Origin of the sequence: Arthrobacter sp. efr-133-TYG-120 (genome assembly GCF_030209785.1) — a bacterium.
GTDB lineage: Bacteria > Actinomycetota > Actinomycetes > Actinomycetales > Micrococcaceae > Arthrobacter.
The window spans coordinates 1-55,131 of record NZ_JARVRI010000025.1 but is presented as its reverse complement, the minus strand read 5'-3'; the positions used below and the strand labels follow the sequence as shown (position 1 = coordinate 55,131).

At 64.8% G+C, this 55,131-nt stretch carries 62 protein-coding genes, 3 tRNA genes and 1 pseudogene; 45 read left to right on the top strand and 21 right to left on the bottom strand.

Translation table 11 applies throughout. The features are described 5' to 3' along the window. Positions 1–86 precede the first annotated feature (86 nt). From QRN51_RS14495 to QRN51_RS14460, 8 genes are all read left to right on the top strand, one after another. Positions 87–530: a J domain-containing protein gene (locus QRN51_RS14495; protein ID WP_284990544.1), complete on the top strand. Its 444-nt coding sequence runs from the start codon at positions 87–89 to the stop codon at positions 528–530. A 356-nt stretch (positions 531–886) separates the two neighbouring features. Beyond that, positions 887–1,054, top strand: a complete 168-nt coding sequence (locus tag QRN51_RS14490; protein WP_284990543.1) for a hypothetical protein — start codon at positions 887–889, stop codon at positions 1,052–1,054. 471 nt (positions 1,055–1,525) lie between these two features. Continuing rightward, entirely contained in the window at positions 1,526–2,284 is a 759-nt protein-coding gene (locus QRN51_RS14485) for an HAD family hydrolase (protein WP_284990542.1), read from the top strand. Positions 2,285–2,457: 173 nt separating this feature from the next. Next, positions 2,458–3,405: a hypothetical protein gene (locus QRN51_RS14480; protein ID WP_284990541.1), complete on the top strand. Its 948-nt coding sequence runs from the start codon at positions 2,458–2,460 to the stop codon at positions 3,403–3,405. Next, positions 3,402–3,827, top strand: coding sequence for a phage holin family protein (locus tag QRN51_RS14475; protein ID WP_284990540.1), 426 nt, complete (start codon positions 3,402–3,404; stop codon positions 3,825–3,827). Before QRN51_RS14480 ends, QRN51_RS14475 begins: the two co-directional genes overlap by 4 nt. Further along, complete coding sequence (locus QRN51_RS14470) at positions 3,824–4,399, top strand: DUF3618 domain-containing protein (RefSeq protein ID WP_284990539.1); 576 nt, start codon at positions 3,824–3,826, stop codon at positions 4,397–4,399. The genes QRN51_RS14475 and QRN51_RS14470 overlap by 4 nt, the downstream gene beginning before the upstream one ends. Before the next feature lie 80 nt (positions 4,400–4,479). Continuing rightward, a complete protein-coding gene (locus QRN51_RS14465; protein WP_284990538.1) occupies positions 4,480–5,592 on the top strand; it encodes a YihY/virulence factor BrkB family protein in 1,113 nt (370 codons plus the stop codon). Positions 5,593–5,604: 12 nt separating this feature from the next. Beyond that, complete coding sequence (locus QRN51_RS14460) at positions 5,605–5,823, top strand: hypothetical protein (protein ID WP_284990537.1); 219 nt, start codon at positions 5,605–5,607, stop codon at positions 5,821–5,823. Positions 5,824–5,855: 32 nt separating this feature from the next. On the opposite strand, the gene QRN51_RS14455 is transcribed toward QRN51_RS14460, so the two are convergent. Continuing rightward, positions 5,856–6,467, bottom strand: a complete 612-nt coding sequence (locus tag QRN51_RS14455; protein WP_284990547.1) for an NRAMP family divalent metal transporter — start codon at positions 6,465–6,467, stop codon at positions 5,856–5,858. Between the two features lie 41 nt (positions 6,468–6,508). Here QRN51_RS14455 and QRN51_RS14450 point away from each other — a divergent pair, with 41 nt between their 5' ends. After that, a complete protein-coding gene (locus QRN51_RS14450) occupies positions 6,509–6,730 on the top strand; it encodes a Tn3 family transposase (RefSeq protein ID WP_284990536.1) in 222 nt (73 codons plus the stop codon). Positions 6,731–6,754: 24 nt separating this feature from the next. Here the strand turns inward: QRN51_RS14450 and QRN51_RS14445 are convergent, their stop codons facing one another. Continuing rightward, positions 6,755–7,072, bottom strand: coding sequence for a MerR family transcriptional regulator (locus QRN51_RS14445; protein WP_284990535.1), 318 nt, complete (start codon positions 7,070–7,072; stop codon positions 6,755–6,757). 133 nt (positions 7,073–7,205) lie between these two features. On the opposite strand from QRN51_RS14445, the gene QRN51_RS14440 reads away from it, so the two are divergent. The 6 genes from QRN51_RS14440 to QRN51_RS14415 all read left to right on the top strand — a co-directional run bounded on the left by QRN51_RS14440 (position 7,206) and on the right by QRN51_RS14415 (position 9,774). After that, positions 7,206–7,631, top strand: a complete 426-nt coding sequence (locus QRN51_RS14440) for an Hsp20/alpha crystallin family protein (protein ID WP_284990534.1) — start codon at positions 7,206–7,208, stop codon at positions 7,629–7,631. A 196-nt stretch (positions 7,632–7,827) separates the two neighbouring features. Next, entirely contained in the window at positions 7,828–8,286 is a 459-nt protein-coding gene (locus QRN51_RS14435; protein WP_284990533.1) for a J domain-containing protein, read from the top strand. A 13-nt stretch (positions 8,287–8,299) separates the two neighbouring features. Continuing rightward, the gene (locus tag QRN51_RS14430; protein WP_284990532.1) at positions 8,300–8,674 is read left to right on the top strand and encodes a hypothetical protein; all 375 of its coding nucleotides are present in this window, start codon (positions 8,300–8,302) and stop codon (positions 8,672–8,674) included. A gap of 127 nt (positions 8,675–8,801) precedes the next feature. Next, positions 8,802–9,008, top strand: coding sequence for a hypothetical protein (locus tag QRN51_RS14425; protein WP_284990531.1), 207 nt, complete (start codon positions 8,802–8,804; stop codon positions 9,006–9,008). A 21-nt stretch (positions 9,009–9,029) separates the two neighbouring features. Beyond that, positions 9,030–9,476: a hypothetical protein gene (locus tag QRN51_RS14420; protein WP_284990529.1), complete on the top strand. Its 447-nt coding sequence runs from the start codon at positions 9,030–9,032 to the stop codon at positions 9,474–9,476. Positions 9,477–9,498: 22 nt separating this feature from the next. Continuing rightward, a complete protein-coding gene (locus QRN51_RS14415) occupies positions 9,499–9,774 on the top strand; it encodes a DUF3040 domain-containing protein (RefSeq protein ID WP_284990528.1) in 276 nt (91 codons plus the stop codon). On the opposite strand, the gene glgX is transcribed toward QRN51_RS14415, so the two are convergent. After that, a complete protein-coding gene (gene glgX / locus QRN51_RS14410) occupies positions 9,743–12,085 on the bottom strand; it encodes a glycogen debranching protein GlgX (protein WP_284990527.1) in 2,343 nt (780 codons plus the stop codon). The two genes, QRN51_RS14415 and glgX, sit on opposite strands and share 32 nt — an antisense overlap. A 447-nt stretch (positions 12,086–12,532) precedes the next feature. Here glgX and QRN51_RS14405 point away from each other — a divergent pair, with 447 nt between their 5' ends. Continuing rightward, a complete protein-coding gene (locus QRN51_RS14405) occupies positions 12,533–12,769 on the top strand; it encodes a hypothetical protein (protein ID WP_284990526.1) in 237 nt (78 codons plus the stop codon). Between the two features lie 178 nt (positions 12,770–12,947). Here the strand turns inward: QRN51_RS14405 and QRN51_RS14400 are convergent, their stop codons facing one another. After that, entirely contained in the window at positions 12,948–13,124 is a 177-nt protein-coding gene (locus QRN51_RS14400) for a CsbD family protein (protein ID WP_268023425.1), read from the bottom strand. Between the two features lie 195 nt (positions 13,125–13,319). Between QRN51_RS14400 and QRN51_RS14395 the strand changes: the two genes are divergently transcribed. The 6 genes from QRN51_RS14395 to QRN51_RS14370 all read left to right on the top strand — a co-directional run bounded on the left by QRN51_RS14395 (position 13,320) and on the right by QRN51_RS14370 (position 17,479). Continuing rightward, positions 13,320–13,736: an SRPBCC family protein gene (locus tag QRN51_RS14395; RefSeq protein WP_284990525.1), complete on the top strand. Its 417-nt coding sequence runs from the start codon at positions 13,320–13,322 to the stop codon at positions 13,734–13,736. Positions 13,737–13,881: 145 nt separating this feature from the next. After that, positions 13,882–13,957 (top strand) — tRNA-Lys (locus QRN51_RS14390). Positions 13,958–14,365: 408 nt separating this feature from the next. After that, positions 14,366–15,106 (top strand): GAF and ANTAR domain-containing protein, encoded by a 741-nt coding sequence (locus QRN51_RS14385; RefSeq protein WP_284990524.1) that lies wholly within the window; start codon positions 14,366–14,368, stop codon positions 15,104–15,106. A 210-nt stretch (positions 15,107–15,316) separates the two neighbouring features. Then, a complete protein-coding gene (locus tag QRN51_RS14380) occupies positions 15,317–16,096 on the top strand; it encodes a GAF and ANTAR domain-containing protein (protein WP_284990523.1) in 780 nt (259 codons plus the stop codon). 321 nt (positions 16,097–16,417) lie between these two features. Beyond that, positions 16,418–17,137, top strand: coding sequence for a GAF and ANTAR domain-containing protein (locus QRN51_RS14375; RefSeq protein ID WP_284990522.1), 720 nt, complete (start codon positions 16,418–16,420; stop codon positions 17,135–17,137). Positions 17,138–17,146: 9 nt separating this feature from the next. Next, entirely contained in the window at positions 17,147–17,479 is a 333-nt protein-coding gene (locus tag QRN51_RS14370) for a hypothetical protein (protein WP_284990521.1), read from the top strand. Between the two features lie 230 nt (positions 17,480–17,709). Here QRN51_RS14370 and QRN51_RS14365 read toward each other — a convergent pair whose 3' ends face one another. The 3 genes from QRN51_RS14365 to QRN51_RS14355 form a co-directional block, all read right to left on the bottom strand. Beyond that, complete coding sequence (locus tag QRN51_RS14365; RefSeq protein ID WP_284990520.1) at positions 17,710–19,857, bottom strand: amylo-alpha-1,6-glucosidase; 2,148 nt, start codon at positions 19,855–19,857, stop codon at positions 17,710–17,712. Positions 19,858–19,944: 87 nt separating this feature from the next. After that, positions 19,945–21,006 carry a glycosyltransferase family 4 protein gene (locus QRN51_RS14360; protein WP_284990519.1) on the bottom strand — a complete coding sequence of 354 codons (1,062 nt, stop codon included), beginning with the start codon at positions 21,004–21,006 and terminating at the stop codon, positions 19,945–19,947. A gap of 354 nt (positions 21,007–21,360) precedes the next feature. Next, positions 21,361–21,711 carry a hypothetical protein gene (locus QRN51_RS14355; RefSeq protein WP_284990518.1) on the bottom strand — a complete coding sequence of 117 codons (351 nt, stop codon included), beginning with the start codon at positions 21,709–21,711 and terminating at the stop codon, positions 21,361–21,363. A 164-nt stretch (positions 21,712–21,875) separates the two neighbouring features. On the opposite strand from QRN51_RS14355, the gene QRN51_RS14350 reads away from it, so the two are divergent. From QRN51_RS14350 to QRN51_RS14320, 7 genes are all read left to right on the top strand, one after another. Then, on the top strand, positions 21,876–22,349 hold the full coding sequence (locus QRN51_RS14350; protein WP_284990517.1) for an SRPBCC family protein: 474 nt from the start codon (positions 21,876–21,878) through the stop codon (positions 22,347–22,349). Between the two features lie 192 nt (positions 22,350–22,541). Continuing rightward, complete coding sequence (locus tag QRN51_RS14345) at positions 22,542–23,000, top strand: DapH/DapD/GlmU-related protein (RefSeq protein ID WP_284990516.1); 459 nt, start codon at positions 22,542–22,544, stop codon at positions 22,998–23,000. Positions 23,001–23,107: 107 nt separating this feature from the next. Beyond that, positions 23,108–23,980: an SGNH/GDSL hydrolase family protein gene (locus tag QRN51_RS14340; protein ID WP_284990515.1), complete on the top strand. Its 873-nt coding sequence runs from the start codon at positions 23,108–23,110 to the stop codon at positions 23,978–23,980. A 187-nt stretch (positions 23,981–24,167) separates the two neighbouring features. Next, positions 24,168–24,464, top strand: a complete 297-nt coding sequence (locus QRN51_RS14335) for a hypothetical protein (RefSeq protein WP_284990514.1) — start codon at positions 24,168–24,170, stop codon at positions 24,462–24,464. A 264-nt stretch (positions 24,465–24,728) separates the two neighbouring features. After that, positions 24,729–25,154, top strand: coding sequence for an Hsp20/alpha crystallin family protein (locus QRN51_RS14330; RefSeq protein ID WP_284990513.1), 426 nt, complete (start codon positions 24,729–24,731; stop codon positions 25,152–25,154). 198 nt (positions 25,155–25,352) lie between these two features. Next, positions 25,353–25,736 carry a hypothetical protein gene (locus QRN51_RS14325; protein ID WP_268023436.1) on the top strand — a complete coding sequence of 128 codons (384 nt, stop codon included), beginning with the start codon at positions 25,353–25,355 and terminating at the stop codon, positions 25,734–25,736. Between the two features lie 120 nt (positions 25,737–25,856). After that, positions 25,857–26,177 (top strand): hypothetical protein, encoded by a 321-nt coding sequence (locus QRN51_RS14320; RefSeq protein ID WP_284990512.1) that lies wholly within the window; start codon positions 25,857–25,859, stop codon positions 26,175–26,177. Between the two features lie 76 nt (positions 26,178–26,253). Here the strand turns inward: QRN51_RS14320 and QRN51_RS14315 are convergent, their stop codons facing one another. The 3 genes from QRN51_RS14315 to QRN51_RS14305 all read right to left on the bottom strand — a co-directional run bounded on the left by QRN51_RS14315 (position 26,254) and on the right by QRN51_RS14305 (position 28,091). Continuing rightward, a complete protein-coding gene (locus QRN51_RS14315) occupies positions 26,254–26,556 on the bottom strand; it encodes an Rv3202a family protein (RefSeq protein WP_502870868.1) in 303 nt (100 codons plus the stop codon). Between the two features lie 248 nt (positions 26,557–26,804). After that, positions 26,805–27,167, bottom strand: coding sequence for an SPW repeat protein (locus tag QRN51_RS14310; protein WP_284990510.1), 363 nt, complete (start codon positions 27,165–27,167; stop codon positions 26,805–26,807). Between the two features lie 537 nt (positions 27,168–27,704). Continuing rightward, entirely contained in the window at positions 27,705–28,091 is a 387-nt protein-coding gene (locus QRN51_RS14305; RefSeq protein WP_284990509.1) for a YegP family protein, read from the bottom strand. Between the two features lie 570 nt (positions 28,092–28,661). Between QRN51_RS14305 and QRN51_RS14300 the strand changes: the two genes are divergently transcribed. From QRN51_RS14300 to QRN51_RS14280, 5 genes are all read left to right on the top strand, one after another. Further along, positions 28,662–28,925: a hypothetical protein gene (locus QRN51_RS14300; RefSeq protein WP_284990508.1), complete on the top strand. Its 264-nt coding sequence runs from the start codon at positions 28,662–28,664 to the stop codon at positions 28,923–28,925. 31 nt (positions 28,926–28,956) lie between these two features. Beyond that, positions 28,957–29,289, top strand: coding sequence for a LapA family protein (locus QRN51_RS14295; protein ID WP_284990507.1), 333 nt, complete (start codon positions 28,957–28,959; stop codon positions 29,287–29,289). Between the two features lie 394 nt (positions 29,290–29,683). Continuing rightward, complete coding sequence (locus QRN51_RS14290; protein WP_284990506.1) at positions 29,684–30,076, top strand: hypothetical protein; 393 nt, start codon at positions 29,684–29,686, stop codon at positions 30,074–30,076. Positions 30,077–30,401: 325 nt separating this feature from the next. Beyond that, the gene (locus QRN51_RS14285) at positions 30,402–31,508 is read left to right on the top strand and encodes a S1C family serine protease (RefSeq protein WP_284990505.1); all 1,107 of its coding nucleotides are present in this window, start codon (positions 30,402–30,404) and stop codon (positions 31,506–31,508) included. Between the two features lie 120 nt (positions 31,509–31,628). Next, positions 31,629–32,222 carry an NADPH-dependent FMN reductase gene (locus QRN51_RS14280; protein WP_284990504.1) on the top strand — a complete coding sequence of 198 codons (594 nt, stop codon included), beginning with the start codon at positions 31,629–31,631 and terminating at the stop codon, positions 32,220–32,222. Positions 32,223–32,288: 66 nt separating this feature from the next. Here the strand turns inward: QRN51_RS14280 and QRN51_RS14275 are convergent, their stop codons facing one another. Next, positions 32,289–32,558 (bottom strand): hypothetical protein, encoded by a 270-nt coding sequence (locus QRN51_RS14275; RefSeq protein WP_284990503.1) that lies wholly within the window; start codon positions 32,556–32,558, stop codon positions 32,289–32,291. A gap of 107 nt (positions 32,559–32,665) precedes the next feature. Beyond that, on the bottom strand, positions 32,666–33,340 hold the full coding sequence (locus QRN51_RS14270; RefSeq protein WP_284990502.1) for a DUF1345 domain-containing protein: 675 nt from the start codon (positions 33,338–33,340) through the stop codon (positions 32,666–32,668). Positions 33,341–33,638: 298 nt separating this feature from the next. Here QRN51_RS14270 and QRN51_RS14265 point away from each other — a divergent pair, with 298 nt between their 5' ends. From QRN51_RS14265 to QRN51_RS14255, 3 genes are all read left to right on the top strand, one after another. Next, positions 33,639–34,208: a recombinase family protein gene (locus QRN51_RS14265; RefSeq protein ID WP_284990501.1), complete on the top strand. Its 570-nt coding sequence runs from the start codon at positions 33,639–33,641 to the stop codon at positions 34,206–34,208. A gap of 178 nt (positions 34,209–34,386) precedes the next feature. After that, positions 34,387–35,226: an MIP/aquaporin family protein gene (locus QRN51_RS14260; RefSeq protein WP_284990500.1), complete on the top strand. Its 840-nt coding sequence runs from the start codon at positions 34,387–34,389 to the stop codon at positions 35,224–35,226. A gap of 1,034 nt (positions 35,227–36,260) precedes the next feature. After that, positions 36,261–37,298: an SDR family oxidoreductase gene (locus tag QRN51_RS14255; protein WP_284990499.1), complete on the top strand. Its 1,038-nt coding sequence runs from the start codon at positions 36,261–36,263 to the stop codon at positions 37,296–37,298. A 119-nt stretch (positions 37,299–37,417) separates the two neighbouring features. Here the strand turns inward: QRN51_RS14255 and QRN51_RS14250 are convergent, their stop codons facing one another. Both QRN51_RS14250 and QRN51_RS14245 read right to left on the bottom strand, forming a co-directional pair. Further along, positions 37,418–38,662, bottom strand: a complete 1,245-nt coding sequence (locus QRN51_RS14250; protein WP_284990498.1) for an Nramp family divalent metal transporter — start codon at positions 38,660–38,662, stop codon at positions 37,418–37,420. Positions 38,663–38,997: 335 nt separating this feature from the next. Further along, positions 38,998–39,306 (bottom strand): hypothetical protein, encoded by a 309-nt coding sequence (locus tag QRN51_RS14245; RefSeq protein ID WP_284990497.1) that lies wholly within the window; start codon positions 39,304–39,306, stop codon positions 38,998–39,000. Between the two features lie 799 nt (positions 39,307–40,105). On the opposite strand from QRN51_RS14245, the gene QRN51_RS14240 reads away from it, so the two are divergent. Continuing rightward, positions 40,106–40,432 (top strand): hypothetical protein, encoded by a 327-nt coding sequence (locus QRN51_RS14240; RefSeq protein WP_284990496.1) that lies wholly within the window; start codon positions 40,106–40,108, stop codon positions 40,430–40,432. 148 nt (positions 40,433–40,580) lie between these two features. Here QRN51_RS14240 and QRN51_RS14235 read toward each other — a convergent pair. Beyond that, a pseudogene (locus QRN51_RS14235) lies at positions 40,581–40,756 on the bottom strand (DNA-processing protein DprA); the annotation flags it as partial. A 641-nt stretch (positions 40,757–41,397) separates the two neighbouring features. On the opposite strand from QRN51_RS14235, the gene mobF reads away from it, so the two are divergent. Next, the gene (mobF, locus tag QRN51_RS14230) at positions 41,398–44,958 is read left to right on the top strand and encodes a MobF family relaxase (protein ID WP_284990495.1); all 3,561 of its coding nucleotides are present in this window, start codon (positions 41,398–41,400) and stop codon (positions 44,956–44,958) included. A gap of 43 nt (positions 44,959–45,001) precedes the next feature. Beyond that, complete coding sequence (locus QRN51_RS14225) at positions 45,002–46,183, top strand: tyrosine-type recombinase/integrase (RefSeq protein ID WP_284990494.1); 1,182 nt, start codon at positions 45,002–45,004, stop codon at positions 46,181–46,183. 102 nt (positions 46,184–46,285) lie between these two features. Here the strand turns inward: QRN51_RS14225 and QRN51_RS14220 are convergent. From QRN51_RS14220 to QRN51_RS14200, 5 genes are all read right to left on the bottom strand, one after another. Next, positions 46,286–46,359: transfer RNA gene (locus QRN51_RS14220), tRNA-Ile, on the bottom strand. A 100-nt stretch (positions 46,360–46,459) separates the two neighbouring features. Continuing rightward, positions 46,460–47,656, bottom strand: coding sequence for a glycosyltransferase (locus QRN51_RS14215; protein WP_059387858.1), 1,197 nt, complete (start codon positions 47,654–47,656; stop codon positions 46,460–46,462). Positions 47,657–47,766: 110 nt separating this feature from the next. Beyond that, positions 47,767–48,672: a DMT family transporter gene (locus QRN51_RS14210; protein ID WP_059387859.1), complete on the bottom strand. Its 906-nt coding sequence runs from the start codon at positions 48,670–48,672 to the stop codon at positions 47,767–47,769. Further along, positions 48,672–49,295: a CDP-alcohol phosphatidyltransferase family protein gene (locus QRN51_RS14205; RefSeq protein WP_059387860.1), complete on the bottom strand. Its 624-nt coding sequence runs from the start codon at positions 49,293–49,295 to the stop codon at positions 48,672–48,674. Before QRN51_RS14205 ends, QRN51_RS14210 begins: the two co-directional genes overlap by 1 nt. Before the next feature lie 50 nt (positions 49,296–49,345). Beyond that, positions 49,346–50,194, bottom strand: a complete 849-nt coding sequence (locus tag QRN51_RS14200; RefSeq protein ID WP_284990493.1) for a phage holin family protein — start codon at positions 50,192–50,194, stop codon at positions 49,346–49,348. Positions 50,195–50,378: 184 nt separating this feature from the next. Here QRN51_RS14200 and QRN51_RS14195 point away from each other — a divergent pair, with 184 nt between their 5' ends. The 3 genes from QRN51_RS14195 to QRN51_RS14185 all read left to right on the top strand — a co-directional run bounded on the left by QRN51_RS14195 (position 50,379) and on the right by QRN51_RS14185 (position 52,340). Continuing rightward, a complete protein-coding gene (locus QRN51_RS14195) occupies positions 50,379–51,602 on the top strand; it encodes a multidrug effflux MFS transporter (protein WP_370872191.1) in 1,224 nt (407 codons plus the stop codon). A 91-nt stretch (positions 51,603–51,693) separates the two neighbouring features. Next, entirely contained in the window at positions 51,694–51,873 is a 180-nt protein-coding gene (locus QRN51_RS14190; protein WP_059387861.1) for a YMGG-like glycine zipper-containing protein, read from the top strand. Positions 51,874–51,932: 59 nt separating this feature from the next. After that, positions 51,933–52,340 carry a hypothetical protein gene (locus tag QRN51_RS14185; RefSeq protein ID WP_059387862.1) on the top strand — a complete coding sequence of 136 codons (408 nt, stop codon included), beginning with the start codon at positions 51,933–51,935 and terminating at the stop codon, positions 52,338–52,340. A 106-nt stretch (positions 52,341–52,446) separates the two neighbouring features. Here QRN51_RS14185 and QRN51_RS14180 read toward each other — a convergent pair. Beyond that, positions 52,447–52,519 (bottom strand) — tRNA-Asn (locus QRN51_RS14180). A 206-nt stretch (positions 52,520–52,725) separates the two neighbouring features. Here QRN51_RS14180 and QRN51_RS14175 point away from each other — a divergent pair. Beyond that, on the top strand, positions 52,726–53,496 hold the full coding sequence (locus QRN51_RS14175) for an MBL fold metallo-hydrolase (protein ID WP_284990491.1): 771 nt from the start codon (positions 52,726–52,728) through the stop codon (positions 53,494–53,496). 185 nt (positions 53,497–53,681) lie between these two features. After that, positions 53,682–55,131 (top strand): fibronectin type III domain-containing protein (locus tag QRN51_RS14170; protein WP_284990490.1); only part of this gene is annotated, 1,450 nt, incomplete at its 3' end.

Here is a 55,131-nt window from a genome sequence, read left to right as displayed (position 1 = left end):
GCAACGATGGTCCCCGGCCGAACCGGCCGGGGACCATCCACCTCCCACGAGAACACCCCGCATCTAAGACACAAAACACGCCAACGATGAGGAACAACCGCCCCGACCTTTACGGCATCCTGCATATCGCCCCCACCGCCACGGCCCGCGAGGTAACCCGCGCCTACCGCACCCTCATGCGCGGCCTGCACCCCGACACCCGGGCGGCCCATGCACCCCGTGAACACCCCAGCCTGGCGGAACAGCAATTACAGGAAGAGCTCCAGGACATCATGGCCGCCTACGCCATCCTCGGCAACCCGGAAAAGCGGGCGGCCTATGACCGGGAGCACCCGCGTCCAGCCGCGAACGCCAAGCCGCAGCGGCCCGACGCCGCCTCCGTGCGTATCCCAGGGCAGTCGCTTCCCGCCGCGTCGCTGCTGTTCGGACCGGTCATCTGGGAGCCGCCCTCCGGACGGTACCCGGGAATGCCGGTCCGGCAACGGTCATATCCCAGCCGCTACGCCCTGATCCTGCGGATTAGGCGTTGAGGGCCGAAAACCAACCACGCAATGGCAAAGGAGCCCCCATGAGTACCTGCACCCGCACAAAAGTCAATTGACGCGCGCGTCCCAAGAACGCTTCGAAAAGCGCTGGGACAAGGAACAGCGCCGCTCCAAGGAATTCATCTATGAAGTCAGCGCTGAATACCGTGCCCGGACTACCCAGAAGCCTCCTGCCATGGTCCGAGCTCCGATAGACAATACCCGGATTACCAAATCAATTACCCGGAGTACACCATGACCCCTCCACAGATCGGCCAGTTCCTTGAGGACTGCATCATCAAAGATGACACGAACGATTCAGGACTGAACGCCGACACGTTGTATGGGCTCTACGTCAGCTGGTGCTCCCTGAACCGCAAAGTCCCCTCCCCGACCATGCCTTCCGCACTGCCCTCCGGATTGCGGGCCTCCAGACGGAAAAGAACGGGAAAGGCAAGAAGGGCGTCTTCCAAGGCTTGCGTATGACAGGACCAGCCGCGGTGGACTACATCCTCAACAGCAGCGACTAAGCCCGGACACATAGCACCTGTGGCACGGCAAGTAGGGCATTACGGAGCGATGAGCGCGGCCGCCGCAGCGGGCCCGCGAGACTGCGCGCAACGGCGCCGAAGAACCGAGAGCACCGGCCCAGGGCAAGGAAACGCGCCAACGCCCGGTGTCACCCCTGCCGGGCATTGGCGCAGCTACCGCCGAGAGCAGCTTCCGGGGAAATCGCCCTCGTGCCGATCGTAAGCCGTGGACACGGTCCGGCGCCCGAGTACCGGCTACCTGTTTCTACCGAGAAGGGCGCGGGCTGGCGCTATTCCGGGTGATCTGCGCCGCCTCCGCAATAGACGTCGGGCGTTCATTTCGGTAAGTATACTTACTATACTCTGTTGCGCTCTGAGGGCCGGACGGACAAGGACCGCCCACCTACGGAAGCGTTGCCCGGAATCTCCTCGTGGCCCGCGGCGCGAGCAGCCATAGGAAGGTTGCCACTCATGAATGACCAATCGAAGAGCGCTAAAGACGTCGGGGTCCTGTTCGACGTGGACGGAACCCTGGTTGATTCCACCTATTTCCACACATTGGCGTGGTGGCAGGCCTTCCGGCAACAGGAACTGGATGTGCCCATGGCATTAATCCACCGCCACATCGGCATGGGCGGAGACAAACTGCTTGAACGGCTGCTCCCGGAGGATTCCGATCGGGATTTCCGCGCTACAGTCGAGCGAGCCCACGGCTCAATATTCTCGACCTTCTGGCCCGCTATCCGGCCCTTCGACTCGGCAAGGGCCCTCCTGCAATCGTGTGCGGAATCAGGATTGGCCGTGGCGTTGGCCTCCTCGGCACGCGAGCAGGATCTTCGGGTGCTCCGAAGCATTCTCGACGCCGAACCCTGGATCGACTGTGCGACAAGTTCAGCCGACGCTACTGAGAGCAAGCCCTCCCCCGACCTTCTTCTGGCCGCACTTGAAAAGCTGCATCTAAACGCAGCAGATGTGGCATTTGTCGGCGATTCCGTCTGGGATGTCAAGGCTGCGGCCCGGCTCGGCATCGAAACCATCGGCCTCACGTGCGGCGGGATCAGTGCAGCCGAGCTTTTCGAAGCAGGAGCGGTCGAGGTCTATTCGGGGCCAAGAGCACTCCTCCACCGACTGGACGCCAGCTCCATTGGAATACTTGCACACCGGAACGATAGCGAGGAACTCACCAGTGGAGCGGCCCCGGGCACGCCAACGGACGACGCGTCGCGATAGTCGCCGCAGGAAGTATCGTCCGACCCGGACCATTCCCCGTTCGGTTCGCGGACTTCTCCCCGCCGGATTGGCGGACAGGGGGTTCCGCTCGGAAGCTAAGCATGCTTACTATCTTAACTGCCAGTATTTCTGGTTCTTGATCCGCAGCAGACCTTCTTAGAAAGAGAGCGAAGATGACAGAGAACCAATGGGACGGGAATTACACGCCCCCGCCGGCCATCGAGCAACCAGCGGGTAAGCACGTACCCCCGCCGCATAACCAGAACAACGGCATCCCGTCGACGGAAACCATCAAAAACGAAGCAGGGAACGTGGCTGCGCAGGCCGAGGACTCTGCGAAGAACGTGGTCGAAACCGCGAAATCCGAAGTCGCGGACGTTGCCTCTGAAGTGAACTCGAGCGCAAGGGAGCTGCTGGACCAGGCCAGGCTGGACCTGACGGACCAAGCCGGAAAGCAGCAGCAAAAAGTGGCCGCAGGCCTTCGGTCCATCTCGGAGGAACTGCAATCCATGGCCACCGCCTCGGAGCAACCCGGCGTTGCAACGGATTTGGTGCGGCAAGCCGCCGAACGGTCTTCATCCGTGGCGACATGGCTGGAGGACCGGGATCCGGGCTCCCTCCTGGCCGAAGTGAAGACCTTCGCGCGGCAGCGTCCTGGCGCGTTTCTCCTCCTGGCCGCCGGAGCAGGCATCCTCGCCGGCCGACTGAGCCGTGGACTGAGCGCCGGCGCCGACGGCTCCCCGCAAGGATCGGCCCCCGCACGTGCCCCCATCCAACCCACGCACGAGGCCAAGCCTTTCGTCCCCGGACCAGGGATGACAGTACCCCCTCCCCCGGTCCAGCTCCCCGGCCCCACCACCACGACCGCTGGATACTCGAACCCCGACACCGGCTCGGGCCACGGGACCGTCGCACCCGCCGGCGCGCCGGCCACCCTGCCTCAATCCGCGCCGGTCACCGAACCGGAAGCCGATCCCTGGCCCAACGGCGGGATAGACGAAGACCCCTTCACCCGTGACCGCTCGCACCGTCTCGGGTCTCCGGCTCCCGTGGCAGGGAATGACGCGGCCGACGGCGGGAACGGGCCCGGCGTCGAGCCCACGAGCGGTGAGTCGCGATGACCGAGAGCCACATTCCACCGACGCCCGCGCAAGCCAAAGCGGACTCGACATCGCTGGGAGACCTTCTCGGAGAGGTCACGCGGGACATTTCCACACTGATGCGCCAGGAAGTGGAACTGGCCAAAGCTGAACTGAAGCAGTCCACGGCACAGGCGGGCAAGGGCGCCGGAATGGTGGCAGGCGCCGGCGTTGCCGGGCATTTTGTGCTCCTCTTCCTTTCCCTCGCCCTTTGGTACGCTCTGGGCGAGCTGATGGGCCTGGGCTGGTCCGCCGTCGTCGTGGCTGTCCTCTGGGCGATCGTGACCGCTGTCCTGGCGTCGATAGGCCGGAAGGAACTCAAAGCCGTCAAAGGCATGCCCCAGACGGCCGCAACAATCCAGGAAATCCCAGAAACGCTCAAACCACGCGAGGAGCAACGATGAGTGAAAACCCGGATGATATCCGTTCCGAGATAGAGGAAACCCGGCGGCGCCTTGGCACCAACGTTGACGCAGTGGCCGACAAGGTGACGCCGTCGCACGTGGTCCGACGCCAAACCGAGAAAGTCAAAGATGCCGTCTTCGGCGTGAAGGAGAACATCATGGGTACCGCTGATGATGTTGCGGAGGGCGGGCGATCAGCAATCGACGACGCCGGCGCGGCGATCGGCGACGTCCCCCACCGCCTCGCCAGCAAAACGCAAGGCAACCCGCTGGCTGCCGGGCTGATAGCCTTCGGGGCCGGTCTGCTGGTGGCCTCCCTGATCCCGGCAAGCGAGAAGGAAAAGGAGGCATCGGCGGCCCTGAAGGACGCGGCCGAACCGCTGACCACCGAACTTGCCGCCGCGGCTCAGGACGTGGCCCGGGATCTCCAGGAACCGGCCCAGGAAGCGCTGGAAAACGTGAAGTCCGCGGCCACCGAGGCAGTCGAAAACGTTAAGGACGAATCCCAAACCGCCGTCTCCGACGTCACGGACACCACCATCGCGGCCAGGGACCGGATCGAGCCCGCCTGATCCAGACGGAGGCGTGCTGTCCGGCCAATACATCAATGAAGGACGGCACGCCTCGAGCCCGCTTTGAATAAGGGACATCCATGACGACGAAGAACCCCGCCGACAGCAGCAAGGCCAAGGCAGCCACAGCCCCGGATGCGGATGATGCCCGAAAACCGGACAGGCCCACCGAGATCGCCAGGCCAACCTGGACCTACATAGCCAAGAGGACCTTCCGTGAGTTCGGCAAGGATCAGTGCCCGGACGCCGCCGCGGGGCTGACCTACTACGCGGTGCTTTCCCTTTTCCCCGCGCTGCTTGCGCTCGTCTCCCTGCTCGGTATTTTCGGGCAGGCAGGAAATAGCATCTCCGCCCTCCTGGACCTTCTCCAAGGCATCGCCCCGGGATCCACCATCGACACCATCCGCCAGCCCATCGAAGAGCTCACCACCTCGACGTCGGCCGGCTTCGCCCTGGTACTTGGTCTCGTCGCCGCCCTGTGGTCGGCGTCCGGATACGTGGGAGCCTTCAGCAGGGCCATGAACCGCGTCTACGAAGTGGACGAAGGGCGCGGATTCATGAAACTCCGGGCAACCATGCTCGGTGTCACCGTCTTCGCGGTGATGCTCGTGGCCCTGATCGCCGGCATGCTCGTGCTCAGCGGACCCATCGCCGACGCCGCGGGCAGGGCAGTCAACCTTGGCGGGGACCTCCTGACGGTCTGGAGCATCGCAAAATGGCCCGTCGTCGTCCTGTTGGTCGTCTTGATCATCGCGGTCTTGTACTACGTCACCCCTAACGTGAAGCAGCCGCGGTTCCGTTGGATGAGCATCGGCTCCTTCATCGCTTTGCTTGCATTCATCCTGGCATCGCTGGGCTTTGGCTTCTACGTGGCCAACTTCAGCAACTACAACAAGACCTACGGTGCAATAGGCGGCGTCATCGTGATGCTCCTGTGGTTATGGATATTGAACATGTCCCTCCTGTTCGGTGCAGAATTCGACGCCGAAATGGAACGCGGGCGGGAACTGCAGGCAGGAATCGACGCCGAAGAAACCATCCAGCTCCCACCCCGCGGAACCAAGCGCAGCGCGAAACTCGAGAAACACGAAGAAGAAGAAATCGCCGACGGCGAGAGGCTTAGCGCGCAGCACACCGTTAGCGCCGGCCTAGAGGACGGCTCGACTTCCGACCTTCGTCCAACTCTTCACTGAAAGGGGGCGCACGTGGGAAACCTCCCGTGGATCTTTGTCATGCTGGTCCCGTCACTGAGCTTCTTCTTCTATTTGGTCTACGCAAACCTCCGCTCCTCCCGCAAGCGGAAGGCCCTCGGCTTGCCGCCCTTGGAACTTACTCCGCCCGAGCTCAGGAATCGACGCCGGAACGACGCCACGGACGTCGTCGACGACCACCAACACCAAGGAAATATCAAGAGCGATCAATAAACTCAGGTCGCTCGTCGGTCACGATGATCGGCTTAGGCTTTGCCGGTGACAGCGGTCCAGATGCCGACGGCGCCCGCGACCACCATTATCGCGGTCGTGTCCCAGCCGAAGGTGGCGGCGAGTTTTCCGTTGCGGTATTCGCCCATGAGGTCCTTGTCCCTGGCGATGAGCATTGTGACGATGAGGAACGGTGCGGCGGCGATCCCGTTGATGATGGCACTGAGGACCAGCAGTCCGATGGGGTCGGAGTCGAAGAGACTGATGATGACGCCGCCGAGCGTTCCCATACCAAGAAGCACATAGAACGTGCGCGCCTTACTGGGACGCCGGTCGAACCCCCAGTTCTTGCCGAGCAGTCCGGCCAGCCCCGCGGAGCCCGAGGCTGCAAGGACGGGCACCGCGAGGATCCCGGAACCAACGAACCCAGCTGCGAACAGGAACTTCGCGGCAGGTCCCGCGATGGGTTCCAAGGCCTTGGCCGCGTGCGCGGCGGTCTTGATGTCCGTGCCGTTCTTTCCCAGGGTCGTCGCGGTGGCCGCGATAATTGCGAACATGACCAGGACGGAGAAGAACATCCCGATGAACACGTCCGCGCGGGCGTTTCGGAGCTTGCGGTGAGCGGCCGGCGCCGAGTTGTCATCCAGCCCGACGGCCTTATCGCCTCCGAGGTCATCTCCTCGATCCGGTGCGCGCTTTGCCAGAGGAACAGATAGGGAGCGATCGTGGTGCCCAGTTCGGGCTGGGCACGAACATGGGCATCAAAGCGATCGCCGACGCCAGCGGCCACGCCGAGACCGAACGAGAACTACGACACGTGCGCAGAACCTACATCACCAAAGACAACCTGCGGCAGGCCATCGTGAACGTCGTCAACGCAACCTTTGAAGCACGAAACCCTGAATGGTGAGGAGAAGGAAAAGCCCTGTTCGTCTCATCCTGACCGGGTCCTGGCGTTCGCGCGCTCAGCAGTGGCGGAACGGAGTTCCCGCTGGAGGCGACGGTTCTCTGCTTCCAGGCGCAGGACCATCCCGATGCCTGCCAGGTTCAGGCCCAGGTCCAGCAGCTCACCGATCCGCCGCAAGGTCGCCAGATCCTCCTCGCTGTACTGGCGGGTCCCGCCCAGGGTCCGGCCGGGTTCGATCAGGCCCCTGCGTTCGTACAGGCGCAAGTTCTGCTGCCCCATGCCCACCAGCTCCGCCGCGACGGAAATCGCGTACACCCCCCTGCCCGCGTCGTTACCGCCTGCCATCGCCCACCTCCAAATCTTCCCAAAATCAGGCTTGCCACGCCCCGGTCGCAGTGCTATAAGAAATATATACCAGCCACCATAGATCGGCTGGGTTGACAACAAAAAAGCTGCGATCTGCAAGGAGTGACACACCATGCTGATGCGAACGGACCCCTTCCGTGAATTCGACCGGCTCGCCGAACAGGTCCTCGGAACGACGGCACGGCCTGCGGCGATGCCGATGGACGCCTGGCGCGAAGGCGACGATTTCGTGGTCGCCTTCGACCTGCCCGGAGTCACCGTTGACTCGGTGGACATCGACGTCGAACAAAACGTGCTGACCGTCAAGGCCGAACGCCCGGACCCCGTCGGCGAGGGCACGGAACTGATTGCCTCCGAACGTCCCCGCGGCGTGTTCAGCCGCCAGCTCATTCTCGGCGACGCACTGGACACCGACGGAGTGAAGGCAAGCTACGACGGCGGGGTCCTGACCCTGCGCATCCCGGTGGCGGAGAAGGCAAAGCCGCGCCGGATCGAAATCGATACCACGGCGAACCAGCGCCAGGAGATCAGCGCCTGAGCACCGGTACGGCTTCCCGGACCGGGAGCGCCTCGGCGGCCAACACGTAATTGGGTGATGGGGTTTCGCAGACCACGCCACGGCGCGGATAGCGCACAGATACAGGCCCCCGAGGATGACTCCCGCAACGATGGTCCCCGGCTGAACGGACCGGGGACCATCCCTGTCCCCAGATGAACACACGGCACCACCAACAATGAAGACCAACGGCCCGGACCCCTACGAGATCCTGCACATTGACCCGACCGCCACGGCGCGGGAGGTGGGCCGTGCTTACCGCGCGCAGATGCGCAGCCGGCACCCGGACACCCGGCCGGCCCGCGGACACGGCACCGGCCCGACGACGCCCGAATCACAGAAGGAGCTGCAGGACGTGATGAACGCCTATGCCATCCTGGGCAACGCGGAAAAGCGGGCAGCCTACGACAGGGACCACCCGCGGCCGGCTCCGACCGAACCGCACCCCCGGGAACCCCTGGTACGGCCGCCGGATCCGCTGCTTCCGGCCGCCTCGTTGCTGATCGGACCGGTCATCTGGGAGCCGGCCGCCGGACGGTCCGACGCACCGCCGGCGTGGCCGGGCCCGTATCCGCCCGGCTACACGTTGATCCGGCGGATCCCGCACTGGCCACCGTCCGACCCGAAAGCACCATGACGAAGGAGACCCCATGAGTGCCTGGCGTCCGTACGACAGCCAGTTGATGCCCGCGTTCTACGAACGCTTCGAGAAGCGGTGGGGCAAAGGAACAGCGCCGTTCCTGGACCCGGAAACCCACGAACAACCCATGCCCCGGGCCCAATGGATCAACCCGGACACCGGCGCCGCGGTCGCGGTCGTGCCGATCTGGACCGGGGACCCCCGGCACCGCTCCTTCGGGGTGTTCTACCTGCCCCCGGCCGGCGACATCTGGGTCCTGCGCCCCGGGCACACGAACTACCTCGAAACCGACCCCAAAAACCCTGAGCAAGTCACCCTGCGCAACGACGCCTTCCGGAAAGCCGTCGCGCACGCCAAGGAATTCATCTACGGAACCCAACCCTGAAAGCCGCCCCCGGACCACCCGGATCAGGCAACCGGCAAACCCGGCGGTGAACCGTCCATCGGATCCGCCCCGGGGACCGGCCCTTCCGCCGCGGCCCGGGCCCTGACAGACATTCCCGGAGTACCCAATGACCCCTCAACAGATCATCCAGTTCCTCCAGGACTGCAGCATCCGCGCAGCCGCCGGCAATGCACGCCTCGACGCCGATGCGTCCTACCTCCTCTACGTCAGCTGGTGCGGCCTGAACCGGAAAGTCCCCGTCCCCCATCAGGCCTTCCGGACCGCCCTGCGCATGGCTGGCCTGCGCCCCGCAAAGAAGACACCGCACCACTGACCCGCAACGAGACATGTGGAAATGGAGAAGATGACAATGACGTCAACGGCCCTGAAAACAACACACAGTGACCATGCGGGCGGGAACCGTCCGTGGTGCGGGACGTGCGACAGCGACGAGTTCCTGATCTTCGAAACCGCTGCGTTCCCGGCCGGCGGTCCGGCCGGTGAACTGGACGTCAGCTACACCTGCACCGAATGCGAGGGCTACTACGCCCACCAGGTCCCCGCGGGCGCCCTGGACCCGAAGGTCCTGGCCGGGATCCTGCCCGTCCCGGGCGATGAGCAGCCCGGCATCTACACGCACTGCGGCGAGCCCATGACCCTGGGCCGCCCGGCCGGCCGGAGCGTCGCTTCGGAGGCGGCGAAAAACACCGGGCGCAGGCTCCTGGAGGTTTACCCCCGGACCCGGGTGCTGCATTGCCGCTGCGGTTTCCAGATGGAACTTCCCCGCCCCCGGGCGGCCTGAGGGGCCAGGTGGAGGGATCTCGATGCCGTTGTCCGACTCTGAACGCAGGCGGCTCCGGGAACTCGAATCGGATCTGGCAGCCCAGGATCCGGTTCTCGCGCGGGAACTGAGCACCGGCAGGCCGGCCCTCCGGTGGCTTCGCCGTTCCATCGGCCTGGCCCTGACCGTCGCGGGCATTGAACTGATCGTCATGGCCATGGCCGCCCGCCTTCCGGGCATCGGCTTCCCGGGATTCATCCTGCTGTTGGCAGGTGCCTGCGTGCTCCTCACCCGCCGCGCCGGCCGCCGGAGCGGATAGCGCCGCACCGCTCCTGTCCGCCCGGACCACCGCCGTGGCCTGCGCCGCCGGGCCGGGGGGACAGATTCTCCGTTGCTGCCCGGCCGGGAGCCCAGGTTCCGGAGCCGGTGACCGGACTTCCAGAGGCACGTGCGGGGCTCGCCGGGCCCTTGGTTGCGGCGAGCAGGGCCAGGGATGCGGCGACCGAGCGGTCCGGCTCCTTGGCCGGCGGTGTGTAGGCCCGCAGGACCAGGACCGATTTGCCCGCTACATCGAGCACGCCGCCCGCGTCCAGGAAGGCCGTGCCTGCGCGTTCTCCGGCGGTGTCCAGGACCTGTTCCCACCGCGACGCGTATTCGGCCGGGGGAAGGGTGAAGGACACCGCGTCGTCCCCGGAGTTGAAGCAGAGGAGGAAGTTCACATCCGTCACGGAGCGGCCCCGGTCGTCCCTGCCGATCCCGGCGCCGTTGTAGAAGACCCCGAGCGCCCGGGCAAGCGGGTTGTTCCAGTCCTCGGGCACCATCACGGACGCGTCCGTGTTCAGCCAGACGATGTCCGGAAGCGGCTGGCCTTCCCTGCGCTTGACCGGACGCCCTTCAAAAAACCTGTTCCGCCGGAAGGTCGCATGGTCCCGCCGCAGCCGGGCGGCTGCGGCGGCGAACTCGGTCAGCGGCTTGTCCGTGCTTTCCCAGTGGATCCAGCTCAGCTCCGAGTCCTGGCAGTATGCGTTGTTGTTGCCCTCCTGGGTGCGGCCCAGCTCATCACCGTGGAGCAGCATCGGGACGCCTTGGGAGAGCATCAGGGTGGCAATGAAGTTCCGTTGCTGGCGGGCACGCAGCACGAGCACGCTTTCATCGTCGATGGGTCCCTCGGCGCCGCAGTTCCAGGACCGGTTGTGGGTCTCGCCGTCGTTGTTGCCGGCCCCGTTGGTCTCGTTGTGCTTCTCGTTGTACGAGACGAGGTCATGCAGGGTGAAGCCGTCGTGAGCGGTGACGAAGTTGACGGAGGCCACCGGACGCCGGCCTGATGACCCGTACAGGTCCGCGGAGCCGGCAAGCCGGGCGGCGAATTCGCCAAGGGTCGAGGGTTCGCCGCGCCAGAAGTCACGCACCGCATCCCGATACTTGCCGTTCCATTCGGTCCACAGCGGCGGGAAGTTTCCCACCTGGTAGCCGCCGGGGCCCACGTCCCAGGGCTCGGCGATCAGCTTCACCTGGGACACGACCGGGTCCTGCTGGACCAGGTCGAAGAAGCTTGACAACCGGTCCACCTCGTAGAACTCGCGGGCCAGGGTGGCCGCCAGATCGAAGCGGAACCCGTCCACATGCATCTCCGTCACCCAGTAACGCAGGGAGTCCATCAGGAGCTGCAGGACGTGCGGGTGGCGCACGTTGACCGTGTTCCCCGTGCCCGTGTAGTCCATGTAATACTGCTTGTCGCCCGCGACCAGGCGGTAGTAGGCCTGGTTGTCGATGCCTTTGAACGACAGGGTCGGGCCGAGGTGGTTCCCTTCGGCAGTGTGGTTATAGACGACATCGAGGATGATCTCCATCCCGGCGGCGTGCAGGGAACGGACCATGGCTTTGAACTCCTGGACCTGCTGCCCGGGCACATGCGTGGAGCTGTAGCCGTTGTGCGGGGCGAAGAACCCGACGGTGTTGTAGCCCCAGTAGTTGGACAGACCCTTCTCCCTGAGCAGGCTGTCGTGCACGAATTGGTGCACCGGCATCAGCTCGATCGCGGTAACGCCGAGTCTTTGCAGGTGCTCGATCACGGCCGGATGCGCCAGGCCCGCGAAGGTGCCGCGTTCCTCCACGGGCACCTCGGGGTGGAGCATGGTCATGCCTTTGACATGGGTTTCGTAGATGAGCGAGTCGCTGTACGGGACCCGCAGGGGGCGGTCGCCCTGCCAGTCGAAGAACGGGCTGATCACCACCGACCGCATCGTCGAGCCGGCCGAATCGCTTGTATTCAACGAGAGCGGATCGCCCGGATCGTAGGAGAACATGGCTTGCCCCCAAGCGATGTCCCCGCTGGCCGCTTTCGCGTACGGGTCCAGCAGCAGCTTGGCCGGGTTACATCGCATCCCGTTGGCCGGGTCATAGGGCCCCTCCACCCGGTAACCGTACGACTGTCCCGGGAGCATATGGGGCAGGTAGCAGTGCCAGACGAACGCGTCCACAGCCTCCAGGGCAATCCGCTGCTCGGACCCTCGCTCATCGAACAGGCACAGATACACCGCACTGGCCGCTTCGCTGAAGATGGCGAAGTTGGTGCCGCTGCCGTCATACGTCGCCCCCAAGGGATAGGCACTGCCCGCCCAGACTTCCATGAACCCCTCCGATACCGAAAAAGCACCACCCACCACACCGGACAGCCCGGGAGCACCGTGCCCCGACCCATCAAACGCGAAGATTTGACGCATATAGCCCCGGGCACCGAGGGAAACCCGCGTTCCGCGGCAGCCACCTCGTCCTGGCCGTGAGGCGGATGGGAATGCCGGGCCCAGGCACCGGGGCGGCGGCGGGATCGCTTCCGGGCAACATGCGTGTCATGCCGGAGGTCCCGGACGGCCCGCCTGTGCCGGTGCCTGTCGGTCCGTGCCGTGGACGGCCAGGTTGCCGCGCTTCTAGACTGGGCATACCTGCTGCGGAGGCCAACGAGGTGACGCGGGGCCCGCCGCCGGGGACGGCAACGGACCACCTGCACCTGGTTGGAGGTCTGTCTGCGCATCACGGGCACCGCATTTCCTGGTGCAGAAACGCAGATGGAGACCGTTATGCAGACAGACCCGCGGCCCACCACAGAGGCCGTCCGTTCGGTGACCGTGGAGGCCTCCAGCACCCGTCCCGGGGACTGGGGGCGGGCCATGGCACTGGCCTTGGACCGGCTGATCCAGGAGATCATCGCCGCTACAGGCACGAACCCGTGCCGTGATCCCGGGGGCCTGGACGTCTCCTTGCATATCCAGGCCGTGCCCGATGGTGAGGCCATCACGGTCATCTGGCGCCGCTGAACTGTCGATCACCGACGCTGTTCACAGCCAAAAGACCGGCGGATACGGCCCCGGCCGCACCCGCAGTCCGGACCCTCGGCCTGCTCGTTCCCGGCGGTGTCGCCGGCCAGCCCAGGCGGGACGCGGGCGAGGAGACCCGGACCCATGGTGGAACACGTGGTGCTCCCGGCGTTTCCCGTCAGTGCTTTTTGAAGGCGTCCTTCACTTTGTCTGCGGCCTGCTTCAGCTCCGCTTTGGCTTGTGCGGCCTTGCCTTCGGCTTTCAGCCTGTCGTTATCCGTGGCGTCGCCGGTTGCTTCTTTGGCTTTGCCGCCGACCTTTTCGGCGGCGTGCTTGATTTTGTCACCCAGACCCATGACGGCTCCTCTCAAGGGGGACGGGCCGGCCCGTGCGGGCCGGACATTTTTATCGTAGACCCGGCCCGTCCCCTTCATCCACGGTCCTGCCCGGCTCCGGCCGGGGCACAGGTGGTTCTGCCCGGGCATCTGGCTGCTCGCGGGACGGGAGCCTGCCGGGATACGCCGGACGGCCGGGGGTTTATGCTGTCGTCCATGGATTCGTACGGGGGCCGTGCGCTGATCTGTGCAGCGCCGGAAACGGTGTGGACCGTCATCACTGATTCGTCCGGCTATCCGGAGTGGGATTCGGGGATTGCCGGGCCCATCGGGGACATCGGCCACGAGCAGAGCATCCGGGTCCGGCCCGCCGGCCTGGCCAGGCCGGTCACGGTGGCTGTCCACCGGTACGGGGACGACGCCATGTCCTGGACGTTCCGGTTGCCGGGGAAATTGTTCAAAGCGGTCCGGACCATCACCGTGAGGGCTGAGCACGGCAAGACCCGCCTGGTGGTGAGGGATGACTTCACCGGCCCCCTCCGGACGCTGATCCAAAAACACAACCCGGGCCTGTCCCGGTCCGCGGACCGGTTCGCCTGCGGGGTCAGGGCCCGGGCCGAAAAACTGAGCTGACACCGGATACGCCGGCGCTGCGGTTGTGCCCGGGGCATGGCGGCTCTGAAGGCGGGACCAAGCAGCTCTGCCTCCAAGGCCTTGGCTGCGGAACCACGGGTGGAGCAGCATGGAAGGTAAGGCCCTTCAGTGAGTCGGCCGGTCCGCATCCGTAGCTCAGTGGTCAGAGCAGGGGACTTTTAATCCTCGGGTCGTGGGTTCGAACCCCACCGGATGCACCAGTCCCGGGCCAAGGCATGCCCGGGCGCCGGGAGCCCGTTGTTGTGGTGCGGGCGCGCCGTTGAAACGACATCTTGACGGGGCGCCCCCGGGTTGGTTTTACCGGAAGACTCACCTGCGAAGTGCGGCAGGCGTCCCCGGGCCTGGCGCGGAAGAAGACATTCAGGACCGCGGAGATAATCAGGTCCGGGAAGAAGGATCGGAGGTTTCGTCTTCGATCAGTGGACTGGTGAACGCAGGCGTCCGGGCTCTCGTGTCCAAAGCTCCCACGAGGGCGTAGTGTCGAAGTAGGAGATTTCGGGATGGTCGTTCGGATCCGGGGATTGAATATCAGGACTGTGCGACGCGCGAGCGGCCACGGCTGCAGGCCTGGGTCGAAGATCCCGGGCGCCCCTTGGAATCGAGGCCGCATGGCCGGCAACAATGCAGTACCCACCACGGAACAATTGCAGGACCTCCTGCTTGAAAGCCCGGGCTTCACCGAATTCCTCCTCGGCTTGGCCACCATCTCAGCGTCGTTGTTGGACGGCAGGGAACCCCTCTTGTGCGCCATTACCGTCGAACATGATGCCGGCCCCTCGACGGTGGCCAGCAGTACCGCTGCGGCGCAGCGCCTGGACGAGAAGCAATACGCGTTCGACGACGGCCCTTGCCTTACGGCCTTGCGTCACCAACATCGCGTGCTGATTGACGACCTGCAGGCCGACGACCGTTGGGCACAGTACGCCCACCAGGTGGATGGCGAAGGTATTCGCTCGGTCCTCGCAGTGCCGATCCAGACGGACTCTTCCTCACGCGCAGCTTTGAATTGCTACGCCTATGCGCCCGGGACCTTTAATCCGGCCATCGTCGCCCGCGTGTTGGAGCATGCGGAGACAATTTCGAAGACGCTGAGGTTGGCGCTGCGGCTTCACGTCCCGGAGCCATACCCTGAACATTTGCGCTCGGCCCTGCAATCGCGCGCTGTGGTGGACGCGGCGCTGTCCTTGATCATGCTCCAGAACCGTTGTGGGCGGGACCGCGCCATGGAACTCCTTCAGCTTGCTGCGCGGAACAACAACCGGCGTCTTCATGACATCGCCACCGACATCCTGAACGGATCAGCACCCCAGGATTGGACTTCCCCGGGCGTCCCCGATGGACACGCCTGAAGCGCCGGGCACCGGTGGCGCCACCCTGGTACCGCGACCGCAACACGGGTTGGCCAGGCTGTAGGCCCGCTTCTACGGGATAGTCAGAGCGATGCGGAAGAAACCAGCCTCGATGCTTACCTCCATGAGCTCGGCGGTCTCCCGCCACCCCGGGGTGAGTCTTCTGGCCCTGGCAATACTGGAAATGGACACCGAAAGGATGACCGACCCGTGATTGACCCGCAGTGGGACGCAGCACCCGGCGCCTCCACCGCTCCGGCCCGGAACCGCAGACAGGACCCTTGCATTACCCTGCAGGAACTGGTCCTGGACAGCAGCGACGTCATGGAATTCCTTGCCGCCCTGGCCGGCGTGGCAGCCGCCGTTCTCTCGACCATCACGAACACCCTTTCGTGCGGGGTCACCCTCAGGAGGAGGAAAAGAAGCCCCGCAGCGGCCGGCAGCGATGAGAGAGGCCGCGTTCTCGAGGAACTGCAGAACGACCTTCACGACGGGCCTTCCCTGACAGCCCTCCGGGACGATGACGTGATTCTCGTCCCCGACACCGGCGGCGAGAACCGCTGGCGTGACTCCATGGACGCCCTCCGTCGGAACGGCATCCGATCCATCCTGGCTGTCCCGCTGGATCTGGCCGGTGAAGCCGAAGCCGTGATGAGCCTGTATTCCACCAAACCCCTGGGGTTTTCCGGACCGGACATCACGGCCGCGGAAGCATTCGCCGACAGCGCGGCGAAGTCGCTGCGCCTGGCGTTGAGGATCGCGCACCTGCGTCATGCCCGGAACGATCTCACCGCGGCCATGCAGTCGCGTTCGACCATCGACACGGCCGTCGGCATTGTCATGGCGCAAAACCGCTGCAGCCGCGATACTGCCGTCAAGGTTCTGACCAGGGCGTCGAACAGCCGGAACGTCAAACTCCGGGACATTGCCGCGCAGGTCATCGCCTCCGTTTCGGGAGAAACGGACCTCGCGCCGTACTTCGACGAATAGCCAGAAGAGCCGGGGACATGCGGTGGAATCGCAGGTTGTCCGGTCCGGCCACCGGACGCCCTCGGCCGCCGGGGTGACCGGAGCTCCTCTCCCTCGCCCGGCGGGTTTCTGCGGACCCGGGGCCGGGAGCCGTCTTCCTGCCACGACGCGGGCACTTCTTCCGTCGCCCCATGTGGCCGCGGCTACCGTTTGCGTTTCCTCGCCCTGGCTTCTGCCACTGGCCAGGGGCGGGAAGTAGGCTGGGAACAGCGCACCAACTGCCGTACCGGATTCTCTTTCACGCTTGCGGCTCGATGCACCCGACCTGGATGAATGAGGACTATGGCGCGGAAACTACCGCTGGATGAACTGTCGACCGTGATCGCGCGAATCCAGGGCCTGCTGCTGACGGAAGAGAAAGTGGACCGCGCCGTGCAGTTGCTTGCCCGTGCCATCAAGGACTCCGTGTCCGGAGCGAGCGGCGCGGGGGTCTCCATCCTGGATTCGAGGGGCAGGCTGACCAGCAGCGCATCGACGGACCACGTGGTCACCCGCGCGGACGCCCTTCAGTATGAATTGGGCCAGGGGCCGTGCCTGACAGCCTGGGCAATGGAGGAAACGGTGATCGTCCGGGACGTCGAAACTGATCCGCGGTGGCCGGACTGGACCGACGCCGTGAAGGGCATGCCCATCCATGCGGCGGTCAGCACCCCGTTGATCGCCGGGCAGGAATGCATCGGCGCCTTGAAGATCTACTCGGACCGTGCCGGCGCTTTCGGCGAGGACGCGGCCCGGGTGCTGGAACTATTCGCCGCCCCGGCAGCGACGCTGCTGGCGAATATCCAGGCCAGCGAAGCGCCACACCGCATCAGCGAAGCCCTGGCTGAATCCCTCCACAGTCGTGACCTCGTCAACCGCGCCTGCGGCATACTGATGCAGCGCCACTCTTTGACCGTTGACATGGCCCTTGCCGAACTGATGCGCCGGGCCCGGCAGCAGAACAGCACGCTGGGCCAGATCAGTGCCGATCTCGTCGCCGGGATTCCGGCGGCCCTGGACTAAGGCCGGCCCGTGGGCTTCGATCCGCACGAACCACAACAGCAGCGCATGCTGGCCGCTGCCATGAAGTCAGCACAAATCAACGTCGGCGAACTCTGGCTCAAGTACTTCAGCCTGGGCGGCGAAGTTGGCGAGTACGAGGTGGAAGCCTATCTCCAAGGCCTCCTCTCCCTCCCCATCCTGCAACGCGACCTCCTGGCCATGGCCGCCAACGAACTCATCGACACATCCGCCCACGGTCGCGCACCCTACTCCGACGAGCTCGGCCCGGACGGCGACTCGTCCGGCCAACAAAAACCCAAGCAAGAACCGGGCTCGGGACCATGGCAGTCCGAAACGGACTGATCCGGATCGGTCCCCCTCAAGGAGGCCTTGCCTGGTGGATGTCTGTCTCACCTGTCACGTCGGAATGCGGGCCACCTGATCCTCCAACCCATTCATGGATGAGGCGCGGTCCCCGCCCGCCACGACGAGCCCGCCCGGGCCGATCGACGCGCGGTATCCCCCGCAGTTATCGTCCGGCTGCGGGTGGGCGGACGCGCCCCTGGTCCCGGTCTATGCCGGCCATAGGTTTTCTAATCGCCGGCCCGCCCGCCGGGCCGTTCATCCAACGGCGGCCGGGGTTCCTTCAGGAGCTTCAGACCCGGGGGCAGGCCCTGGACGCTGCCTTCGCGTCCTTTCGCCCTGAGGGTGAGGAGGGACCCGGCCAGCTTCACGTTCTCGGCCGTGAATTCCCCGAATTCCTCCGGGAGGATCGGGGCAAGGTGGACCACGTTGCGTGTCAGGTCAGGATCGAACCTGAGCAGGGTCCGCATCAGCTGCACCGGGGTCGCGGCCGCCCACGCCTGGGGTGCGCACGCCGTGGGATAGGGAACAGGGGCGTGGAATTCATAGCGGTCGAAGCCGCAGAAAAGTTCCGGGAGCTGGCCGTCGAAGTGTCCGGCTGCTCCCAAAAGACCGTGCGCTACCTTTCTGGCTTCATCCACGAATCCGTACCGCATCATTCCGGTTGCGGCCAGGGCGGTGTCGTGCGGCCAGACGGAACCGTTGTGATAGCTGACCGGGTTGTAGGCACCCATGTCCGAGCCCAGGGTCCGGATGCCCCAGCCGGTGAACATCTCCCGTGACATCAGCCGTTGGACCACCGATGACGCTTTGTCCTCCTCGACGATGCCTGTCCACAGGCAGTGGCCCATGTTGGAGGCGCAGGAGTCCACCGGTTTCTTGTCCTTGTCCAGTGCGATGGCGAAATAGCCCTTGTCCGGCAGCCAGAACCTTTTGTTGAATTCATTCTTCAGCGTGGCGGCACGCCCGGCCCAGTACTGCTCCGTTTCCCTCTCTCCTGCCGCCCGGGCCAGGCATGCCCGGGCCAAATACGCGGCGTAAACGTAGGCCTGGACTTCACACAGGGCGATGGGCGACTCCGCCAGGGTCCCGTCCGCAAAATTGATCCCGTCCCAGGAGTCCTTCCAGCCCTGATTGGCCAGGCCATGGTCGGTGGCCCTGTGGTACTCGACGAAACCGTCCCCGTCGCGGTCACCGTAGTCGTGGATCCAGCCAAGGGCCCGGTCCGCGTGCGGAAGCAGCGACTCGATGATGTCCTCAGAGAGCCCCCACCGGCTTAGCTCGCCCAGCAACCCCACGAACAGCGGGGTGGCATCGGCGGTGCCGTAGTAGGCTGTCCCGCCCCTGGACAAGCCGCCGGTGACGCCGAGCCGGACTTCATGCGGAATGCGGCCGGGTTCCTCCTCGGAGTCATGGTCCACTCTGGTGCCTTGGATGTCCGCCAGGGTCTGGAGGGTTCCCGAGGCCAGATCCGGGTCGATCAGGAGCGCCATGTAGGAGGCCAGAAGTGCATCCCGGCCGAACAGGGCCATGAACCATGGAGCGCCTGCGGCCACGGCCACGCGGTCGGGGTTGGCAGGATCAAAGATCCGCAGTGAGCCCAGGTCGCGTTGGCTCCACTGCAGCGTGGCTTGGACGCTGCTGTCGGCAAGGGTGATGGGTGGAACGTTTTTTTCCCAGGCCCGGTGCCGTTTGACGCCCGTCCGGAGGTGCGGGACCCCAGTCTCCGTGAAGGGCTCCTCCGGGGCCACGGATTCGACCAGGGGGACCACGATGACGCTGGTGGACCATTTTCCCCGTGCGGGGATGGTGGCCCGGAAACGGAGGGCGTCTTCGGAGATTTCGGCGCCCGCCGCCCGAATCGCCGATCCCCGCCGCTGGCCGTTGCTGATGGCTTCGACCACCAGTTCATGCCCCCGCACGTGCCTGGTCACGGACGTATGCTTGGTGGGGCGGCCTCCTTTGACGTCGAACAGGTCGGCCTGGTCCGCGTCCACGAGCAGTTCGATGCTGCAGTCCACGGGTTCCGCGGAAAAATTCTCCAGCGTGATGTCGTCCCGGAGGCCGGGGCCGACATGGCGTTGCTGCCGGACTACCAGGGGGCTGTCGAAACGGCCGTCCGGCCATTGGGCCCGGCCCACGAAAGTGGCCTCGAAAGCATCGGGACGCTGGGCCGCGAGCGGCTCGCGGGGGGACCCGTTGATGTGCAGTTCCCAGTGGGAAAGGATCCGGGTGTCCTGGAAGAACGCGCCGTTTGTCTCGCCGTCCGGGAGGATGTCCCCGCTGCGGGAGGAAATGCAAAAGGAGGACCCCTCCACGAGCGTGACGGTTCCTGCCTCGGAAACCGTCGTTTCGGTATCGGCGTTCCATGCCGTCATGGGAGGACTCCTCACCTCACGGCGCGGCGGCGGCGCCAGGACAATTACCGCCAAAGCAGATAACGGGGCACGAGAAAACCGGTTCCCTTAAAGATTCTGGTTCAACGCGACCGAATCCGGAAGCCCGGATTCGCATTGCTCTTCGATGAGGTCGGCGAACAGCTGCAAATGGTCGGCCACCATGCGTTCGGCACTGAATTGCTGCTCCACCCGGGCCCTGCACTGCGCCCGGCTCAGGCCAGCGGCTGCCGGGATCATGGCTGCGAGGTTGTCGGTGGAGGCGAGGTAACCCGTTAGTCCGTGCGCAACGATTTCCGGTGCGGCTCCCAGGGGCGTTCCCAGAACGGGCGTCCCGGTGGAAAGTGCTTCAATCATGACCAGGCCGAAGGGTTCGGACCACTGGATCGGGTTGAGGAACGCGAGTGCTTCGCCCATGAGATGGTATTTTCCGGCGTCGTCGACCTCGCCTGTGAAGTCCTCGTTGGGACCAAGGATCGGTTTGATGACTTCCTCGAAGTACTGGATCTCCTCCGGTTCGCGCATTTTGGCCGCGATCCGGAGCGGCACGCCCGCCTGACGGGCGATCCTGATGGCTTCCAGGACGCCTTTGTCCGGGCACATCCTCCCCACGAAACAGACGTAGCCGCCCCGGCCGGTGCCCACGGGCACGGTCGACAGATCGATGCCGTGATGGATCACGCCACGGACCGGTATGCCGGACGCCTGGGAAGCCTGGTTGCGGGAGATCGCGATGATGGAGGTAGTTCTTCCGATCGCACGGTAGATGTCCTTGGCTGAGGACGTGAGCGGGCCGTGGATCGTCGTCACCACTGGCACCCCGGGCGGCCCGTAGCGGTACAGGGGCCCGGCCAGGGTGTGGTCGTGGATGATGTCCACCTCCCCGAGCCCCTCGTAGGCCCTGATCAGGTGGCTGAGTTCGGAGATGGTGAAGCCAAGGCTCGTCGGATCCGACGTCCTCATCCCCGGGACCCGGGGTACGGGGCACCGGCTGTCCGAGGACGCAGCCAGCACCACCTCGTGCCCGGCCCCGGCAAACCCCCGTGCCAGAAGGTCCACCACCCTTTCGATACCGCCATAGGTCTGCGGGGGAACGGGGATCCAGGGTCCTGCAACAAGTCCTATCCGCATTTCTTGCCTTCCAAAAAACGGATGGGTCGGACTCCCCCTGCGTCCCGACACGCACCCAAAACCGTCCGAAGGCCTCTGCTTAACCTCTGAACTGACTATTACTCCCGGACGGACAATGGACAAGACCTACTGCCGGGTAGGCCGGCGGGATTGCCTTTTGACGTCCAGTGATCATTCCTCGAGCCAGCGGCCGGCCGTGGGCACCGGGTCGCAAGAACGACCCCCGAGCAGCAGAGAAGCTAAAGTCCATTCCGAGGGGGGCGGTTGCACCCATGACTCAGCGGACAGAGCAGCGACTCCCCATCCTCGGCTCCCGGGGGTGGACCTCGCCGGAAGAACCGGTCCGGGGCAGGCCTAGGCAGCGAGCGCGGTGCCGAAGAGTTCCGTGGCGCGTCTGGTCAGGTACGCCGGGACGTCGGCTTCCGCGGCCAGGTCCGTGTGTCCCAGGAACACCGCCGTTCCCCGGGCCAAGTCGCTAATGTCCAAGCCCGCGTCCTCGGCGAGCCGGGCGGCACGGATGTTGGGCTGCAGGTTCAACAGCCTGGCCCGGGCGTTGAGGTAGACATGCCAGTCGCCCCGGGAAATTGATTCTGCGCCGCCTCCGAGCAGCCGCCGGAGCGCGGCGGCGCCGGTGTCCAGCCTGCCCAGGACCACGGGTTCTCCCAGGCTGGCGGGAATGATCAGCGCGGTCGGTTTCCTTTCCATCTTTTTCGTCCTCTTTGAGGTAAACGGAACGGCAACCCGGGCTGTTCCCGCCCGCGGGGCCGGTCATCTTGTCCGCTCCCGTGGATCGTTTTAGCGTGGAAACGAGGCCCATGGCCGGCGACCCCCGGCGGCCAGGCCCGTCATTGAGGAAGGAGTGAACAGTCATGGCCACCGTGCGGGAATCCATCGACGTCAACATGCCCTTGAGCCAGACCTACAACCAGTGGACCCAGTTCGAGGAATTTCCACGCTTCATGACCGGGGTCGAGTCCGTCCGCCAGGTCGATGAAACCACCGTGCACTTCCAGACCCGCATCGCCGGGCTCCGGCGCGGCTTCGACGCCAGGATCCTCGCCCAGATCCCGGACGAACTGATCAGCTGGGAGAGCGTGGAGGGCCCGCACCATTCCGGAACCGTCACCTTCCACGCGGTGAGCACCGTCGAAACACGGGTCACCGTCGAAGTGGACTGGGATCCCCGGACCGTGCTGGAACGGGCCGGGGCCACGGCTCATCTGGAGGACCGGCAGATCAAGAAGAACCTGGAACGGTTCAAGGAATTCATCGAGGGCCGGGAAGTAGAGACCGGTGCCTGGCGCGGAAGCATCGCCGGGGGCAAGGTCGAAGGCCGCAGCTAGACCACCCGGCGCCCGGGCCTGCTACGGGCTCCGCGTCAGCCGGTGCCCGCCCGCCGGATGAAGCCCCCTCCCGGCCATGCCTTCCACGCAGCCCTCCGTCCTGCAGGCCTTTCGTCCGGCCGGTTGCCGGAATCAACACCGGCGTTCCGGCGTTAATTTTCTTGTCGCAGGTGTGCGGCAGGAAGGAAGAAGATGAAAAGGAGGAACAGGAACATCGAAACGGTCGAGGACGATGCCGGTATGACCACCACCTACCACCGGCACCCGAACGGGGGCGGGCTGCTTGGTCCCGGCGCACGGGTGGAGGCGGATTCCTTCATCGGTGCAACGACCTATGTCGAGGCCGGCGCACGTGTCGGTTCCGGGTGCCGGATCGGCCGCGGGAGCTGGATCGACCGCCGGGCAACGGTCGGGAACCATGCCTTCATCGGTGACGACGTGTACGTGGGCCGGGGAACGGTCCTGGGCAGCTGGGTCCACGTCGGCAGCCACTCCCGCATCGGGGCGGGGGCACTCATCGGCCGCGGGGTCCGGCTGCACGGGGACACCCTGGTTCCCGAGGGAGCCCGCATCCCGAACGCCGCGTCTTACTCGGGCTCTTCGTCCCGTACCCGGAAATCCCGCGGCCCGGAGTCCCGGATGGCCGCCTAGACCTCCGTCGCTGCTACGACATTCCGTTCTCCCCTGCGAGTCCGGCGCAGGACGGTCACCGACACGGGCCATGGCGCGGACGGGCACCGCAGGGGCAGTATGGGGGGATGAACGCCCCCGCAGCCGGCCCTCCGGAGGATGGCTCCGTTGGTTCCGGGGCCCGCCTGCACCCGTGGAGCCGTTATGTGGCCCTGGGTGATTCCTTCACCGAAGGGGTCGGGGACCCGGAACCGCGCAGCCCCGGGGGCCTGCGCGGCTGGGCGGACCGGGTCGCGGAAGAACTAGGCGCCGGCCACGCGGATTTCGCCTACGCGAACCTGGCAGTCCGAGGACGGCTGCTCCATCAGATCCTGGATGAGCAGATCGCCCCCGCCCTGGCCCTGCAACCGGATCTGATCACCCTCAACGGCGGCGGCAACGACCTGATCTTCCACCGGACCGACCCCGACAAACTCGCCGCCGAGCTCGACGCCGGCGTCCAACTCCTCGCCTCGACCGGGGCCACGGTCGTGCTGTTCGCCGGACCGGACTGGGGCACGACCCCCGTGCTCGGACACGTGCGGGGCAAGGTAGCGATCTTCAACGAGAACCTGCGCACCATCGCGGCCCGCCATGACGCCGTGATCGCCGACCTCTGGGCCCTGCGCCAGCTCACCCACCCCCGGATGTGGGATCCGGACCGGCTGCACTTCTCTCCCCTGGGCCAGCACACCATCGCCATCATGGTCCTGGAAACCCTCAACGTTCCCCACACCCTGGAGCCGATGACGCCCAAAGAGCTGCCCGCGCGCAGCTGGCGCGAAGCACGGGCCGATGACATCATCTGGACACGCGAACACCTGGTCCCCTGGGTCCTGCAACACCTCACACACCACAGCTCCGAGGAAGAGCGCCGTGCGAAGCGGCCGGACCCCGGCCCCGTGTTCGGCGCCCGGATGCCTCCCGGGACGTTCATCGGAAACGACCCCCGGAACAAATAGCCGGGCCTGCGAACCGGGCCGTGAGGACCTCCCGGAAGGCCTTGCCCTTGACTATCTCAGGTGATATAAAAAATCTGTATCGACCACTTTAGATAGCGGGACGTGTGATCTTCTCCGGCGGTCCCCGACGTGATCGTCCGGGAACCGCCAGAAAGATCCTGCCCGGCAAGGAAGGGATGAGAGTGGAATGAGTGCGGAGCTGGAGCGCCTGAGCGCCCTGGCCGGCGCCATCGAGGCCGCGGAAGAGGAGCTCGCCGCAGCCTATCTGACCCTGCGGCAGGTGGCCGCGGCGATCCTGCGTTGCGGGGAAGCCACCGTGGCCGAAGTCAGCGACGCTTCCGGACTGGGCCGGAGCGAACTGCTGGAGCTGGCCGCCCCTCCACGCCCGCACCGGGGCCGTCCCGGAACCGGGCTCCGCGCCGGCAGTCATCGGCACCAGGAGGCCAGCCGTCGTCCCGGCATCCGGAGAACAGGCAGCGGATGACGGCGCCCCTCCCTTGTTCTACACCGCCCTTTCTGCACCGCCGAGCCCCCGGAGGGACGCCGGCCCCCTTCCGCCCGAGGGTCGGAGGAAACGGCAGGAGCCGTGGTTCGCGCGCCGGTCCGGTTCCGGGGCCCATACAAAAAACCCGGACAGCCCCCTTGCGGCGGTTTCATTCCAGTGCTATAAAAAATCTATACCAGCCAGCATAGGAAATAGGTGGTTGGGATGGAAGGATCGTACCGATCTGTAAGGAGTGAGGAGACCATGTTGATGCGTACCGACCCGTTCCGCGAGCTCGACAGGCTGGCCCGGCAGGTCCTGGGCACCGCGGCCCGGCCGGCGGCCATGCCGCTGGATGCCTGGCGGGAAGGCGGGGAATTCGTTGTCGCCCTGGATCTTCCCGGGGTCGAGGTCGACTCGGTGGACATCGACGTCGAACGCAATGTCCTGACCGTGAAGGCCGAACGGAAGGACCCGGCCGGGGAGAACACCGAGATGATCGCCGCCGAACGGCCCCGGGGTGTCTTCAGCCGCCAGCTCGTGCTCGGCGAGGCCCTGGATACCGATGCCGTGAAGGCCAGTTATGACGCCGGGGTGCTGACCTTGCGGATCCCGGTGGCCGAGAAGGCCAAACCGCGCCGGATCGAGATCGCGTCGGAGTCGACCCCGCGCCAGGCGATCAACGCCTAGGACCGGGGCCGGCACCGCTGGACCGGGAGCATTGGACCGGCCGCCGGCAGTGAAGGGCGATGCAGACCAGCCACGCCACCGCGCGAGTAGCGCACCGAAAAGGCGGCCCCCGACGATGCCTCCCGCACCGAGGGTCCCCGGCCCGCCCGGCCGGGGACCCTCCCGACACCCGGCGCCCGAACCTGGAAGGAGCCTGCCATGAGCGCCTGGCACCCCTACGATGACCTTCTGATGCCGGCGTTCCATGAACGTTTTGAACAGCGCTGGGGCAAAGGGACGGCCCCTTTCCTGGACCCCGGGGTCCAGATCCATCTCCAGCCCCTGCCCCGGGCCCAATGGATCAACCCGGACACCGGCGCGGCCGTCGCCGTGGTGCCCATCTGGGCCACGGACCCCCGGCACCGCTCCTTCGGTGTCTTCTACCTGCCCCCGTCCGGGGACATCTGGGTCCTGCACCCCGGGCACACCGCCTACCTCGAACCCGGCAAGAACGGCACCGAAGAACAGATCACCCTCCGCAACGACGCCTTCCGGAAAGCCGTCAACCACGCCAAGGAATTCATCTACGGCACCCAGCTATGAACCCGACAACCATCCGCCCGGACGCTCCGGTGAAATTCCGGACAGCGGGGCTGCACATTCCGCTGCGGCCGCCTGCGCTTCCCCCGGGACTGCCAAGAGGAAATTGGAAAGGAGACCGACATGTCCATCCTGTACATGGACAAGGGCTTCGGGCCGCACGTGGACCGCGGCTTCGAGTCCGCATCAACGCGTCTGGAACGCAGCGGCCTGGCACCGGAACCGGCAGGCGAGACCGAGCGGCACTCCCGCGAACTGGTCCGGCACATCCTCACCCTCGAGCCGGAACGGGTCCCCGCAGTCACGGCCGAACTGTTCGCCGAAGCCATAGCCATCGCAGACACCGTCCGCGAAGCCCAGGGCCGCGGACCCGTCACCTCGTACCGGGCCCGGGACTTCTGGGAAATCCTCAAGGAACTCATCGACAGCGTCCTGGACCAATAGCCCAACATCTGCCTGCCTGCAGAGGAGCCGGCGACGGGGCCTCGCAGCTCCCGTCACGCCCGGGGCTGCCGTGGCCTCACGTGCCGGGGTCTTCGGCGGCGTCCGGGTACTCGTCCTCGGCGCCTGGGGAAAGCTCCGTGGCCTGGTCGATGAGGTCCGCTTCGGCGGCCTCCGCTTCCGTGACCGCGATCCGGTCGTAGCCGGCGCCGCCGGGCTGAACGTCCGTGCGCTGTTCAATGACGTCCGCTTGCGGGACATCCCCGGGCAAACCGTCCATCTCCGTCAATTCCCCCGAGCCCTCGGGCAGGACCGGTGTGCGCTGCTCGAGAGCATCGGCTTCGGGTACTTCGGGACCGATTTCCTCCGGCTGAACATTCATTTCCACGTCAACCTCCTGTGACCGGAATAGGGACGAAAGGACCGCAGGGGCCTCTCTCCCGGACACTCACGCGCCCGGGACCGCCCCTGCCGGGAAACCACCGCCACCGTTGGGCCCGGACCAGGACCGGATCCGCCGGCCGAGGTTTCCGCTGTCCAGTAACCGTTATCCGATGTTTTCCGCTGTCCGGCAACCGCTATCCGGCGTTTACCCTATTGAGCGGTGCCCTTATTCAGGTTTTCAGCACTTCAGTGCGAGGGGCTGACCGTGTGGTGCCGGTGTTCCTCGGTGCTGGGTTTGATCGCGGTCGCGGTGACGACGAGCGCCACCAGACCGGTGATCCAGGACGTCCAGGCGACGCCTGTCTGCATGGTGTAGGAACCGAACCACGGTGAAAGGAACAGCAGGGCGCCGAAGGCCGCCTGGATCCATTCCATGGCCGGGGTTCCGGGCATGGCCAGATTGATGACGCCGCTGACGACCAGCAAAGCGCCGAACACGACCATCAAGGCAGCCGACGAACCGGCCGCCGTGGTCCAGATGACCGACAGCGCAGCGTAGAGCCCGGCGGCGACCGTGACCCAATCCTGCCATCGCGTCCATTTCTTCATTGAAACCACCTCTGTGATGCGGACTGCACCCCGGCGTTCCTCTGACGTCACGCCGGAGGATTCCTATTGTATTTGACGCTGACTTCCCGTGAAAGTACCGCCGCCGGGGGCCGCGAAAACGGGCCGGGCACCGTTCCCGGCGGCTGTCCGCTGTCCTCGCCGCACGGGTACTTTGTAACAAAAATCCGTGCGCTGCTGCTTCCCGGCAAGCGGCTCCCGGTCAGGCCGGCCGGTGCAAGGAAACGCGCCAATGCCCGGTGTCACCTGGTGCCGGGCATTGGCGCAGCTACCGCCGGGATCATCTTCCACGGAAAACGTTCCGGTGCAGATCGTAGGCCCCGGAACCGGCCCGCCGCCCGAGTACCGGCTACCTGTTTCAGGGGCCGCTACGAGAGTGAGACGTCCGAGGTGGTTTGGCGCCGGTCCCGGGAACCCGGCCGTCGTACCCGCCGGCCATGCGCCGGGAGAAATGGGGACGGCACACCATGGAAACGCCAAACGTGTGCACCGTGTCTTGGTGGCACTTGGCCGGACGCCTCAGGGCTGCAGCTGGCGGGGACGGCCGGCGGCTGCGCGGCAGAGGGCCCCGGCCGGTTCCAGCGGGGCCGTGCGCTGCGGGGCATGGATCCTGCCGCCCAGGTGGGGGACCCTCTGCGGGGCGGCTGCGGGAGCGGGCCCGATCATGCTGAGCTCGTGGTCTGTGCGCCCGGTGTCCCCGGCGGCCGCCGAGCGGAGGGGAACTCCCGGACACTGGTCGGTGATCAGCCCCATGCCCGCGTACTCACGCACGGCTTCGATGCCGGCTACCGCTGACCGCTTGTCCGGGAAATCCCGGGAAAGGGCCATCACGGCCCCGTCGGGGGCTGCGATCCTGAACCTGAAGCAGCCGCGCTCATCTTCGAAGAGTTCGAACGAACCGGTCATGGAAGTCCTCCTTCACGCCCGGCCGCCAGCCGGACGCTCGACGTATCCCCGGGGCCCGCACGCGGCGCTGCGTACGGGCCCCTGGGCGGGGAATGAATGCGTGTTCCAAGGAAAATGTGAGTCACCCCACATGAGGTCAGGGGTCAACCCTACCGGCGGGGACCCGCGGTGGCCAGCGCCCTTGAGCCCGAACCCCGTTATGGCGCGGCCCCCTGTCCCATCTCATGCGCACTCGCTGCGGCGTGCCTCGCAGCCAGCGCCCGGAGCCTCTGCTCACCGATCGCTCCGGCACGCTCCCGTTGCCAGCCCCGCAAGAGCCGGTGTGGACGGCGCCCTCAGTGGCGTACGGTTGTTCTGGCGGCTTCGCATATCCCCCATTTGCGCAGCCGCCGGGAACCCCTGCGCTGGAGTCGCTCCCGACTCGCGCGGGGGTTCCTTATCGGGCACACTGTCTTTCCGCGTCATCGGGCCTCTGTCTTTGCGCGTCCGCCCGGCGTACCCTGTTCACGTCCCCGGTACCGGCCTGGCCCGGGTCCTTTGCGTCCGGATTCAAACAGTTAGGCGTCATCAATGGAGATGAACATCAGGGACCACTGGGACAACCTCAGCCCCGGAACCCGGCAATGGCTCACCGAGAACCCCGGGTGCGTGGTGCTGCCCCGCACGGTCACGGAGGTCATCCATCAGGAAACCGGAATCACCGCGGACTCGGACCAGCACGACCAAGCCAGCCTCTCCCCCGAGGACCTCGACTTCCTCCGGGCCCGGGCCGAAGGGTCTCCCGCCCAGCCTGGGCACCGGATCTTCGACGCAAAACAGCCCGGAGAAGGCTGACGCTTTGGCGTCAAGAACAAAGGATTCCCCCATGGATGCAGAACAACAGCCGGCCCCGGAGCCCGCGCCCGCACCCGGGGCGTCCCCGCCGGCAGGAGGACGCCGCCCGGTAGTCACCCGCGCCGGAATGGCATGGACGGCCACCGTTGCAGCCCTCGTGCTCCTGATCCTGCTCATCGCGTTCATCGTGCAGAACCAGGACGCCGCCAGGGTCAGGTTCTTCGGCCTGGACGGGACCATCTCCCTGGGCATTGCCCTGCTCATCGCCGCGGTCGGCGGCGGGGCCTTGGTCGCCGTAGCCGGTGCCGTGCGCATCATCCAGCTCAGATCCCGCAACCGCCGCACACCAACACCCCCGCCCTAAACCCCCACGCCGGCCGGGAACCCTCCCCGGCCAAACACGTGCATTGCGAAGATGCCGGCCCGTAGCCCGACGTGAGGAGCCTGGCACAACGCCAAAGGAGCAACCAATGACCCTTCCGCCGCAACACGAACCCGAACCTTTCCCTCCCGATCCCGGTCCGGCACCAGCCCCGGACCCGGCCACGCCGTTCCCCCCTCACCCGGCCCCCGACCCGAACCCGGCGCCCGGGCCCCTCCCAATCCCGGACCCCGGGCCGGTACCCCCGCCGCACCCCGATCCCACCCGCCGCCCATAACCGGCCGCACCCATCCCGGCATGTCCGACACCCGGATGTGCTGCAGCCAGGCTCCCCGCCGCATACACGGGCCCCCAACCCGTTCCGGGAAGGATGACCATGACCGCATTGAACAAATCCACACACGACATCCAGCACCGCACCGCCGCCTGGATCAAACACGCCATCGAGGATCCCTCGCCCCAGACCGAAGCCGCGATCCGGTGGGCCCTGGCCAGGCTCGGGGAAGCCAACGTCCCCGACGTGGTCCACGCCGTGGTCCTGACCCTTACCGGGAAGAAAAAGGCCGCCAAACAGGCCCGGAAATCAGCCGAAGCAACCCTCCGCCGGGCGGAACGGAAACTCAGGCCCACAGGCCACGGCAAGGCATGGCTGGCCGCCGGCATCCTCGCCGCGGCCGCCGCGGCAGCAGCACTGGCATGGCAGCGCCGGCAGAACCGGGCCGCCACCACTGAACCCAAGACCGGACCGGCAGCGGACACGGCTGAATAAACCCCGGGACGCCTATGCCTCCCCACGGCCGGCGCCCTGACGGACGGTGACCCGCGCCCGCTGGAGCCCGTCCGGCAGGCCATCCGGTTTCGGAAGCTCTCAAGACGCGTCTGGGTCTCTGAATCCCCCAACAGGCTTGGCCAGTGCATGAAGCACCGCGGAACGCGTGCGGACCGCATCGGGCCAGGACCGGCACGATCGGGCTGGTGCGCCCGAGGCTCTTTGGAGAGATAATTTCCGTGCAGCCGGTTGCCTGGAGCCACAAAACGGGGCGCCGGGCCGGCAACGGGCAGGGGCCAAGAGCAGCCGAGGGAAGGGAACAAGGATGTTCGGCTTCAGGTTCAGGAACGGCCAAGCGGCCGCGCTTCTCGCCGCAGCGGTGCTGCTCACGGTTCCGGGGTGCACCGGACCCGGCGCCGGGCAAGCCCCGGCCACCTCAGGTCCGGCTTCCGGTGGCGGGTCCTCCGCCGGAACTGCTTCGCCTGGCCCGCCGGGCGTGCTCCCGGTGCCGGCGGCGAACCTGTCTATACCGCAGGTGGTGAAGGAAGTCGAGCCTTCGGTGGTGACGATCACCACGCAGGCAGGGATCGGCAGCGGCGTGATCTACCGCGGGGACGGCAGCATCGTGACCGACGCGCACGTGGTTGAAGACCAGCAAAGGCAGCCCTTCAAGAGCGTCCGGGTCCAACTGGCCGACGGCACCCAGACCAATGCGTCGGTCATTGCCGTCGATGACCCCACGGACGTGGCGGTCATCAAGGCGGACCGTTCAGGTCTTCCCGCGGCACGGTTCTCCACGGCCACTCCCGAGGTCGGGGCCCTGACCGTCGTGATCGGCACCCCGCTGGGCCTGGAAGAAACCGTCACCTCAGGGATCGTTTCCGGGCTCCACCGCAACATGCCCCCGTCCCGGGAACAGCCGCAAGGAGCCCTGGACCTGATCCAGACCGATGCCCCCATCTCGCCCGGAAATTCCGGCGGCGCCGTCGCCGACGCAACAGGAGCGGTCATCGGGCTCTCCGAGGCATACCTGCCGCCGAGCTCCGGAGCCGTGGCCATCGGATTCGTCACGCCCTCGGCCACGGTGACGAACGTCGCGGACCAGCTGCTGAAGAACGGGAAAGCCTCCCACGCCGTCCTCGGGCTGGTCCCTGCCGATCTAAGCCCGGAAATCGTGAAGCGGTTCAACCTGGCAACCACAACGGGCGCACTCGTCATCCAGGTTTCCCCCGCAGGCCCGGCGGACAAGGCCGGCATCCGGGCAGGAGACATCATCACCTCCGTCGCCGGGCAGAAAATCACCCAGGTCACCGACCTTCTCGCCGCCCTGCGCAAGGCCCAACCCGGCCAACAAGTCGACCTCACCGCCCGGCGGGGAACCGATACCAAGACCTTCACCGCCACCCTGGCAAACACCTCAGGCACCGGCTGACCCCGAATACTCCCGGACCGCCGGGGACCTCATTACCCGCTCCCGGCCCGCCCGGGCTTCGAACACGTATCGCGTGCAAAAACCGGCAACAAGAACCGACAGGAAGAAGGAGTGGTTCACATGGTAAGGATCGCCGTCGTGGTCGGCAGCACCCGGCCCGGGCGCCGGAGCAGGCAGGTAGCGGACTGGGTCCTGGCCCGGGCAGCCGCGCACGGAGGCGCCGACTTCGAGATCCTGGACCTGGCCGACTACAAGCTGCCGCTGCTGGACGAGCCCGTACCCCCATCGCTCGGGGACTACAAGCACGAGCACACCAAGGCCTGGGCCCGGACCATTTCGGGGTTCGACGGGTTCATCTTCGTCACCGCCGAGTACAACCACTCCGTTCCCGGGGTTCTGAAGAACGCCCTGGACTTCCTCTACGCGGAATGGAACAACAAAGCCGCCGGCTTCGTCTCCTACGGAGGCGCCGGCGGGGTCCGCGCCGTCGAAAACCTCCGCCTCATCGCCGGTGAACTCCAGATCGCCGACGTCAGGGCCCAGGTCGCCTTGCCCTTCGCCACCGAGTTCGAAAACTTCACCACCTTCACACCCAGCGAAACCGCCGAAGAGGCCCTGAACCCCCTCCTGGACCAGCTGATCTCCTGGACCACAGCACTGAAAACCCTCCGCACCTGGCCGCACGACGGCCCGACGCTGCCCCTGAGCGCCTGAACCGGCCGGGAAGCCAGCGCTCCCTTGAAGTGGTCGCCAACGGAACGTCCTGGACCCGGTGACGGGTCAACCGGGAAGCCAGGACTCGCCGGATGAGGAGCCGGGTTTTCCGCGGCCCCGGAGTCTCCGGAACAACACCAGAAACGGCAGCGCCAGCAGCTCCAGCAAGCCCGCCGCAAGAAGCAGCACACCGAAAAGAACCAGGAAAGGCAAGTACAACAGGAACACCGTGACCGCCGCTGCCACATAGCCGCCGGCGAAGCCGGCGATCCACTGCGCATCCATCATGACTCCCATCAACCGGCCGCCGCCCGGGACCGCCGATAGAACGGTCATAGCAGCACCTGGACGCGTTGACAACGGGCCCGCCGGCCCGGCCGGGTGCCGGATCAGCAGCGTTCCCCGGGCCCGCGGGCTGTCCATCTGCCAAGTACTTCCTGCGTTCAGTGGATAAGGCCGGAGACAAGGTTGATGGTCGTGGCCAACACTATGGCCCCCAGCAGATAGGACAGGAGCGCCTGGCGCAGCACGGTGGTGCGGATGGCGTCGGTCTTCAGGTCGGTATCGGAAACCTGGAAGGTCATCCCGACGGTGAAGGACAAATAGGCGAAGTCCAGGAAACGGGGCATTGCGTCCTCGTTGAAGTCCACACCGGCCCTGTCCCGGTAATAGATCGACGCGTAGCGAAGGGCAAAAAGCGTATGGACCAGAAACCAGGACAAGGCAACGCTGCCCAGGGCCATGGAAATGATAGCCGCCTTCGCACCCCCTTGGGCATTGGAAGCCTCCAGCAGGATCAGCGCCACCCCGGCGAAACTCGCCACCGTGGCAGCCAGCACCAAGACGTCCGAGACGCCCCGGCCAGGATCCTCGCGCCGTGCATGGGCCGCCGTGGCTTCGGCAGGCAGCCGCCCGACAACCGCCCAGACCCAGACAAGATACGTCAGGGACGCCACAGCCCAGCCCAGCGCCGGTGCGTACGCCCAGGAATTCAATATTCCAACAGCCAGGGCGGTCCCCAAGCCCAAAACGGCCATTACCAGGACCCGAAGCCGCGAATGATGCGCCACAGAATTGAAACCCTTATCCGGGGCACCCGGCACGCCAGTAAAACTCATGGACCGATGATCCCATGCAGTCCGCCGGTCCCGCCCTTGACCAGGTGCCGGCGAGTCGACCCTGCCCCAGCCGGCCAGCGCGTACAGGGAATCGTGCATATTCAATGGCTTCGGGGTTTGAGTTAGTAACGGCGTGAAATTGAACGCCAAGCCTTGAGTGTCAGCTTGGGTCACACCCCAGACTGACGTCAGGCATGATCTCAGGCCACATGTCAGAATGAAGTCCGTATTTCTATTTATTGACATGCGTTGGCGGGGGTCTTAGATTTCATCCTGACAGTTTCGATCGGGAGGTAGCGTGAACGGCCAGCGTCTGGGATACGTCAGGGTCAGCAGCCTGGATCAGAGCACCCTGTGTCAACTCGAGGACATCGAGCTGGGCCGGGTGTTCACCGACAAGGCATCGGGCAAGGATACGAAACGGCCCCAGCTGGAAGAACTCCTGAAGTTCGCCCGCGACGGGGACACCGTGATCGTGCACAGCATGGACCGGCTGGCACGCAACCTCGATGACCTGCGATCCGTGGTGCAGAAACTGACCGGCCGGGGCGTACGCGTCGAGTTCGTCAAGGAAAACCTCACCTTCACCGGGGACGACTCACCCCTGGCAAACCTCATGCTCTCCGTCATGGGCGCCTTCGCGGAATTCGAGCGTGCCCTCATCGGTGAACGCCAAAGAGAGGGGATAACCCTGGCCAAACGACGCGGAGCCTACCGGGGACGGAAGAAAGTCCTATCCACCGAACGGGCGGCAGACCTGGCCCGGCGCGCCGCGGCGGGGGAGCCAAAAGCGGTCCTTGCCCGCGAGTACGGCATCAGCCGCCAAACCGTCTACGAATACATCCGTAAGGCCGACCCTAAGAACTAGACAAAATTTGGCGGCACGAGTACGGCGACGCCTGTAGGTTCTGGCACCTTATGACAGCTTCAGGAGTACTGGGCCATAAAGGGCTCCCGCGTGCGCTTCCCGGCTGGTAGAACGGGACCATGGACGAGCTGATCGACAACCTGAACACAGTCCGCCACGGAAGGAGAAGGAACTACTGATGGCAGACCGAGAGACGGCTGACTCGCGCGCCCGACGGGGAGAATCTCCGGAGAACGACCATCTGCCCGGCCTCGGACTTTCCAGGGCCCAGCGCACCCAAGTGAACGAGTTCAACGACCCTTCACATGAAGTCCGCCGGCTTTTCAGCGAAACATTCGGAACATTCCTGCTTGTGCTAGCTGCAGCGGGGGCAGACATCATCGATTCAGTCACCGGCGGAGCCGTAGGCCGGGTCGCCGCCGTCACCGCTCCGGGGCTGACCGTGACCGCAATCATCCTGTTCATGGGCACGAACTCTGGAGCCCACCTCAATCCAGTGGTCACACTGGCCTTCGCTTTGCGCCGGGACTTCCCTTGGAGGCGGGTTCCGGGGTACATCCTGGCACAGCTGGCCGGCGCAACTACCGCCGCAGTGGCTCTCCGCCTGACTTTCGGTCTGCAGGACCGCTTGGGTGGAACCCATCCTGCCCATGGGTTCACCCCGGCCCAAGCCCTCATCATCGAAGTACTGTTGACGCTTGGGCTCGTGAGCACAATCCTGGGTGCCGCATCCGGGGCGCAAAGCATCGGGCCGCTTTCAGCCCTCGCCGCCGGCGCCTATATTGTGCTCGCCGGCTTATGGGCAGGGCCTGTCAGCGGCTCCTCTATGAACCCCGCCAGGTCTGCCGGGCCAGCCTTCGCATCTGGCGATTACGAATCCTTGTGGATCTACATCCTCGGCCCTGCTGTCGGCATGCTCCTCGCCGTCGGGGCCGCCTATATTCTCAGTGGCCCCGGGGGCGGCCCAACGGCCGCCAAAGCAGCCCAAGGCACAAGCAATCCCGCCGCCGAACGCTGAACGGCCCACAGCCATTAGCGTGACCGTTGAGAACCAACCGTCGTCAACGGGCTCGCCGAACGACACACGCCAACACCCTCCGAGCCCGCAGGTTGCCTCCATGCAACCTGCATGGGTCGGGCCGGACGGGTAAGTGAACGCCACCCCGCGCTGATCTCGCCGGTGGACCGTCCAGAATCCCGCTAACTTGCCGCGTCCCCTTGCAGGCTGCCCTCAACGAGTTCCTCTAAGCGTTCCAGATCCTCCTGGATCGGGTAAGCGTCCAGACCCGATGCCCTCCCCGGCATACCCCCCGACAAGCCGTCTCCCAACTCAGACGCAAGAGTATCTTTGTTTCCGTTGGCCCCATCGGCTCGAGAAGTACCGTTCCTCCCGTGAGGGGTGGCGAACACTCTGCCAGGCAATTTGTTCGTCCGGTTCCCGGGCGACGATCCACGCATCGTACTCGCGGGACACTGCGCCAACAACCGCTTCGAACCGGACCTGGACCTCATTGATCCATGTCGCGGACTCGACTCCGCTCATAAACAACGGGAACTCCTCAACCGCATCCACTGTTCATAGGCAAGCCGGACTGGAACGTTGACGTTAACGGACCGATGCAGGTCACTCATGACGCATACTCCTGTCACGTATCCGAGTGGCCATGGCGGCTGATCGTCTTAAAGCAGGAAAACCGGTCGCCGGCAGCATACTTATCTTCCCATTCGAGCGCGTGCATCCTTGTACGCGAAGACCCCGTGTTGGATCGCGGCCGAGTTCGCTCCATAGGGGCTCGCGACGAAGATAAGTATGCTGAAGAACTTGCACACACCGGCTGCCGGTTTTACGTTCTTAAGACGACCAGGCCTTCGACCACCGGGCCGGTCCAGAACACCCAAATACCAATGCGTCAAGTTCGAGGAGTTTCCCTTTATCCGTGAGAGAAGGCCCAGGACGGCAACGCCGTCGCGGGCCACTCGACAATATGGAACCACTAATGGCAGACAACACGTCCGCCGATTGAAGCATCCAGGGCTGATGGAGGAATAGTAATGACAGAGAGCAATTTCCCTCAGGATGAGAGGAAGGCTAACGATTCGCCGTTTGGCGATGACGAATCAATCCCGAATGATCTCGACTCCACCGATTTAGATGAGGACATTGCGGCGGCCCTCGAAAACCAGATTGTCGGCCACCCGGATACTCCTGAGGGCGTGAGGGATCCCCGGACCTTGTACCCGAATGGCGCGTTCGAACCTCAGCCGCAGGACTACCCTGGCTGGACCGACGCGATGCGTCCCCGCCCGGACCACGGCGAAGGCAGTTACATCGGCCACCACCGGATGGAGGGGTTCAGGACCCTGATCACGGGTGCGGACTCCGGCATCGGTAGGGCTGCCGCAATTGCCTTCGCCCGCGAGGGAGCCGATGTCGCCTACACGTACCTGCCTGAAGAAGAACAGGACGCGGTGCACACAGTCCAGTTGATTGAAGACGCCGGGCGCAGGGCACTCGCGCTGCCCGGGGATCTCCGCGACGAGGGTTTTTGCCAGGAGGTCGTCTCCCAGACCGTTGCCGAGTTCGGTGGGCTGGACGTGCTCGTCAACAACGCCGGCTATCAAATGACCACAAGCGAAGGAATCGAAGACCTCACCAGCGAGCAGTTCGACCGGACCTTCAAATCCAACGTCTATGCCCTATTCTGGCTGACCAAGGCCGCGTTGCCCCACCTGCAGCCAGGTTCCGCGATCATCAACGTGTCGTCCATCCAGGGCTACCACCCGAGCCCGAGCCTTATCGACTACGCCGCCACCAAGGCGGCCATCATCAACATGACTTTCTCACTTGCAGAGTCACTGGGGCCACGCGGAATCCGCGTCAACGCCGTGGCACCCGGACCGATCTGGACGCCTCTTCAGCCCCCGACCCAGCCGGGCGAAAAAATTGTGCATTTCGGCGAGGACACACCTCTCGGGCGGGCCGGTCAACCAGCTGAACTGGCGTCAAGCTTCGTGTTACTGGCCACCGCGGAAGCCAGTTACGTGTCAGGATCAGTCATCGGAGTCACCGGAGGAAGGCACCTAGCCTAGAACAGATGCTCGTGAACTGCCGGGGGCAGGCCGGGCTCCGGAAAAGAACCCGGAAGTAACGATTGGAAGCTGGCCAGCCGCCATGGAATTCAAACGGCGCGACCCGGAGCCCGAGCGCATTATGAGCTTCCGGTGACGGAGGTCCAGATGCCGACAGCTCCGGCGACAACCATGATGGCGGTGGTGGCCCAACCGAGCGTGCCGGCGAGTTTGCCGTTGCGGTACTCGCCCATGATCTCTTTGTCCCTGGCGATGAGCATGGCGACGATGAGGAACGGGGCGGCGGCGATACCGTTGATGATCGCGCTCAGGATCAGCAACCCGATGGGGTCGGTGGCGAAGAAGCTGATGATGACGCCCCCGATGGTCCCCACGCCGAGAAGTACGTAGAACGTGCGCGCCTTGCCGGGGCGGCGGTCGAATCCCCAATTCTTGTCGAGAAGCCCGGCCAGCCCGGCGGATCCGGCTGCGGCGAGGACGGGGACTGCCAGTATCCCCGAGCCGATGAACCCGACGGCGAAGAGAAACTTGGCGGCCGGTCCCACGATAGGTTCCAGTGCTTTGGCCGCGTCCGCCGCAGTCTTGACGTCCGTCCCGTTTTTGCCAAGCGTCGCGGCGGTGGCCGCCATGATGGCGAACATGACCAGGACGGAGAAGAACATGCCGGTGAACACGTCGGCGCGGGCGTTGCGGAGCTTGTGCGCAGCCGGTGCGGGGGCTCTTTCCCCCAGGCTGACTTCTTTCGCGTTCCCATCGTCTTCCTCGCGGAGTTCCTCGATCCTGTGGGCGCTTTGCCAGAAAAACAAGTAGGGGGAGATGGTGGTGCCCAGGACGGCGACAATCAGTGCCAGGTAGTCCAGGCTTGGCCGGAACTGCAGGCCGAATAGCCCCTTCGCGACGTCGGCCCAGTCCACCTTGGCAACGAACAGGACCGCGACGTACGCCAGCAGTGCCATGCAGAGCCACTTGAAGGTTTTGGAGATGATGTCGAAGCCGCCGACCATCAAGGCAATGGCTATTCCGACGCCGGCGACAGCACTCCAGAGATGGCCGGGCCCGGCCCCGAGCAATTCCATGCCTTGCCCGATTGCCATCAAGTCCGCCGCAGCGTTCAGGGTGTTTGCGGCTAGCAGGGCGACGATCAGGATGCCGATCACCACGCGAGGTTTTCTGGAGAATTTGCGGCGGGCAAGCCTCCCCAGGCTGTCCCCGGTGGCGAGGGCAGTGCGGTCGCAAATTTCCTGGACTGCCATCATCATCGGCAACGTCGCCGGCGCGGTCCAGAGCATGCCGTTGGAAAAGGTGGCGCCCGCTTGGGCGTAGGTCGCAATGCCTGACGGGTCATCATCGGCCGATCCGGTCACCAGGCCCGGCCCAAGCAGGCCGAGGAAGCGACGGAGAGGCGAGGGCCGGTCCGGCCTTGAAACGGGCGGATCCTGGCTGGGGGAATGATTTCCCCGGCCTCCGGAAACGGGTAGCCGCCGCTCTGGCTGAGAAGCATGGATGGATTCCATCGTTTCCTCCCGCTCTTCACTGAACCACTATGATAAGCGTGCTTACTTTCCCCAGATTAGTAGGCCGGTTATTGGCCGATCAATAGGAGGGTGGTCCCTGCCCGTTGAAGCCAAACCGGGACATGACCCTCGCGGTCCGTTCGCTTCCATATGTGGTTATGCGTATGCGCTGGCGCTAGCGACCCTCAACCAGTAGCGTTGTGGCGCGCTTCAGGCGGCGCTTTCCCGACAACTGGCAAAGCTGCTGTGTCGAAGAATCGGTATTCACCCGCGGGAACGCGGATTGTTCCGGCGGCTTCGGCTTTCTCCCGGAGAAAATCGTGGTCTTCGCGGGAGAGTACAACCTGCCCTTGCGGGTCGCACGCAATATCCTCTTGCGCGTCCTTGCTGATCTTGGCCGACATGGCCGGGGGTAGGACCAGACATGCCGGATTTTCCAGAAGCCATGTTCGGGTCTCGGAATCGAGCCTGTCCCACTCGTCCTTGAGGCTCACGCTTGTTGGTACCGCCCTTCTGTCTGGCTTTTCCTGAAAGTTAATTCCGTCCAGATTACTCCTGACGTCAAACGGATGACAGGGCCTTTGGCCGCCCGGCGAAGGTACGCCGGACCCGCGAAACCAGTGTCGGCGGCAGCTGCCTGTGTAGCAAAACGGCACCTTACTGATCTTCGACCATGCATAGCCCGCGGCCGGCGCTCCCGCGGAAACTGATCCTGCGCCCACTGCACAGGTCGCCGGAAACAGTTTTATCCCGGACCCACTCCGGCCAAACAACGGGCAACAACTGATCCGCACGCCTTCGGTAGAAGAGTGCGTCGTCCACACCTTCACGGGCAGGACAACGGGCCAGGTGCTTGTTTTCTCCGCGTTCACGCGAGACCGAGTGGCGAACGCGTGACAGGCCGCTGCCCGTCTTCTGCGCCCGCTCTCCCCTCAGACCCCAAGTTCGTAGCCGCTGGAGACTTCGCGGTGGTGGGTGACCGCGTGGATGCTGAAGTAGTGCCGCCCCTCGAGGCGGACTTGCAGGACAGCAGGGTCTAGACAATCCGTCGCGTAATCGCGGCTTCTTTTCGCTTTTCAGGTGTGCAGGGGTGGTACCGAGATTCGTTCGGAAGTACGTATCTTGGCTCCAGCCGCAATCACGGGACGAGGTCTGTCCTTGCGCGGAGTCAGACCTGAAGGCAGCCCGGGAATCAGACTCCTGCGCTCACAGATGTTGCGTGCGTCACAGTTCCTGCCTAAGCTTGCGTCGGCGGCCGCAGCGTCGCGGCCGCCCGTGAACGGCAGGAGCACCATGACAGACAAGCTCAACGTCCTGGTCCGTGTGGACATCGATTGCGCCCGCGCCAAGATCGCGGCCCAAGGCCGCGTGACGACGCAAAGCCTCCAGGCACTTTATGTTGTCTTGAAACGCGCTAACTCGCTGATGGAAGGCCTCGCTCTCGAAATCGACGTGACACGCGCCCGGGTCGAACCAGACGCTCTTAAACAGCTCCGCGCCTGCTCCCAGTCCCGTCACCTGCCCGCGCACATCGATCCGTTCCAGGCCGACTGCAAACTCACCATCCTGGCACCGGAGGATTCCCTCACGACCATGAGGAAGGCAAGGCTGGCGGCCTGACCTGTCCGTCTCCACGGCCCCTCACCGAAAGCACGCACGTGCGCGGGGCCTGAAGCCGCGACCATTCACCCTACAAAATTGGCCCTCGGGCGGCAGACTGTCAGCGATGACCGGCTCCCACATTTGGACCGGCCACCCGTTCTTAGGTTTAGCCGGCGAGCATTTCGCTCAGTTCGACCGCGTCGGTCACCATGACGGCGCCGCCTTCTTTCCGGAGCCGGCGGCATCTGGCCGAGTTGGCGCTGTGGACGCCCCCGGAACGGCGGCGACGTGCCGGGCGATGGTTCCGGCATGCTGCGCGGTGTTCAGTGCGCCGGAGCGCCAGAATGAGGAACTGCGGCCTCGACCCCGCCTATTGGAACATGACAGCATGGACAATAGCTCCAGCAGTGGCGGCAACCATGAAACAACGCCGCCCGACAGGGCTGGCGGCGACACACGAAGGATATCCATCATGGAAGATCCGCGGCTCATGGCACGAAATCTCATTGAACTGGACGAGGGTTACCTTCAGGACCATCGCAGATCCCGCGTCATGAATGGAAAATCCAGCAGAACCGTGAGGCTCTAGCAACGGAGATGCCGCGACCTGCGACGGCTTGCAGGTTCAGGAATCTAGGCTGTAGCGCGCAGCGCCAAACCTAACTCACCCGCGGCACCCACGCCTTGCTCATCGTCGCCAGCAAACACACTTCACGTTTCGATCCTCTCCAGGCAACAGCTGGCACCCTTCAGATGATCGACGATGCCTCAATAGCCAGCCCCCTAGACCCTTACACCTCTGGCACTCAAGGCTCGCCGTGAGCCACGCCTCCCGGCAGGTCATGTAGCGGTTGGGCTTTGTGTCGATGAATCGAGGTGAATGGGAAAATTTGCGAGGAATGCAGGGTTGGGATCGAGCCGTCACCAATCCCGCGCCGCCGCGGATGGACGCCCAGCCGTAGACCACCAACCGCACCCCAGCCATGACTATGTCGATAGCCAGGCTCTCCGCGCAGTCGGGCCTGAAGTACCTCTTCAAGACCACGATGATGGACGATCGGACGGTCGCCCCAGCAGATGCCACCACGTACTACTTGAAGGCCGGGACACCACAGGGGCGCTGGCTTGGCTCCGGCCTGGGCGGAATCAGCCGGGCCCGCGGCGACGCCGTCACCGAAACCGATGCTAAAGCCATCTTCGACCGCACCGTCCATCCGGACTCCGGCGCTCCCCTGGGCAGGCCGCACGGCCAACCAACCGTCGTCCAAAACACCCAAGGACAAACCGGTACGCGACGTGCCGTTGCCGGTTTCGACCTCACATTCAGCGTCCCGAAATCCGTGTCCGTGCTCTGGGCGCTGAGCCCACGGGCCCTCCAGGACCAGATCCTGGCAACCCATCACGACGCCGTCAACGCCACCCTGGAATGGTTGGAAGAATCGGTCATCCACACGAGGGCGGGGCGCAACGGCGTCGCCCGCCTCGACACCCGCGGCACGGTCGCCGCCGCGTTCGATCACTGGGAATCGCGCTCCGGAGACCCGCAGCTGCACACGCACCTGGTCATCGCTAACCGCGTCCAACGCATCACCGACGGCGCCTGGGTCACCCTCGACTCCCGGACCCTCTACAAGGCAGCGGTCGCCGCCAGCGAGCACTACAACGGGCTGCTCTTCGACGCCCTCCACCGCCAGCTCGGGACAGACACCGAGATCCGCCAGCCAGCAGCCACCTCACACAATCCCAGCCCGCAGCTCACCGGTGTCGACGACGCCCTAGTCGGCGAATTCTCCCAACGCTCCCGCCTCATCGAGGTGGAAACCGACCGCCTCGTCGCCGAATGGACCGAAGACCACGGCACTCCCCCATCTGCGACAACCACCATCAAGCTCCGGCAGCAGGCAACCCTCTCCACCCGAACCCCCAAACCCGACACCATCACCCCTCTCCACGAACTCTCGGTTCGGTGGCGGGCACGGGCCACCGCCAAGGGCTTCGACCTCGGACTCGTGCTGGCCGCCACCGTCCGGCGGTCGTATGCCACCCCTTTCCGTGCCTGCGACTTCGAAGCGTCATGGGTCGACGCCGCGGCCTCGCTGACCCGGGACCGAGTGGCGGCCAAACGCGCCACCTGGAACCGGTGGAACCTGATCGCCGAGGCTGAACGGGTCTGCGCCGCGATCCGCTGCCATGCCCCGTCGGACCGTAACGCCCTGATCGATGCCGTCGCCACCAGCGCCGAAACCCAATCGGTCCCCCTGAACGAACACCGCTACAGCGTCTCTGCGGATGCTCAGCCCGACCTCCGCCTCGGCAGGCAGAGTGTCTTCGACTTCCACAGCTCCCGTCTCTACACCGACGCCACGACCCTCGCCAGCGAGGGGGCCGTCATGGCAGCAAGAAGCGACAACGGCGGCCCGACCGTACACGCTACCGTCGCCATGGAGGCACTCGGCGACTACAAACACCACGGCCGGTTCGGGCTGCACGACGACCAGCGGGCCGCCGCGGGTCAGGTGCTGCTCAGCGGGAACCGGCTAGACGCGGTCGTCGGGCCGGCCGGCACCGGCAAGACCACCACCCTCGGCGCGGTCAAGGCCGCATGGGAAGCAGAGTTCGGGGCCGGCAGTGTCGTCGGACTGGCCCCTTCGGCCGCGAGCGCCGAGGTACTGGGACGGGAGCTGTCGATGGTCACGGAGAATGTCGCGAAGTGGCTGTACGAGTCTGTCGGGGCAGGAGCTAGTCACCGGGGCGAACGCTTCTTCGCGACCGAAGAGCGCCTGCGGACTGCGTGCGCTACAAATACGCGCGTCGCTCAGGAAGCTGTCCGGTTGGCCGCCGAGCAAAACTGGTGGCGGTTTCATCCCAACCAACTCGTCGTGGTGGACGAAGCCTCTATGGTATCCACCCTTCAGCTCTCCGCCCTCGTGCACCAGGCCGAGGATGCTGGGGCGAAAATCCTATTGGTGGGCGATCCCGGGCAGCTGGATGCCATTGATGCCGGCGGCATCCTCGGCTGGCTGGACCGGCAAGGCAAAACCACAAAATTGAGCACCATCTGGCGGTTCGAACACGCCTGGGAGCGGGAGGCTTCGCTGAAGCTGCGTGCCGGGGACGCCGCGGCCTTCGGCGACTACGAGCAGCACGAGAGGATCCGGCACGGCCACTATCTGGACATGGTCGACCAGGCCTACGGGAACTGGCAGGCGGACATCCGGGCCGGAAGGTCGTCGATTCTGATCGCCGCGGATAACGACACCGTCGGCATGCTCAACGAACGGGCCCAGGCAGACCGGGTGATCCAAGGCTTCGTGGACGCAGAACAGACAGCACTGCTTGGTGACGGTCTGCGTGCCGGCCGCGGTGACACGGTCATCGCCCGCCGCAACGACCGCACCGTTACGGACAGCAACGGCGACTTCATCCGCAATGGAACCCTGCTCGACGTCGTCCGTGCAGGCGGGCGCGACGGGTCCATCACCGCGGTCCGCAGGGACACCGGCGCCACCGTCACCCTTCACCGCGACTATGTCGAGTCCGCGGTCGAGCTGGGATACGCGACGACCGCCCACCGCTCTCAAGGAATCACAGTCGACACCGGCCACACCGTCGTCACCCAAGGACGTCTCACACGTGAGCTTCTTTACGTGAGCATGACCCGCGGACGCGGCGGCAATTACGCTTACATCAGCGAGAAGGACCCCACTGATCACGAGCCTCTTGATCTTTCCCAGGAAGAATCGTGGCGGGAGATCCTCAATGAAGTTCTCGCTGCCGAAGGTGCCGAACGGACCGCCCACGAAGTCCGCGACGCCGAACAGTCGAGCGCCGACACTCTGGAACGGCTCAGCGCCGAATACGACTACCTCGCCCAGATCGCGTCCGCCGAGGACCTGATCACGTTCTTGAAGACGCAGGCCCCGGGAAGGGCGGAGGAACTGCAACAATCGCCGTCCTGGGGGTCGACGGTCGCAGCCTGGCGTCGATCCACAAGTGTCAGCCGGCCAAGTGCTCAATGGACTGTCGCCAAAGCGTTGGAGACGAGCGCGTCCTCGGAAGACCCCACGGCGATCATCCACGCCCGGCTCCGCAGCTTCCTCAACGGAATGGCAGCAGGCTGGCCAGACACCTTGGCCGGGCCGATCGACACCGCTCGTCGTGATCTCGCAAGCATGATCAGCCAGGTACATAAGCGAATACAACGCAGGACCGACAAAGTCACCCTCGAAGCACTCATGCATGACTTCGAATGGAAGCGAAACCTCCTGGAGGCTCTGCCGCCAAACATTGGCGCAGATGACAAAAGCAGCCTGATTGGCGGAGTCGCTGTCTACCGGGACAGATGGGGCGTCGGAGACTCACCCCTCCCGCTCGGACCCGTCCCGGCAGAGTACGAATGGGAGCGGAATTCTCAGACCGTGAGCGTTCAGCGACTCATCGACGCCGCCGGACGCACGGCAGTCGCGAATCAGCAGCCTGGCCTGTGGTTTGATGAGTCGCCCTCGCGAGAGCCCAGCCTAATAGATGTCGGTTGGCAGCTTTAAACTGAGCTCGAGCAGGGCAATCGCGCGAGAAAGGAGCGCCCGCGTGTCTAGGCCGCCACTCCAAATCGGCACCTGGGGGAAGATCAGCCGAGATGAGGTATCGCCAGGGGTCTGGCGTGCGATGGCCAGATTCCGGGACTTCGACGGCGTCACCCGCAAAGTCGAGGCTCGGGCGGCGGCCACGTCGAAGAACGACAAAGGTGGAAAGGCCGAACGGCTACTGATTGCTGCGCTCACGGACCGCGCCATGCCCGCAGGCGAAGACATCACATCAGACACTCGGATCACCAAGCTCGGTCTGATTTGGTGGGCAGAATTTGAGGATGCTGATCGGGCCATCAATACGCGCACCCGGTATAGGGACATCCTGGAAAACTACGTTTCTCCCGGAGTTGGGGGCTTACGAATTCGCGAAGCAACAGTCTCCACTTTGGATCGTTTCCTCAAGACCATGCGCATCAAGCATGGCAACGGTACGGCGAAGCAGTGTAAAACGGTGCTGTCTGGAATGCTCGGCCTCGCGGCGCGCCACGGCGCCCTGGATGGGAACCCCTTGCGGGATGTGGCTACGATCCCGATAAATCACAAGGAAGTCCGGGCGCTAACCGTGACAGAGGTTGGCGCATTACGTGCAGGCCTGAGGCAATGGGAGGCCGACAAGAAGCAGGCGGGCCGATACCCGACCACGGACATCCTCGACGTCATCGACATCATGCTCGCCACGGGCGCACGCATTGGCGAGGCCTTGGCCATACGGTGGAAGGACGTCGATCTAAAATCCGAGAAACCAACCGTCACGGTGAACGGAACGATTGTCTACGTGCCCAAGAAGGGGCTGACCATCCAGGACCACCCCAAGAGCGCCAATTCCCGGCAAAAGTACTTCCTACCGTCTTTCGCCGTGGAAATGCTCCTGAGACGGCAAATTGGCCAGCTGGAGGCCAACCCGTGGGACGTCGTGTTCCCCTCGGCCGTCGGTTCGCTGCGCGATCCCAACAACTTTCGCAGGCAATGGCGTTCTGCGAGCTTGGATCTTGGATTCCAATGGGTCACCCCGCACACCTTCAGAAAGACCGTTGGAACCCTGCTGGAGGCCTCGTCGGGCGTGGCTGTCGCTTCGGCCCAGCTTGGCCACTCCAGCGAAAACGTGACGAGGAAGCACTACGTCCAGAAGACCCACGAGGCACCGGATAACACCTCGCTGCTGGAGGCATTCGGTAACTAGCTCAAAACGTTTCCGGTGGGTTTCCGGTGGGTGATGACCTTATAACGCAAAAACGAGAGTGCCCCTTCAATGCGTTTCCGCAGGTCAGGGGCACATTTCGGGTAGGGCTACTCGGACTTGAACCGAGGACCTTAGGATTATGAGTCCCGCGCTCTAACCAGCTGAGCTATAGCCCCGAGTCGGCGGGGACCGCCTTATCAGCGTCCCCGGCCAAAACACTCTAGCAAAACAATCCGGCTCCCGACGCCAAGCGGCACACTAGCCGGCTCCACGTGACTAGATCACCTTGTCTTCGTAGCCCGCCCCGCGGTAGAGGTCCTCGAACGTCTGCAGGGTGCCTTCGATGCTGTGCGGCTCCACCATGGCGCGGCTCGCCTTACCCATGGCTTCGAGTTCGCCGGCCGGCAGACGGAAAAGCTCGGTGATCCGGGCTGCCAACTCGTTGCTGTCGCCTGGCGTAAACAGATGCCCGTTCTCGCCTTCGCGCACCAGGTGCGGCAGGGCCATGGCATTGGCGAGAAGAACCGGCGTCGACGCCGACATCGCCTCAAGCGTTACGAGGGACTGCAGTTCGGCGGTCCCGGGCATGCAGAACAGATCAGCGCGAATGTAGGCCTTCCTCAGGTCCTCATCGCTCGCGAGTCCAAGGAACTTGACCCGCCCGCCCAGCCCCAGGCGCTTGGCCTGGGCCTCCAATGCGGCACGGACCTCGCCGCCGCCGACGATTTCAAGATGCACGTTGAGGTCGGCGGGTGTCTTGGCGACGGCGTCGATCAGGACGTCCACGTGCTTCTCTTCAGCAAGGCGGCCCACAAAAAGAACGGTGGGGTAGGCATGCGGCTCGATCTCTTCACCCGGCGCCAGTTCATAAGCCGCCGCGTCGATACCGTTGGACAGAGGAAGGACCTTGCGAAGGAAAGCGTGCTGGTGCATGGCCTTCGCGGCGAGCGGCGTGGGAGTGGTGACAACATCGGCCTGGCCCATGACCTTACCCATGTCCTTCCACGAGACCCGCCCGATGATGTCCTTGAACCACTGCGGGAACGGCAGGAACGGGTTCAGGTTTTCGGGCATGAAGTGGTTGGTGGCGATGATCCGGATACCGCGCTTCTTGGCCTCGTAGAGGACGTGTTCACCGATCATGTAGTGGCTTTGGATGTGAACGACGTCGGGCTGCACCCTGTCGAAGAGCAGTCGAATGTCGTTCTTGATTTCCCAGGGATAGCAGATGCGGAAGTACTCGTGGGTAAAGACTCCGTGGGACTTCAAGCGGTGGACGGTGCCTTCGTCCCCGAACTCGGTGAAGCTCTTGCCGTTGTCCGCCCGGCAGGCCAGGACGTGGACATCGTGTCCCCGCGCCTTCATGCCTTTGGCAAGCCGGTACCCGAACTGAGCAGCACCATTGACCTGCGGGCGGTACGTCTCCGCCGCGATCAGGATGGTGAGGGGTTTGTTGGTTTCGGGAACAGTCACGTGGAGAACTCCTGATGGTCACGGTGCGAACACAGCAAAACGTTTGGCCCTGCGGTGTCTTCGCCGGTTGCCTGCCGCGGATGTGCGGGGCACGGTTGTCGAACTCTGCCCTAGGCCTTCCGGCTTGCAGCCGCCTTCGCGTCACGCTTTCTCTTGGTGACCTCGGGATGGTGCCGGCTCAGGGCAATAACCCCAACGATAGCAAGGGAAGCGGCCACAGCCATGGCGATTGCCAGCACGGCGTGGACATCGGGACGAAGCTCACCCAAAATCGCGATGCCGATGGCAATTCCCACAATGGGGTCGATTACGGTCAACCCTGCGATGACCAGATCCGGCGGCCCGCCCGAATAGGCACTCTGCACGAACCACGAGCCGAGGCCGCCGGCAGCCGCAATGGCGACGACGGTGTACCACTGCACATTGAGCAGAAAGTGCCCGTTGGGGTCGAGCAAGTGCCGGCCGATGATGCGTGTGAGGACCGCGACGAAGCCAAACAACACTCCGGCACCCAGGATGTAGACAAAAGCGCTCATGCGGTGCCGGAACATGACCGCCAACGTTCCAAAAAGTCCGACGGCGAGTGCCAGCAGGAGGACGATGGTTATTTCGTCCTCTCCGCTGACATGGTGGTTCTCCTGGGTGGCGTTGACAGCCAGGAGAACGAACATCGCAGAGCCGGTCACGCAGGCAGAGATCGCCACCACGGTGCCGCGGTTGATACTGAGTCCTTGGTCCTTGGCGTTGACCACCGTGGTGATGACCAAGGCGATGGCGCCGATGGGCTGCACCACAGTCAAGGGTGCCGATACCAAGGCAATAGCGTTCATGCCCATGCCCAGGGCAAGCAAAAGCAGCCCGAACATCCATCGCGGATTTCGGAGAAGCCGCAGGAAACCGTGGGAACTCAGGGCGAGGCCACCGGTATCCGCCTTGACCGCGCTGCCCTGGCGCTGGGCACCAATGGCGAGGCAGAAGGCGCCAAGCACCGCAAGAAGGACCGCGAACCAGACCATCAGCTGCGACCGCCGTCGTGGGCTTTAAGCTCTTTGCCCTTGCGGAGGATTGCCCAGAAATAGTTGTAGGCCGCTACCCAGTGCCCTAGCAGGCCCAATCCCAGGCAGATCCAGGCGATCACGAAATAGACACCGGTGTAGGGAATCGCGAGCTTGGAGAGGACCAGGAGAGGGGTGCCCAGGAGCAGGAAGGCCGTCCGGATCTTGCCGATCCGGCTTACCGGGAGGTCGGGGTGGCTATGGAAGTAGAACAATGAAGCCGTGGCGAGGACGACGTCGGGCACCACCAGGGCGGCCAGGTACCACCAGTCCACTACCCCGGCGATGGCGAGCGTGACGGCGACGGTGATGAGTGCCAGGCGGTCCGCGACGGGATCGAGGATGCGGCCCAGCTTGGAGGTCTGGTTGAAACGCCGCGCGACGTAGCCATCCACCCAGTCAGTACCTCCCATGATGGCGAGGACCAGCACGGCGAAACCGTATTCCCTTTGCCACAGCACCAGCCACACAAACAACGGGACGCCCATGAAGCGGAGCACGGTCAGGAAATTGGGGACGGTGAAGATGAGATCGTGGTCGATCTGTGGCTGGCCCGGGCGTGCGCCTGCACCGATGAATTTCACCTGTCCCCCTTTCCGTTGTCCGCAGCTGACGCTGCTGCTTGCCGTCCCGATTACTTCTTGAACAGCTTCCGCAGTCCCACTGCGGCCACCGTGGCCGAAGCGGCAAAGAGAAGTAGCTCTTTCCAGCGCGCGGCGAGCCGCTCCGGCAGCCCGGCAGGAACCTTCTCACTGAAATCCGCGATTCTGTCGGCCGCGAACCGGCGTCCGTCGTCGAGCTTTTGCCCGGCGACGTCACGGAGGACCTTCCCCTGGGTCTTGACGTCGAGCTCGACGCCGAGCTGATCGCGAACGTCGGCGAGGTGTTCGCGGCGCTGCTCCAGACGGCGGAGCAGCTCAGCTTCGCTCGGGGCGGGGGGTTGCTCGGCCTTGTGTGCTTCTGCCTTGGCGGCCTTTTCTGCCTTGGCTTTCTCGGCTGCGGCTGCTTTCGCTGCCTCCGCTGCCTTGTAGGCTTCCGACGAGGGGTCGAGGACGCTGGCGTCGAAGGCCGTACCTTCCTTGACTATGCCGAGATCGTGCTTGATGCCGCGGATGGTTTTCTCAGGCACAAGCGGCATGGCCCCCTTGAACGCGCGGAAGGCAATGAGTGCCCCGATAAGAATGATCACAAGGAACGCCGCCGCAACCACGAGCGCGGCCAGCCACGGGGGCATGACCGTGGCCAAGCCCAAGATGGCCGCCACGACGAGGGCGATGACAAGCAAAGAAAGAAAGATCAGTGCAACGCCAACAAAAGCGCCGGCAATGCCCAGCTGCTTGCCTTTGCCTTTGAGTTCAAGCTTGGCGAGGCTGATTTCGTCGTTGAGCTGCCGCGGCGCGAGCCGGGCTGCAAGTTTCAGGGTGTTCGGCAACGCCGAAATGCCCGGGCGTTGGCCAACCCGGCCGCTGTGACGTCCACTCATAGGTTCCGCCTCACTGCTTCCATCTTGCTCCTACCCGGCTCCGGCACGGAGACGAATACAACCGCCCACGCGCACCTGTCCACAAAACTACCATTCAGCTTCAGCCTCAACTTCCGGGACGGCCCAGCGGCGCGCCCCTGCCATCGCTGATAAATATGATCTTTCGCACATAGGATTGATAACCGTGAACACTCCCCCTGTACCGGGCGATTCCCTCAGTCGACGCGAAAAACTCCTCTATATCCTGCTGCTCGGCGCATTGACCGCCTTGGGTCCATTTACGGTGGATCTCTATCTGCCGGCGTTTCCCGCGCTGGAGCATCATTTCGACGTGTCAGCCGCTGCGATCCAACTCACACTGACGGGCACAACGGTGGGCTTCGCGATTGGCCAATTGGTGGTGGGGCCCTTCAGCGACAAGTTCGGGCGCCGCATGCCGTTGATCCTGGCAACGGCCTTGCACATCGGTTCTTCCCTCGGTGCTGCGCTGTCCACTGACATCAGCACGCTTGCGCTGTTCCGCGTCCTGATGGGCGTCGGTGCAGCCGGTGGCGGCGTGGTTGCCATGGCCATGGTCCGGGACCTCTTCGCGGGCTACGCGATGGTGCGGATGTTCTCCCGCATGTCACTGGTGAACGGCCTGGCGCCCATTCTGGCTCCGATCATCGGTTCACAGCTGCTCTTGGTGATGCCATGGCCCGGGATCTTCTACTTCCTGGCCAGTTACGGAATCCTGGTGATCATTGCCGCTGTGTTCCTCATCCGGGAAACGTATCCTGCCGAACTCCGCCGGCAGACGACGTCGACGGCGGGCCAACGCTACAAGGCTGTGTTCGCCGACCGGATTTTCGTCGGGATGCTGCTCGTGGGCGGGTTCAACTTCGGCGGACTGTTTGCTTACCTTTCCGCGTCCACGTTCCTGTTCCAACAGGTCTACAACTTTTCCCCGCAGGAATACGGCCTGCTGTTCGGCGTCAACTCCCTGGGCATCGTTGCCGGCGTTCAAATCAGCTCCAGGGTCATCAAACGGGTAGCGCCGCAATGGATCATGGCGTTTGCCACGGTCTGGATGCTGCTGATGGCGGTTTTGATTGTGGTGTTCGATCTGCTCGGCTTCGGCCTCTGGGGCGTCATGGTCCCGTTGTGGTTCTACATCCTTGCCACCGGCTTCATGTTCCCCTGCGTCCAGGTGATTGCCTTGGCCAACCATGGCGCACAGGCAGGAACCGCGGCTTCCCTGCTGGGCGCCTCGAACTTCCTGATGGCCGGCATCATCCCGCCGGTGGTTGGCTGGCTGGGCGTCCGCTCCGCGGTTCCCATGGGGGCTGTCCAGGCCGTGTGCCTCGCCGGCGCCGTCGCGGCCCTGTGGCTCGTCGTGCGGCCCCGGTCCGTCCCCTCCATCCACTGATGGGTCCATCCACTGATGGGTCCATCCACTGACGCGCCAGTCAACTGATTCGAGAAGCGCGGACGTCCCGATGCGGAAGTAGGCTCAAGGCATGACGCGCAAACCGCACCGCAACGGCAGGGGTCTTTTCCTCGGAGCGGTGCTTGGCGCCGTCGTCGGCTTCCTGCTGGGCCGCGGGGCCGGAAATCCTGTGTTCGGAGCCCTGCTGGGCGCCGTCGTCGGTTCCGCAATCCTCTACCGGATCAATCCGGGGCCATGGAAACGGGACTAAGGAGGCCTTCCGTGCTTCGAGGCCTGTTCCCGGTCATGGCCCGGAGATAAAGTTGAGATGTGCCCCGTTGGCAGGAACTCCAGCCTATTCCAGCCCCATGGCAGCGCAAGGATGATGGCATCCTGCCGCTGTGGTGGGATCGTCTATGCACCGTGACAAGCCCGCAATCCGCGGCCCTTTATGCGGCTGGACTCTTCACGGAGGACCGCCGCAGGCCGATTGCGCAATGGTTCAATCCGACAAATGGCGCGGCCCTGCTCGTGGCACCGGAGACCTCCCCGGAATGGCCCGTCCAACGCTTCGGAATCTTCTACGCACCACCTGGAGGCGGATTCACGCGCGTCCACTCCGCCGCCCACGAATGGCATCCACGGGAGCCGAGGACGCCGCCAACCGAAGATGACGCCTTCCAGTCCGCCGTGGCCGAGGCAGCGAGATTCCTGCAAGTGGAAATGGACTTCGTGTGACGACGCGGCAATGAGATTCTGCACATTCGAATAATTACGCACATCAGACAAACCGAGGCAAAAAAGCAGGCCCCGCACCGATCTAAACCGGTGCGGGGCCTTTGCGCTCCTCCGACTGGACTTGAACCAGTAACCCTTCGATTAACAGTCGAATGCTCTGCCAATTGAGCTACGGAGGAATGAAGCGGTTATGACTTTAGCAAAGGTTTTGCCCCAAGTGAAATCGAGCCCCGGGCACCTCGGGAAGGGGGCCGGAATACCCCTCCCGGGTATCACCAAGACGGCGGGGCCGGGGCCCTCACCGAGGATAAGATGGTCCGGCGTACCTGAGGCGCATCCGAGCACGCATGTGGAGCCCCCGCGACACCTACAAACAGAAGGAAGCATGCCAAAGAACTGGTCAGCCGAGGACAACGTGACGGAAGTTGCCGAGGACGTCTTCTTCATCGAGGGACCTGCCGTCAACTGGACCATCCTCAAACGGGGCAACGAATTCACCCTCATCGACACGGGCTATCCCGGGAACTGGCCATTGCTCCAATCGAGCGTGAATTTCCTTGGACTGGGTATTGAAAATGCTGCCGGAGTTCTCGTGACGCATGGTCACTCTGATCACATCGGCAATGCCGCGAGAATATCCGCAATGGGCATTCCGGTATTTGCGTCCAACGCGGAGTTGCCAAACATCCGCCGGGAGGTCCTTGAACAGGTCACCGTGAAGGACCTTGGTTTGCGGATCCTCCGCCCCAGGGTCGGCGCGTGGGCGGTCCACGCCATCCGCTCCGGGGGCTTGTCCGACGTCGCGGTCCCGGGCGTCGCTGCGATGACCCAGGACATCCTGGACGCGCTCCCGGGATCTCCCCGGATCATTGCCACGGGCGGGCACACCAGCGGCCATGTGTCCTTCTTCGTCCCTTCAGCTAAAGCCGTGGTCACCGGGGATGCTCTCGTCACGGGCCACGCTGTCAGTCCGGTCCGCGGACCGCAGCTGTTGCCCGCCGTCTTCCACCACCACCCGTCGGAGACCTTGGCCAGCGTTGAGCATCTCAGGCAGCTGGGGGCTGAGACCATCCTGCCGGGTCACGGGCCGCTGGTGAGCGTGCACGACGGGACAATCGAGCTCGTTTCTGACGGCAGGTACGCCCCTTTCGCTTGAGTCGACGGCCTCGTTTCGCTTGAGTCGACGGCCTCGGGGCCGGGTACGCGCATCGGAGCCTGAGTGGTAGGGCGGAAGACCGGGTCCAAAACGGGTACCACCCACTCTTAACCCGTGCCGTGCATAGCCACTAGGCTCCGGACCTGGGGATTCTGACCCGGTCTGTTCAGAAAAAGGGGAAGCCGATGCGGCTCCTGACCATACTGTTCCGGCGGCCCACGTGGTTCCGCTGGGCCACGGCCGTGTCCGTGCTGTTCTTGCTTGGCTACTCCGCTGTCTACTTGGCGCCTCCCGCGCGTGCGGCACTCCCGAAAACAATCATCAGCCTGACGTTCGACGACGGCAATGCCGATCAGCTCCCGGCCGAACAGTTGCTGAAGTCGCTCGGATTGCACGGCACCTTCTTCATTACGACCAGCTGGATCGATAATCCGTCATGGCTCACCCGTGCCAATCTGAACAGCATCGCCGCGGACGGGAACGAGATCGGCGGCCACACCATCACCCACCCGGACCTCACCACCTTGTCCACGTCGGCCGCCACCAACGAGGTGTGCGGCGGCCGGACCACGCTTGCCAGCTGGGGGTTCAACGCCACCGATTTCGCCTATCCTTTCGCCGCTGAAAACTCGTCCGTCGAGCAAATCGTGAAGAATTGCGGTTTTGCCAGTGCCCGCAATTTGGGTGACATCCGTTCGCCCGCGAGTTGCTCCGGCTGCCCCTTCGCGGAAACCATCCCCCCGGCCAATCCATACAACACAGCGGCACCTGATGAAGTGGACAGCACCTGGACGCTACAAAACCTCGAAGACCTCGTGACCAACGCGGAACCGGGAGGAGGCTGGGTCCAGCTGACCTTCCACCACATCGCGGTCGGAACTGATCCCACCTTGACCATCGACCCGAACCTCTTCAAGACCTTTGTCACATGGCTCGCAGCGAGAACAGCCAACGGGACCACGTCAGTTCAAACAGTTGCCCAGGCCTTGGGCAATGCACCCGTTGCCGCGACCGCGCCGGCTGCTCCCAGCGGCGTGACCGCGACGGCGGGCAATGCCTCGGCGGTGGTGTCGTGGACGGCGCCGGCCAACGGCGGCTCCCCCATCACTTCGTATGCGGTGACTCCTTCGTCCGGTGGCACGGCTTTGGCTCCGGTGACGGTTACCGGTAACCCGCCCTCAACGACGGCGACCGTCACCGGGCTGACCAACGGCACGGCGTACACCTTCACGGTCACGGCAACGAACGCCATCGGCACGTCCCCGGCCTCGGCCGCGTCGGCTCCCGTCACACCGACGGCCCCGACAGCGCCTGCCCCGCCCACCGGCGTGAGCGCGACGGCGGGGAACGCCTCGGCGGCCGTGTCGTGGACGGCGCCGGCCAACGGCGGCTCCCCGATCACCTCGTATGCGGTGACGCCTTCGTCCGGCGGCACGGCCCTGGCTCCGGTGACGGTGACCGGGAGTCCGCCCGCGACGACGGCGACCGTCACCGGATTGAGCAACGGCACGGCGTACACCTTCACGGTGACGGCGACGAACGCCGTCGGCACCTCCGCGCCGTCGGCGGCCTCGGCTCCCGTGACCCCGACGGCCCCGGTTCCCGGGGTCACCAACGGCGGGTTCGAATCCGGGC

Coding starts and splice junctions, on each gene's coding strand:
- QRN51_RS14495 (WP_284990544.1), top strand. CDS start 87: ATGAGGAACAACCGCCCCGACCTTTACGGCATCCTGCATATCGCCCCC.
- QRN51_RS14485 (WP_284990542.1), top strand. CDS start 1,526: ATGAATGACCAATCGAAGAGCGCTAAAGACGTCGGGGTCCTGTTCGAC.
- QRN51_RS14480 (WP_284990541.1), top strand. CDS start 2,458: ATGACAGAGAACCAATGGGACGGGAATTACACGCCCCCGCCGGCCATC.
- QRN51_RS14475 (WP_284990540.1), top strand. CDS start 3,402: ATGACCGAGAGCCACATTCCACCGACGCCCGCGCAAGCCAAAGCGGAC.
- QRN51_RS14470 (WP_284990539.1), top strand. CDS start 3,824: ATGAGTGAAAACCCGGATGATATCCGTTCCGAGATAGAGGAAACCCGG.
- QRN51_RS14465 (WP_284990538.1), top strand. CDS start 4,480: ATGACGACGAAGAACCCCGCCGACAGCAGCAAGGCCAAGGCAGCCACA.
- QRN51_RS14445 (WP_284990535.1), bottom strand. CDS start 7,072: ATGGCAGGCGGTAACGACGCGGGCAGGGGGGTGTACGCGATTTCCGTC.
- QRN51_RS14440 (WP_284990534.1), top strand. CDS start 7,206: ATGCTGATGCGAACGGACCCCTTCCGTGAATTCGACCGGCTCGCCGAA.
- QRN51_RS14435 (WP_284990533.1), top strand. CDS start 7,828: ATGAAGACCAACGGCCCGGACCCCTACGAGATCCTGCACATTGACCCG.
- QRN51_RS14430 (WP_284990532.1), top strand. CDS start 8,300: ATGAGTGCCTGGCGTCCGTACGACAGCCAGTTGATGCCCGCGTTCTAC.
- QRN51_RS14425 (WP_284990531.1), top strand. CDS start 8,802: ATGACCCCTCAACAGATCATCCAGTTCCTCCAGGACTGCAGCATCCGC.
- QRN51_RS14420 (WP_284990529.1), top strand. CDS start 9,030: ATGGAGAAGATGACAATGACGTCAACGGCCCTGAAAACAACACACAGT.
- QRN51_RS14415 (WP_284990528.1), top strand. CDS start 9,499: ATGCCGTTGTCCGACTCTGAACGCAGGCGGCTCCGGGAACTCGAATCG.
- glgX (WP_284990527.1), bottom strand. CDS start 12,085: ATGGAAGTCTGGGCGGGCAGTGCCTATCCCTTGGGGGCGACGTATGAC.
- QRN51_RS14405 (WP_284990526.1), top strand. CDS start 12,533: ATGCAGACAGACCCGCGGCCCACCACAGAGGCCGTCCGTTCGGTGACC.
- QRN51_RS14400 (WP_268023425.1), bottom strand. CDS start 13,124: ATGGGTCTGGGTGACAAAATCAAGCACGCCGCCGAAAAGGTCGGCGGC.
- QRN51_RS14395 (WP_284990525.1), top strand. CDS start 13,320: ATGGATTCGTACGGGGGCCGTGCGCTGATCTGTGCAGCGCCGGAAACG.
- QRN51_RS14385 (WP_284990524.1), top strand. CDS start 14,366: ATGGCCGGCAACAATGCAGTACCCACCACGGAACAATTGCAGGACCTC.
- QRN51_RS14375 (WP_284990522.1), top strand. CDS start 16,418: ATGGCGCGGAAACTACCGCTGGATGAACTGTCGACCGTGATCGCGCGA.
- QRN51_RS14365 (WP_284990520.1), bottom strand. CDS start 19,857: ATGACGGCATGGAACGCCGATACCGAAACGACGGTTTCCGAGGCAGGA.
- QRN51_RS14360 (WP_284990519.1), bottom strand. CDS start 21,006: ATGCGGATAGGACTTGTTGCAGGACCCTGGATCCCCGTTCCCCCGCAG.
- QRN51_RS14355 (WP_284990518.1), bottom strand. CDS start 21,711: ATGGAAAGGAAACCGACCGCGCTGATCATTCCCGCCAGCCTGGGAGAA.
- QRN51_RS14350 (WP_284990517.1), top strand. CDS start 21,876: ATGGCCACCGTGCGGGAATCCATCGACGTCAACATGCCCTTGAGCCAG.
- QRN51_RS14345 (WP_284990516.1), top strand. CDS start 22,542: ATGAAAAGGAGGAACAGGAACATCGAAACGGTCGAGGACGATGCCGGT.
- QRN51_RS14340 (WP_284990515.1), top strand. CDS start 23,108: ATGAACGCCCCCGCAGCCGGCCCTCCGGAGGATGGCTCCGTTGGTTCC.
- QRN51_RS14335 (WP_284990514.1), top strand. CDS start 24,168: ATGAGTGCGGAGCTGGAGCGCCTGAGCGCCCTGGCCGGCGCCATCGAG.
- QRN51_RS14330 (WP_284990513.1), top strand. CDS start 24,729: ATGTTGATGCGTACCGACCCGTTCCGCGAGCTCGACAGGCTGGCCCGG.
- QRN51_RS14325 (WP_268023436.1), top strand. CDS start 25,353: ATGAGCGCCTGGCACCCCTACGATGACCTTCTGATGCCGGCGTTCCAT.
- QRN51_RS14320 (WP_284990512.1), top strand. CDS start 25,857: ATGTCCATCCTGTACATGGACAAGGGCTTCGGGCCGCACGTGGACCGC.
- QRN51_RS14315 (WP_502870868.1), bottom strand. CDS start 26,556: ATGAATGTTCAGCCGGAGGAAATCGGTCCCGAAGTACCCGAAGCCGAT.
- QRN51_RS14310 (WP_284990510.1), bottom strand. CDS start 27,167: ATGAAGAAATGGACGCGATGGCAGGATTGGGTCACGGTCGCCGCCGGG.
- QRN51_RS14305 (WP_284990509.1), bottom strand. CDS start 28,091: ATGACCGGTTCGTTCGAACTCTTCGAAGATGAGCGCGGCTGCTTCAGG.
- QRN51_RS14300 (WP_284990508.1), top strand. CDS start 28,662: ATGGAGATGAACATCAGGGACCACTGGGACAACCTCAGCCCCGGAACC.
- QRN51_RS14295 (WP_284990507.1), top strand. CDS start 28,957: ATGGATGCAGAACAACAGCCGGCCCCGGAGCCCGCGCCCGCACCCGGG.
- QRN51_RS14290 (WP_284990506.1), top strand. CDS start 29,684: ATGACCGCATTGAACAAATCCACACACGACATCCAGCACCGCACCGCC.
- QRN51_RS14285 (WP_284990505.1), top strand. CDS start 30,402: ATGTTCGGCTTCAGGTTCAGGAACGGCCAAGCGGCCGCGCTTCTCGCC.
- QRN51_RS14280 (WP_284990504.1), top strand. CDS start 31,629: ATGGTAAGGATCGCCGTCGTGGTCGGCAGCACCCGGCCCGGGCGCCGG.
- QRN51_RS14275 (WP_284990503.1), bottom strand. CDS start 32,558: ATGACCGTTCTATCGGCGGTCCCGGGCGGCGGCCGGTTGATGGGAGTC.
- QRN51_RS14270 (WP_284990502.1), bottom strand. CDS start 33,340: ATGAGTTTTACTGGCGTGCCGGGTGCCCCGGATAAGGGTTTCAATTCT.
- QRN51_RS14260 (WP_284990500.1), top strand. CDS start 34,387: ATGGCAGACCGAGAGACGGCTGACTCGCGCGCCCGACGGGGAGAATCT.
- QRN51_RS14255 (WP_284990499.1), top strand. CDS start 36,261: ATGACAGAGAGCAATTTCCCTCAGGATGAGAGGAAGGCTAACGATTCG.
- QRN51_RS14240 (WP_284990496.1), top strand. CDS start 40,106: ATGACAGACAAGCTCAACGTCCTGGTCCGTGTGGACATCGATTGCGCC.
- mobF (WP_284990495.1), top strand. CDS start 41,398: ATGACTATGTCGATAGCCAGGCTCTCCGCGCAGTCGGGCCTGAAGTAC.
- QRN51_RS14210 (WP_059387859.1), bottom strand. CDS start 48,672: ATGGTCTGGTTCGCGGTCCTTCTTGCGGTGCTTGGCGCCTTCTGCCTC.
- QRN51_RS14200 (WP_284990493.1), bottom strand. CDS start 50,194: ATGAGTGGACGTCACAGCGGCCGGGTTGGCCAACGCCCGGGCATTTCG.
- QRN51_RS14190 (WP_059387861.1), top strand. CDS start 51,694: ATGACGCGCAAACCGCACCGCAACGGCAGGGGTCTTTTCCTCGGAGCG.
- QRN51_RS14175 (WP_284990491.1), top strand. CDS start 52,726: ATGCCAAAGAACTGGTCAGCCGAGGACAACGTGACGGAAGTTGCCGAG.